This window comes from Mesobacillus jeotgali (assembly GCF_014856545.2).
Taxonomy (GTDB): domain Bacteria; phylum Bacillota; class Bacilli; order Bacillales; family Cytobacillaceae; genus Mesobacillus.
Window position 1 is genome coordinate 3,357,874 of record NZ_CP109811.1, and the last position, 57,671, is coordinate 3,415,544.

56 protein-coding genes, 3 pseudogenes and 1 other annotated feature (1 of these 60 running past the window's edge) are annotated in these 57,671 nt (G+C 43.1%); of the genes and pseudogenes, 8 read left to right on the forward strand and 51 right to left on the reverse strand.

Features of this window, described 5'->3' with window-relative positions; genetic code table 11:
• Positions 1 to 54, forward strand: partial view of a VrrA/YqfQ family protein gene (locus FOF60_RS17290; protein WP_225649955.1) — the 3' end only. It extends 492 nt beyond the left edge of the window; only the last 54 of its 546 coding nucleotides appear in the window; the start codon falls outside the window, past its left edge; it ends in the stop codon at positions 52 to 54.
• Between the two features lie 289 nt (positions 55 to 343).
• Positions 344 to 1,297, forward strand: a complete 954-nt coding sequence (locus FOF60_RS17295) for a 4-hydroxy-3-methylbut-2-enyl diphosphate reductase (RefSeq protein WP_192470859.1) — start codon at positions 344 to 346, stop codon at positions 1,295 to 1,297.
• 75 nt (positions 1,298 to 1,372) lie between these two features.
• Here FOF60_RS17295 and FOF60_RS17300 read toward each other — a convergent pair whose 3' ends face one another.
• The 26 genes and pseudogenes from FOF60_RS17300 to rpsU form a co-directional block, all read right to left on the reverse strand.
• Complete coding sequence (locus tag FOF60_RS17300) at positions 1,373 to 2,488, reverse strand: Nif3-like dinuclear metal center hexameric protein (protein WP_192470858.1); 1,116 nt, start codon at positions 2,486 to 2,488, stop codon at positions 1,373 to 1,375.
• Positions 2,485 to 3,195 carry a tRNA (adenine(22)-N(1))-methyltransferase gene (locus FOF60_RS17305; protein ID WP_192470857.1) on the reverse strand — a complete coding sequence of 237 codons (711 nt, stop codon included), beginning with the start codon at positions 3,193 to 3,195 and terminating at the stop codon, positions 2,485 to 2,487. Before FOF60_RS17305 ends, FOF60_RS17300 begins: the two co-directional genes overlap by 4 nt.
• A gap of 119 nt (positions 3,196 to 3,314) precedes the next feature.
• Positions 3,315 to 3,680 (reverse strand): cytochrome c550, encoded by a 366-nt coding sequence (cccA, locus tag FOF60_RS17310; protein WP_192470923.1) that lies wholly within the window; start codon positions 3,678 to 3,680, stop codon positions 3,315 to 3,317.
• A gap of 185 nt (positions 3,681 to 3,865) precedes the next feature.
• Positions 3,866 to 5,005: an acyl-CoA dehydrogenase family protein gene (locus tag FOF60_RS17315; RefSeq protein ID WP_192470856.1), complete on the reverse strand. Its 1,140-nt coding sequence runs from the start codon at positions 5,003 to 5,005 to the stop codon at positions 3,866 to 3,868.
• Positions 5,006 to 5,103: 98 nt separating this feature from the next.
• On the reverse strand, positions 5,104 to 5,634 hold the full coding sequence (locus FOF60_RS17320; protein ID WP_192470855.1) for a hypothetical protein: 531 nt from the start codon (positions 5,632 to 5,634) through the stop codon (positions 5,104 to 5,106).
• 99 nt (positions 5,635 to 5,733) lie between these two features.
• Positions 5,734 to 6,864, reverse strand: a complete 1,131-nt coding sequence (gene rpoD / locus FOF60_RS17325; RefSeq protein ID WP_192470854.1) for an RNA polymerase sigma factor RpoD — start codon at positions 6,862 to 6,864, stop codon at positions 5,734 to 5,736.
• Positions 6,865 to 6,907: 43 nt separating this feature from the next.
• The gene (gene dnaG, locus FOF60_RS17330) at positions 6,908 to 8,713 is read right to left on the reverse strand and encodes a DNA primase (RefSeq protein WP_192470853.1); all 1,806 of its coding nucleotides are present in this window, start codon (positions 8,711 to 8,713) and stop codon (positions 6,908 to 6,910) included.
• Between the two features lie 15 nt (positions 8,714 to 8,728).
• A complete protein-coding gene (locus tag FOF60_RS17335) occupies positions 8,729 to 9,214 on the reverse strand; it encodes a YaiI/YqxD family protein (RefSeq protein ID WP_413632903.1) in 486 nt (161 codons plus the stop codon).
• Positions 9,215 to 9,477: 263 nt separating this feature from the next.
• Positions 9,478 to 10,292 (reverse strand): annotated as a pseudogene (locus tag FOF60_RS17340) (pyruvate, water dikinase regulatory protein).
• A 28-nt stretch (positions 10,293 to 10,320) separates the two neighbouring features.
• Positions 10,321 to 10,953, reverse strand: coding sequence for a transcriptional regulator CcpN (locus FOF60_RS17345; protein ID WP_319801590.1), 633 nt, complete (start codon positions 10,951 to 10,953; stop codon positions 10,321 to 10,323).
• A 317-nt stretch (positions 10,954 to 11,270) separates the two neighbouring features.
• Positions 11,271 to 13,346, reverse strand: coding sequence for a glycine--tRNA ligase subunit beta (glyS, locus tag FOF60_RS17350; RefSeq protein WP_192470852.1), 2,076 nt, complete (start codon positions 13,344 to 13,346; stop codon positions 11,271 to 11,273).
• Positions 13,339 to 14,229 carry a glycine--tRNA ligase subunit alpha gene (gene glyQ, locus FOF60_RS17355; RefSeq protein WP_192470851.1) on the reverse strand — a complete coding sequence of 297 codons (891 nt, stop codon included), beginning with the start codon at positions 14,227 to 14,229 and terminating at the stop codon, positions 13,339 to 13,341. The genes glyS and glyQ overlap by 8 nt, the downstream gene beginning before the upstream one ends.
• A 348-nt stretch (positions 14,230 to 14,577) precedes the next feature.
• Positions 14,578 to 14,749: a binding site (T-box leader), on the reverse strand.
• A gap of 108 nt (positions 14,750 to 14,857) precedes the next feature.
• Positions 14,858 to 15,610 (reverse strand): DNA repair protein RecO, encoded by a 753-nt coding sequence (gene recO / locus FOF60_RS17360; protein ID WP_192470850.1) that lies wholly within the window; start codon positions 15,608 to 15,610, stop codon positions 14,858 to 14,860.
• A gap of 31 nt (positions 15,611 to 15,641) precedes the next feature.
• Positions 15,642 to 15,785, reverse strand: a complete 144-nt coding sequence (locus FOF60_RS17365) for a YqzL family protein (RefSeq protein WP_084221752.1) — start codon at positions 15,783 to 15,785, stop codon at positions 15,642 to 15,644.
• Positions 15,786 to 15,956: 171 nt separating this feature from the next.
• The gene (era, locus tag FOF60_RS17370) at positions 15,957 to 16,886 is read right to left on the reverse strand and encodes a GTPase Era (protein WP_192470849.1); all 930 of its coding nucleotides are present in this window, start codon (positions 16,884 to 16,886) and stop codon (positions 15,957 to 15,959) included.
• Positions 16,887 to 17,157: 271 nt separating this feature from the next.
• Positions 17,158 to 17,544, reverse strand: a complete 387-nt coding sequence (locus tag FOF60_RS17375) for a diacylglycerol kinase family protein (RefSeq protein WP_225649970.1) — start codon at positions 17,542 to 17,544, stop codon at positions 17,158 to 17,160.
• Complete coding sequence (gene ybeY / locus FOF60_RS17380) at positions 17,528 to 17,998, reverse strand: rRNA maturation RNase YbeY (protein ID WP_192470847.1); 471 nt, start codon at positions 17,996 to 17,998, stop codon at positions 17,528 to 17,530. The genes FOF60_RS17375 and ybeY overlap by 17 nt, the downstream gene beginning before the upstream one ends.
• Positions 17,995 to 20,177 (reverse strand): annotated as a pseudogene (locus tag FOF60_RS17385) (HD family phosphohydrolase). The gene ybeY and the pseudogene FOF60_RS17385 overlap by 4 nt, the downstream one beginning before the upstream one ends.
• Positions 20,178 to 20,449: 272 nt before the next feature.
• Positions 20,450 to 21,409: a PhoH family protein gene (locus FOF60_RS17390; protein WP_192470846.1), complete on the reverse strand. Its 960-nt coding sequence runs from the start codon at positions 21,407 to 21,409 to the stop codon at positions 20,450 to 20,452.
• A complete protein-coding gene (yqfD, locus tag FOF60_RS17395; protein ID WP_192470845.1) occupies positions 21,360 to 22,598 on the reverse strand; it encodes a sporulation protein YqfD in 1,239 nt (412 codons plus the stop codon). Before yqfD ends, FOF60_RS17390 begins: the two co-directional genes overlap by 50 nt.
• Positions 22,599 to 22,613: 15 nt before the next feature.
• A complete protein-coding gene (yqfC, locus tag FOF60_RS17400) occupies positions 22,614 to 22,898 on the reverse strand; it encodes a sporulation protein YqfC (RefSeq protein WP_192470844.1) in 285 nt (94 codons plus the stop codon).
• 118 nt (positions 22,899 to 23,016) lie between these two features.
• Entirely contained in the window at positions 23,017 to 23,571 is a 555-nt protein-coding gene (locus tag FOF60_RS17405; RefSeq protein WP_192470843.1) for a hypothetical protein, read from the reverse strand.
• 34 nt (positions 23,572 to 23,605) lie between these two features.
• On the reverse strand, positions 23,606 to 24,604 hold the full coding sequence (gene floA, locus FOF60_RS17410) for a flotillin-like protein FloA (RefSeq protein WP_192470842.1): 999 nt from the start codon (positions 24,602 to 24,604) through the stop codon (positions 23,606 to 23,608).
• Positions 24,605 to 24,759: 155 nt separating this feature from the next.
• Positions 24,760 to 26,073, reverse strand: coding sequence for an NfeD family protein (locus FOF60_RS17415; RefSeq protein WP_413632904.1), 1,314 nt, complete (start codon positions 26,071 to 26,073; stop codon positions 24,760 to 24,762).
• A 387-nt stretch (positions 26,074 to 26,460) separates the two neighbouring features.
• A complete protein-coding gene (locus FOF60_RS17420) occupies positions 26,461 to 26,907 on the reverse strand; it encodes a GatB/YqeY domain-containing protein (RefSeq protein ID WP_192470840.1) in 447 nt (148 codons plus the stop codon).
• 17 nt (positions 26,908 to 26,924) lie between these two features.
• Positions 26,925 to 27,098 (reverse strand): 30S ribosomal protein S21, encoded by a 174-nt coding sequence (gene rpsU, locus FOF60_RS17425; protein WP_015595024.1) that lies wholly within the window; start codon positions 27,096 to 27,098, stop codon positions 26,925 to 26,927.
• Positions 27,099 to 27,309: 211 nt separating this feature from the next.
• Between rpsU and FOF60_RS17430 the strand changes: the two genes are divergently transcribed.
• Positions 27,310 to 28,242: a Na/Pi symporter gene (locus tag FOF60_RS17430; RefSeq protein WP_192470839.1), complete on the forward strand. Its 933-nt coding sequence runs from the start codon at positions 27,310 to 27,312 to the stop codon at positions 28,240 to 28,242.
• A 173-nt stretch (positions 28,243 to 28,415) separates the two neighbouring features.
• On the opposite strand, the gene mtaB is transcribed toward FOF60_RS17430, so the two are convergent.
• The 9 genes from mtaB to lepA all read right to left on the reverse strand — a co-directional run bounded on the left by mtaB (position 28,416) and on the right by lepA (position 39,883).
• A complete protein-coding gene (gene mtaB / locus FOF60_RS17435; RefSeq protein WP_192470838.1) occupies positions 28,416 to 29,768 on the reverse strand; it encodes a tRNA (N(6)-L-threonylcarbamoyladenosine(37)-C(2))-methylthiotransferase MtaB in 1,353 nt (450 codons plus the stop codon).
• Positions 29,769 to 29,773: 5 nt separating this feature from the next.
• Positions 29,774 to 30,523 carry a 16S rRNA (uracil(1498)-N(3))-methyltransferase gene (locus FOF60_RS17440; protein WP_192470837.1) on the reverse strand — a complete coding sequence of 250 codons (750 nt, stop codon included), beginning with the start codon at positions 30,521 to 30,523 and terminating at the stop codon, positions 29,774 to 29,776.
• A 137-nt stretch (positions 30,524 to 30,660) separates the two neighbouring features.
• Positions 30,661 to 31,599, reverse strand: coding sequence for a 50S ribosomal protein L11 methyltransferase (gene prmA, locus FOF60_RS17445; protein WP_167831610.1), 939 nt, complete (start codon positions 31,597 to 31,599; stop codon positions 30,661 to 30,663).
• Between the two features lie 19 nt (positions 31,600 to 31,618).
• On the reverse strand, positions 31,619 to 32,746 hold the full coding sequence (dnaJ, locus tag FOF60_RS17450) for a molecular chaperone DnaJ (RefSeq protein WP_192470836.1): 1,128 nt from the start codon (positions 32,744 to 32,746) through the stop codon (positions 31,619 to 31,621).
• Positions 32,747 to 32,944: 198 nt separating this feature from the next.
• A complete protein-coding gene (dnaK, locus tag FOF60_RS17455) occupies positions 32,945 to 34,777 on the reverse strand; it encodes a molecular chaperone DnaK (RefSeq protein ID WP_192470835.1) in 1,833 nt (610 codons plus the stop codon).
• Positions 34,778 to 34,927: 150 nt separating this feature from the next.
• On the reverse strand, positions 34,928 to 35,515 hold the full coding sequence (gene grpE / locus FOF60_RS17460) for a nucleotide exchange factor GrpE (RefSeq protein WP_192470834.1): 588 nt from the start codon (positions 35,513 to 35,515) through the stop codon (positions 34,928 to 34,930).
• Between the two features lie 159 nt (positions 35,516 to 35,674).
• The gene (gene hrcA, locus FOF60_RS17465) at positions 35,675 to 36,706 is read right to left on the reverse strand and encodes a heat-inducible transcriptional repressor HrcA (RefSeq protein WP_192470920.1); all 1,032 of its coding nucleotides are present in this window, start codon (positions 36,704 to 36,706) and stop codon (positions 35,675 to 35,677) included.
• Positions 36,707 to 36,782: 76 nt separating this feature from the next.
• Complete coding sequence (gene hemW / locus FOF60_RS17470) at positions 36,783 to 37,916, reverse strand: radical SAM family heme chaperone HemW (RefSeq protein WP_192470833.1); 1,134 nt, start codon at positions 37,914 to 37,916, stop codon at positions 36,783 to 36,785.
• Between the two features lie 131 nt (positions 37,917 to 38,047).
• The gene (lepA, locus tag FOF60_RS17475) at positions 38,048 to 39,883 is read right to left on the reverse strand and encodes a translation elongation factor 4 (protein WP_192470832.1); all 1,836 of its coding nucleotides are present in this window, start codon (positions 39,881 to 39,883) and stop codon (positions 38,048 to 38,050) included.
• A 255-nt stretch (positions 39,884 to 40,138) separates the two neighbouring features.
• Between lepA and FOF60_RS17480 the strand changes: the two genes are divergently transcribed.
• Positions 40,139 to 40,981, forward strand: a complete 843-nt coding sequence (locus FOF60_RS17480; RefSeq protein WP_192470831.1) for a nuclease-related domain-containing protein — start codon at positions 40,139 to 40,141, stop codon at positions 40,979 to 40,981.
• A gap of 328 nt (positions 40,982 to 41,309) precedes the next feature.
• Here the strand turns inward: FOF60_RS17480 and FOF60_RS17485 are convergent, their stop codons facing one another.
• From FOF60_RS17485 to gpr, 3 genes are all read right to left on the reverse strand, one after another.
• Positions 41,310 to 41,696: a YqxA family protein gene (locus FOF60_RS17485; RefSeq protein WP_319801540.1), complete on the reverse strand. Its 387-nt coding sequence runs from the start codon at positions 41,694 to 41,696 to the stop codon at positions 41,310 to 41,312.
• Complete coding sequence (spoIIP, locus tag FOF60_RS17490) at positions 41,662 to 42,867, reverse strand: stage II sporulation protein P (RefSeq protein WP_192470830.1); 1,206 nt, start codon at positions 42,865 to 42,867, stop codon at positions 41,662 to 41,664. The genes FOF60_RS17485 and spoIIP overlap by 35 nt, the downstream gene beginning before the upstream one ends.
• 111 nt (positions 42,868 to 42,978) lie before the next feature.
• Positions 42,979 to 44,103, reverse strand: a complete 1,125-nt coding sequence (gene gpr, locus FOF60_RS17495) for a GPR endopeptidase (protein ID WP_192470829.1) — start codon at positions 44,101 to 44,103, stop codon at positions 42,979 to 42,981.
• A gap of 223 nt (positions 44,104 to 44,326) precedes the next feature.
• On the opposite strand from gpr, the gene rpsT reads away from it, so the two are divergent.
• Positions 44,327 to 44,587, forward strand: a complete 261-nt coding sequence (rpsT, locus tag FOF60_RS17500) for a 30S ribosomal protein S20 (RefSeq protein ID WP_079509814.1) — start codon at positions 44,327 to 44,329, stop codon at positions 44,585 to 44,587.
• Positions 44,588 to 44,658: 71 nt separating this feature from the next.
• Here rpsT and holA read toward each other — a convergent pair whose 3' ends face one another.
• Positions 44,659 to 45,681, reverse strand: coding sequence for a DNA polymerase III subunit delta (gene holA, locus FOF60_RS17505; protein WP_192470828.1), 1,023 nt, complete (start codon positions 45,679 to 45,681; stop codon positions 44,659 to 44,661).
• 352 nt (positions 45,682 to 46,033) lie between these two features.
• Here holA and FOF60_RS17510 point away from each other — a divergent pair, with 352 nt between their 5' ends.
• Entirely contained in the window at positions 46,034 to 46,168 is a 135-nt protein-coding gene (locus FOF60_RS17510) for a YqzM family protein (RefSeq protein WP_023627242.1), read from the forward strand.
• 107 nt (positions 46,169 to 46,275) lie between these two features.
• Here the strand turns inward: FOF60_RS17510 and FOF60_RS17515 are convergent, their stop codons facing one another.
• The 3 genes from FOF60_RS17515 to FOF60_RS17525 form a co-directional block, all read right to left on the reverse strand.
• Positions 46,276 to 48,621: a DNA internalization-related competence protein ComEC/Rec2 gene (locus tag FOF60_RS17515; protein WP_192470827.1), complete on the reverse strand. Its 2,346-nt coding sequence runs from the start codon at positions 48,619 to 48,621 to the stop codon at positions 46,276 to 46,278.
• 21 nt (positions 48,622 to 48,642) lie between these two features.
• Positions 48,643 to 49,056: a deoxycytidylate deaminase gene (locus tag FOF60_RS17520; RefSeq protein ID WP_192470826.1), complete on the reverse strand. Its 414-nt coding sequence runs from the start codon at positions 49,054 to 49,056 to the stop codon at positions 48,643 to 48,645.
• Positions 49,057 to 49,164: 108 nt separating this feature from the next.
• Positions 49,165 to 49,782 (reverse strand): helix-hairpin-helix domain-containing protein, encoded by a 618-nt coding sequence (locus tag FOF60_RS17525; RefSeq protein WP_192470825.1) that lies wholly within the window; start codon positions 49,780 to 49,782, stop codon positions 49,165 to 49,167.
• Positions 49,783 to 49,870: 88 nt separating this feature from the next.
• On the opposite strand from FOF60_RS17525, the pseudogene comER reads away from it, so the two are divergent.
• Positions 49,871 to 50,691, forward strand: a pseudogene (gene comER, locus FOF60_RS17530) (late competence protein ComER).
• A 399-nt stretch (positions 50,692 to 51,090) separates the two neighbouring features.
• Here the strand turns inward: comER and FOF60_RS17535 are convergent.
• The 8 genes from FOF60_RS17535 to FOF60_RS17570 all read right to left on the reverse strand — a co-directional run bounded on the left by FOF60_RS17535 (position 51,091) and on the right by FOF60_RS17570 (position 56,158).
• Positions 51,091 to 51,837 (reverse strand): class I SAM-dependent DNA methyltransferase, encoded by a 747-nt coding sequence (locus tag FOF60_RS17535; RefSeq protein WP_192470823.1) that lies wholly within the window; start codon positions 51,835 to 51,837, stop codon positions 51,091 to 51,093.
• Complete coding sequence (rsfS, locus tag FOF60_RS17540; protein ID WP_192470822.1) at positions 51,837 to 52,190, reverse strand: ribosome silencing factor; 354 nt, start codon at positions 52,188 to 52,190, stop codon at positions 51,837 to 51,839. The genes FOF60_RS17535 and rsfS overlap by 1 nt, the downstream gene beginning before the upstream one ends.
• Positions 52,191 to 52,194: 4 nt before the next feature.
• A complete protein-coding gene (gene yqeK / locus FOF60_RS17545; protein ID WP_192470821.1) occupies positions 52,195 to 52,761 on the reverse strand; it encodes a bis(5'-nucleosyl)-tetraphosphatase (symmetrical) YqeK in 567 nt (188 codons plus the stop codon).
• Positions 52,751 to 53,320: a nicotinate-nucleotide adenylyltransferase gene (locus tag FOF60_RS17550; RefSeq protein WP_192470820.1), complete on the reverse strand. Its 570-nt coding sequence runs from the start codon at positions 53,318 to 53,320 to the stop codon at positions 52,751 to 52,753. Before FOF60_RS17550 ends, yqeK begins: the two co-directional genes overlap by 11 nt.
• Before the next feature lie 18 nt (positions 53,321 to 53,338).
• Positions 53,339 to 53,632: a ribosome assembly RNA-binding protein YhbY gene (yhbY, locus tag FOF60_RS17555; protein ID WP_192470819.1), complete on the reverse strand. Its 294-nt coding sequence runs from the start codon at positions 53,630 to 53,632 to the stop codon at positions 53,339 to 53,341.
• A 3-nt stretch (positions 53,633 to 53,635) separates the two neighbouring features.
• A complete protein-coding gene (aroE, locus tag FOF60_RS17560; protein ID WP_192470818.1) occupies positions 53,636 to 54,466 on the reverse strand; it encodes a shikimate dehydrogenase in 831 nt (276 codons plus the stop codon).
• A 69-nt stretch (positions 54,467 to 54,535) separates the two neighbouring features.
• Positions 54,536 to 55,639, reverse strand: coding sequence for a ribosome biogenesis GTPase YqeH (gene yqeH, locus FOF60_RS17565; protein WP_192470817.1), 1,104 nt, complete (start codon positions 55,637 to 55,639; stop codon positions 54,536 to 54,538).
• Between the two features lie 3 nt (positions 55,640 to 55,642).
• The gene (locus tag FOF60_RS17570) at positions 55,643 to 56,158 is read right to left on the reverse strand and encodes a YqeG family HAD IIIA-type phosphatase (RefSeq protein ID WP_192470816.1); all 516 of its coding nucleotides are present in this window, start codon (positions 56,156 to 56,158) and stop codon (positions 55,643 to 55,645) included.
• 427 nt (positions 56,159 to 56,585) lie between these two features.
• Here FOF60_RS17570 and FOF60_RS17575 point away from each other — a divergent pair, with 427 nt between their 5' ends.
• A complete protein-coding gene (locus FOF60_RS17575) occupies positions 56,586 to 56,726 on the forward strand; it encodes a sporulation histidine kinase inhibitor Sda (RefSeq protein WP_102265137.1) in 141 nt (46 codons plus the stop codon).
• A gap of 100 nt (positions 56,727 to 56,826) precedes the next feature.
• On the opposite strand, the gene FOF60_RS17580 is transcribed toward FOF60_RS17575, so the two are convergent.
• Complete coding sequence (locus tag FOF60_RS17580) at positions 56,827 to 57,615, reverse strand: phosphatidylserine decarboxylase (protein ID WP_192470815.1); 789 nt, start codon at positions 57,613 to 57,615, stop codon at positions 56,827 to 56,829.
• Positions 57,616 to 57,671: the final 56 nt, after the last annotated feature.

The window sequence follows — 57,671 nt, forward strand, 5'->3', positions numbered from 1 at the left end:
CCCGCGCAAAAACAAAGCAATAATGCAGCTTCTACTCCTAAATTATTCATATAAATAGGCTTTTTTCTCATACTTTGTTGCTATTGACTACAAAATAGGATTGAATTACCTAAGTTTCTTGACAAAATTAACGCTTATTATGAGAAAAGTGCTTGCAAATTTAGAACCGACTTACCAAATGGCTTTTTAATCGGCTAAAGGATTTTAACAACAATTTTTCGAAAAAGCCTAATAAATACGACAACAGTTAATTCATTCCTTCTGGAAAGTCGCTTTTGTATTCTTTCTGCAAGTCTTATATAATAAAAGAAAGAATCAGAGGTACTCTTAGGAGGATGGCTCAATGAATGTAATTAAAATATCGCCACGCGGTTATTGCTATGGTGTTGTGGATGCCATGGTCATTGCACGCAATGCTGCTTTGGATAAAAGCCTGCCGCGTCCAATATATATACTCGGGATGATTGTCCATAATAAGCATGTCACTGATGCATTTGAAGAAGAAGGCATCATTACATTGGATGGAAACAACCGAAAGGAAATCCTTGAAAAAGTTGAAGGCGGAACAGTTATTTTCACAGCACACGGCATTTCACCGGAAGTCAGGGAGCTTGCCAAGGAAAAGGGGCTTGTTTCGATTGACGCAACCTGCCCTGACGTGACAAACACCCATAACCTGATCAGGGAAAAAGAAAAAGAAGGTTTTGAGGTTATTTACATCGGCAAAAAAGGGCATCCCGAACCTGAAGGAGCTGTAGGTGTCGCACCAGGGATCGTTCATCTTGTGGAAACGCCAGCGGATGTAGAGGCATTGGATCTGCAGGCTGAAAAATTAATCGTAACCAACCAGACAACGATGAGCCAGTGGGACGTTGCCGACATCATGAAGAACGTAAAGGAAAAGTACCCTCATGCGGAAGTCCATAGAGAAATTTGCATGGCTACGCAAGTCCGCCAGGAGGCTGTCGCCGAGCAGGCTAAAGAGGCAGATGTGCTAATTGTGGTTGGCGACCCTAAAAGCAATAACTCAAATCGTCTCGCACAGGTATCAGAAGAAATAGCCGGAACAAAAGCATATCGAATTGCCGATATCACCGAGCTTGATATCGAATGGATAAAAGAGGCTGATACAGTCGCAGTCACATCTGGAGCATCGACTCCAACTCCTATTACAAAAGAGGTCATTACCTTCCTCGGACAGTTTGACAAAGAAAACAAAGAAACCTGGGTAAAAGAGAAAAAGGTACCTCTTCATAAAATCCTGCCAAAGGTCAAGAAAACCGAGGCCAACGTATAATAGGAAAGCAGCCTGAATTAACTTCAGGCTGCTTTCTTGTTTCCTTCAAAACCTTATACCACACTCGACCTTTTGCTAGATAAAGGTAAACGGATCTGTTCCTATGTCAGATGGAATGAATTTAACATCAAACCCTTTTTCTTTACATAGTCCCTCCATCACCGTGGCGACTCCCTTTTTCATGATTTTTTCGACATTATGTCCCGGATCAATCATATTCAATCCGGCCATCAGGGCATCGTGTGCTGTGTGATAGTAGATATCCCCAGTAATATAAACGTCTGCTCCGCGGAATTTCGCCTGTGAGTAATACTTATTTCCGTCACCGCCTAGGACAGCTACTTTTTTCACCTTCGCGTTCAAGTCCCCGACGACTCGGACTTTATCGACTCCCAAAGCTTCCTTTACTACTTTGGCATATTCAGAAAGGGTCGTCTCTTCGACTTGCCCGATTCTTCCAAGTCCTAGTTGTTCCCCGGTATTATCAAGTCGATAAATATCATAGGCGACCTCCTCATAAGGATGGGCCTTGATCATAGCCTGGATGACTTTCTTTTCAATACTCTGCGGAAAAATCATTTCTACGCGCACTTCATTGACTGCTTCAAGCTTCCCTTGTTCGCCGATATGAGGATCTGTATTTTCCCCCGGCAGGAAACGTCCTTCCCCCGCTCCGGAGAACGAACAATGGCTATAGTTGCCGATTGCTCCGGCTCCTGCATTTCCTAAGGCATCCCGCAATCGCACTGCATCTTCCTCTGGTACGAACACGACTAGCTTTTTCAGTTGATCCTCATAGGTAGGTACAAGCACTTGAGGGTTCTTTAAACCAAGAGCAGCAGCCAGGAGGTCATTTACGCCTCCCTTTGCCACATCCAGGTTTGTGTGTGCCGCATATACTGCGATGTCATGCTTAATCAGCCTGGCAATCATTCGTCCGGCAGGAGTGTCCGTCGCGATTTTTTTCAATGGCCGGAATATCGGCGGATGGTGGGCGATGATTAACTGAGCGTTCCGGGCAATCGCCTCCTCCACCACTTCCTCTGTTACATCAAGAGCCACGAGGACGTTCTCAACCGGTTGATTCAACGCCCCGATTTGCAGGCCGACCTTATCGCCTTCCATTGCAAATGCCCTGGGTGAAAATTGTTCAAAAAGCTGAATTACTTCATGTCCATTCACTTTTTTCACTGTAACGCCTCCTCTGCCATCTTTAGTTTTGTTTTCAGTTCCTGTCTCTTGCTTTCGGTCTCATCATTCTGCACAGCCTCATCCAGCTGCTTTAAGATTCGCTCCCAATTTCTCTTTTCTGCACTCCACTTTTCTTTAAACACTGCAGTCTTTTCCTTTAGTAAAAATGGACCAAACAATATTCCTAGTTCCACATCGAGATCCTGATAAGGCTTCAGCGGTTCACCCTGTTCCGCTACAAGGACCTCATAAATTTTCCGGTCTTCTTCAAGGATTTCTTCTTTAACCAGTTCCCACCCATTGTCAATCAGCCATCTGCGCACTGCAAAGCTGCCAACATTAGGCTGGAGGACAAGCCTGCTGACTCCTTGCAGTTTCAATTTTCCTTTTTCAAGGATCGTTGAAATCAATGTACCGCCCATACCGGCGATCGTTATACAATCTACCTCTCCAGCTTCAATAACTTCAAGGCCGTCCCCTTTTCTGACGAAAATCTTGTCTGTTAGGTTTTCCTCCTGAACTTGTTCAAGGGCAGATTGAAACGGCCCTTCTGCGACCTCACCAGCTATCGCCATCGGGACAGTTCCCTTTATTACAACATGACAAGGAAGATAGGCATGGTCAGAACCGATATCGGCCAGCCTCGCCGCCTTTGGAATATTATTTGCAACGGCTTCAAGCCGGTCTGAGAGTTTTTCAGTATTCATAAACGTCACCCACTAAATCGTATTTTGCTTTTTTAAGTATATGAAACACCATGCCTATTGTCCAATTATCCTAAAAAAAAGCAAAGGCCCTTTGCGGATGCAAAGAGCCTTTACAAAAATTACTTCAATTCATTGACAATCCATTCTGCCATTTCTGCTTCCTTGCCAGCAGCCATTCCTGGTGGCATGTTGCCTTTACCATTAACCAAAATGTCTTGAATTTCTTCTTTGGAATACTTGCTGCCAACACCTTTCAAGGCTGGACCAGATACACCTTCATACTGGTTTCCGTGGCACGCTGCGCAAGATTGCTGGTAGAACTTCTCAGGGTTCACTTCAGCAGTTTCTTCTGTCTTTTCACCGCCGCCTTCTTTTTCCTTAGCAAGGTCCTTGGAATCCCCTACACCCTTGAAAGAAAGCAGGAACATCAAGCCGATCCCCATCACCATGATCAACACGAACGGGATAATTGGATTACGATTCATCATATACCCTCCTTTATGTACAACATCAAATCTTAAATAATGAATTCACACAGATATTATTTTACTTGAAAAACGTTTACAGGGAAAGTAAAAAAGCAAACTTTGTCACACTTGTTCACAATTTAGACAAAAAACTCCATCGTTAGATGAAGTTTTTCTGTACAAAGCATATTTAGGATACCCTTTTAGCAGCCAATTAATCTGGCAATCACCATTCTTTGGACTTCTGAAGTGCCTTCACCAATCTCTAGCAGCTTCGCATCCCTCATGTATCTTTCTACTTCGTACTCTCTCATATAGCCATAGCCGCCATGGATCTGAACAGCCTGGTCAGCCACTTCCATCGCAATCTCTGAAGCATAAAGCTTGCACATCGAAGCTTCCTTGGAGAATGGGCGTCCTTGATCCTTCAGCCAGGCAGCCTTATAAACCATATTGCGGGCTAGTTCAATTTTCATTGCCATATCGGCAAGCTTGAACTGGATAGCCTGGAACTGTGAGATAGGTCTGCCGAACTGCTGTCTTTCCTTAGCGTACTGGAGTGCTTTTTCATAAGCGGCCTGAGCCACTCCAACAGCCATCGCACCTATGCCGATTCTGCCGCCGTCCAAGGTCACAAGGAATTGCTTGAAACCCTCCCCTTTCTTGCCAAGCAGGTTCTCAACGGGAACATGAACATCCTCCATCACCAGCTGAGTGGTATTCGATGCATTCAACCCCATCTTTTCATAATTGTCAATGACAGAAAATCCTGGTGCATCAGTTGGTACGATAATCGCACTGATTTCCTTTTTACCATCCACATTGCCAGTGATCGCCGTCATTGCGAGATGTTTGGCATAACTGGCATTCGTGATAAAGTTCTTGCTGCCATTGATGATGTATTCTCCATCCACTTCTTTGGCTGTTGTCTGTGTTCCTCCTGCATCCGAGCCTGCATTTGGTTCTGTCAGTCCGAAAGCTCCCAGTGACTCGCCTGTACAGATTGGTGCCAGGTATTTTTGTTTCTGCTCCTCTGTACCAAATAGATTGATAGGAGCACCTCCAAGAGATATGTGGGCAGAGTATGTAATCCCAGTTGAGGCGCATGCTTTACTTAATTCCTCGGTCACAATCGCAAAACTGACCGTATCAGCTCCTGCTCCGCCGTATTCCTCCGGGAATGGCAAGCCCAGCATCCCAAGCTCTCCAAGCTTTTTGAAGATGTCTGTCGGGAATTGTTTTGTTTTATCTCTTTCAATCGCTCCAGGAGCAACTTCTTCCTCCGCAAATTCTCTGATTGTCCTTTTAATCATTGCCTGTTCTGATGTTAAATCGAAATTCATTTCCATCCCCCTTAAAACATTGAATGCGTTTACATTCTTCATTATAAAGGTGAATAAACAATTTTCTCAACATTTAAAAACTTTTAAATTGTTAAAAATTATATAAATATAGTAATTAGCAGGACAATTAACCCGATGATTCCTGATAATTTGAAGCTTACCATCTTCCACCTCGTCCCTGCTGTAATCCACAATAAGCAGTTAAGACCAGCTATGATGTAAAGCATGACGGAATGGTCTGGAAATATTATTTCAGCTGCCTGAACAGATGTGATTAATAAAAGAAGTGCAGAAGCGAGTACTGGGATCAAATCAAAAAAAGATTTTTTCACCATGTAAATGGCTGCTGAAAGGGTACTAATACCAAAAAAAATAATGAAGGCAGTTTGCAAAAAGAGCGACAATTCAGTAAAATAAAATAAAAAAACTGAAAGCGATAACAAGCCAGCCAAAATAAAACTAATGAATCCGGGCATGCCTTTCGGTCCTTTTCCCTGAGGCAATTCGACTTCAGTGCCACCTTCTGTATATAAGTTCAAAAGAAAGTCACAATAGTGCTCCGGCAGCATCCTGTTTTGTTTCCAGTACTTAATCTCATTGGTGATGATTTTCCTGCGATGGTCATCCATAGTTGGGCACATCCTGTCTGATTGGTTTCCTTGATAAAAGTTCATAAAAAAAGGAATAATTTACTTTTATTTTAAAAAGTAAATTATTCCTTGGCAATCCTATTCTAAAAAGTCTTTCAAACGTTTGCTGCGGCTTGGGTGCCTTAGCTTGCGAAGTGCTTTAGCTTCGATTTGACGAATACGCTCGCGAGTAACGCCAAATACCTTGCCCACTTCTTCCAGAGTGCGTGTACGTCCATCATCAAGACCGAAACGGAGTCTAAGGACATTCTCTTCACGGTCAGTAAGAGTGTCAAGGACATCCTCCAGCTGTTCCTTCAAAAGCTCATAAGCAGCATGTTCTGAAGGAGATGTAGCATCCTGGTCCTCGATGAAATCCCCAAGGTGGGAATCATCTTCTTCCCCGATTGGTGTTTCGAGGGATACCGGCTCCTGGGCAATCTTCAGGATTTCACGTACTTTTTCAGGGGACAGGTCCATGTCTTCACCGATCTCTTCTGGTGTCGGTTCGCGTCCTAAGTCTTGAAGGAGCTGCCTTTGAACACGAATCAATTTATTGATTGTTTCCACCATATGGACAGGAATCCTGATTGTCCTTGCCTGGTCAGCGATGGCACGAGTGATGGCCTGACGAATCCACCAGGTAGCATAGGTACTGAATTTAAATCCTTTGCGGTAATCGAACTTTTCGACAGCCTTGATCAAGCCCATGTTTCCTTCCTGAATCAGGTCAAGGAATAACATGCCACGGCCAACATAACGTTTCGCGATACTTACTACAAGTCGAAGGTTGGCTTCGGCGAGTCGTCTTTTGGCTTCCTCATCGCCTTGTTCAATTCGTTCTGCCAGATTGATCTCTTCTTCTGCAGAAAGCAGGTCAACTCGGCCAATCTCTTTTAGGTACATCCTTACCGGGTCATTGATCTTTACTCCCGGCGGGACACTTAAGTCATTCAAGTCGAATTCTTCATCGTCTTTGGCAAGCTGTTTGATATCAGGGTCTTCTGCTTCATCACTTTCGCCTACGAGTTCAATCCCTTGTTCACCAAGGAACTCATAGTATTCATCCATCTGATCGGAATCAAGGTCGAAGCTTGATAGCCTTTCTGCGATATCATCATAAGCAAGGACACCTGTTTTCTTGCCAATTGCCGTTAACTGGTCTTTTACTTGTTCAACTGTCACTTCATTTTCGGTGACTTCTTTAGAACGGGCTGACTTTTCAGCCATATGTCCCCCTCCTTCCAAAAATCAAAAACAATCAGCATAAGCTCTATAAGGTCTTGCGCAAGTGGATTATTTCCGTGGCGATTGCCGCAGCGCGCAAGAAATCGTTTTGTCGTTCTGCCTGTTTTTGTTCTGCCATTTTTTCCTTTATTTTTAACATTTTTTGATAATTCAAGACCTGCTTGATATAATCAGATAATTCCTGGTCACTGATTTCCTCGTTAAGAGGCATTATTTCTATATCAGCAACGACCCTTTTAAGCTTATTATCCTGGAGATAATTTAAGAACGCTCCCGGGTCAGGATCATGTCCTTTTTCATAGTATGCAAATAAATAAGTAATAATAGCCTGGTGTTCGTCAATGTTTAATGTACTTCCTGCAAGCATTTCCTGTACCTTATAGGCGATATCGGCATCTCTCATCATATGATAGATCATTCGCCTTTCGGCCGTATGGTAGGCAGGCTTTAAGTCTGACTTCCTTGTATAGCTCACAGGCCTTGATTCTGGCCGCTGTTGATTTTGCCTTTTTGGCGCGGATGCTTGAACCAGTTGATTGAGCTGTTGGACCAGTGCATCAAGCGAAAGCGAAAACTCATTCGCAAGCTGTCTCAAGTACAGATCCTTTTCTACTGCTTTATCGAGAGTGCTGATTTCTTTAAGTACTTCTTCGATATATTGCAGGCGATCTCCTTCATTCTGGAGGTTTTTCCCACGGCGATAATATATTAATTTAAATGCCATCAAAGTGGCACTGGAACCAATTATATCGTTCCGGAATTTTTCCTCGCCATGTATCTTTATGAAATCGTCTGGATCCATTCCATCAGGCATCGTTGCAACCCTGACATTCACCCCTGCTTTGGAAAGCATGCTTGATGCCCTAAAGGCTGCTTCAATGCCGGCTTTATCCGAGTCGTAACAAACCGTTACAGCTTGAACATTTCTTTTCAGCAAGGAGATATGTTCCTCTGTCAAGGATGTTCCCATCGTGGCGACACCATTTTCAACGCCTGCACGATTAGCGGAAATAACATCCGCAAAGCCTTCAAAAAGTACAGCCTGCTGCTGTTTCCGAATCGATCCGCGGGCGAGATGAAAATTATATAAAGTTTTACTTTTATTGAAGATTTGCGTTTCGGGACTGTTCAGATATTTGGGCTCTTCGTCCCCCATTGCTCTCCCTGAAAACGCAATCGTATTACCCTGATGATCCAGGATCGGAAACATGATCCTGTTCCGGAACCTGTCAAAGTAGGTACCATCGTTTTCCCGCTGAATGACCAATCCTGCTTTCACAATCAGTTCCAGCGAAAATCCCCGTTTTTCGAGCAGCTTAACCGCAAAATCCCATGAAGGCAGTGCATAGCCGATTTGGAAGCGGTCAATTGACTCCTGGGTGAACCCCCTGTTAAGAAGGTATTCCAGGGCATCCTGACCCTCTTTTGTGTTTACAAGCAAATGATGGTAGAATTTACGCAATAGTTCATGCGCTTCAATCATTTGCTTCGATCCTTCAGGTAGCTGTGGATTTCTGCCTGCAGCCTGCCCTTCAAGCTTCAGTTCAATGTTAGCCCGATCAGCTAGCTTCACTGCAGCTTCTTGAAACGACAGTCCGTCAATATCCATCAGGAATGAAAATACATTCCCGCCGGCTCCACAACCAAAGCAGTGATAAATCTGCTTATCAGGTGAAACGGAAAATGACGGAGAGTTTTCCCCATGAAATGGACAAAGCCCAAAGTAGTTCCGGCCTTGTTTTTTCAATTGGACATAATCACCAATGACATCGACTATTTCAACCGCTTGCCGGATTTCATTTACTTTTTCCTCGGCAATCCTCTCTGCCATAAGCATGACCTCTAACTAGTTGTGATTCGTTGAACATACCTTACAATTCAATAAAAGCATATTCAATCCCTTTATAAACTTTTCCCTGTCTTTTTCAGTAAAGGGTTTTGGCCCTTTTCCGTAGGATCCCTGCCTTCTTGCCTTGGCAGAAAGATATCTTAAGTCAAGAGCAGTCTGAATGTCCTTTTCTTCAAATAAATTTCCCCTTGGAGAGATGGCATAAACCCCTTTCGCAATAAGGGTAGAGGCAAGACCAATGTCCTGCGTCACCGCAAAATCACCTTTTTTTACGTGATTCATTAAATAAAGGTCTACAGCCTCCTTATGAGAATCGACAAAAACCCAGTTCTGCCCTTGAAGATCATTCTTCATATGGGCATATGAAGCCACAAAAACAGCTTCGATGGAAAACTTCGAAGCGATTTCGACAATTTCCTTAATGACCGGGCAAGAGTCTGCATCAACAAAAAGGGTCTGACTGTTGATTTTACTAGTATTAATTCTACATCACTCCGCATATTCCTTCTAAAGGAATGGATTTTTTTAAGGGAATTTTGTCGAATTTTTTCGCGGTCAACATCTTGACAACTGATAGTAAATAGTTTATTCGTAATCTGTCCAGTCTAAACCTAAACAGATACATTTTTATCACAATTTTTTATTATAGTATAAGAAAGGCTATTTTTCCATTATTTTTTCTTGGTTAATGCATTAATCCGGTAAAGAGAACTGTCAAAAAGAAAAGCACATAAAAATATGTGCTACTAGTCCATCTTCTTGTTACGGACCATATTCAGGATGACATTAGCCGTTTCTTCAACCGCTTTGTTTGTTACATCAATGACTGGACACCCTATCTTTTCGACAATCCCATCGAAATATTCGATCTCTTCCTTGATTCTTTCGATATTGGCATAAATCGCCTGATCGTTCAATCCGAGTGAAATTAATCTCTCACGGCGGATTTGGTTCAATTTATCCGGGGTGATCCTAAGGCCGAAACATTTTTCCTTTGGTACAAGAAACAATTCTTCAGGCGGGTCGACTTCCGGGACCAGCGGTACATTCGCGACTTTGTAGCGCTTATGGGCCAGGTATTGAGATAGTGGGGTTTGGATGTTCTCGAGACTCCCACGAGAACAATATCCGCTTTCAGTATTCCTCTTGGGTCGCGGCCATCATCGTATTTTACTGCAAATTCTATTGCTTCAACTTTTTTGAAATAATCTTCGTCAAGTTTCCGGACAAGTCCAGGTTCGTATAACGGGGTCTCACCGCTAAGGGTTTGAATTTGCTTCATGAGCGGGCCGATGATGTCACAAGCATATATTCCCTCTCTAGCAGCAGACTCCTGAAGATAATCACTGATATCAGGCTTAACCAGTGTATAAGCGATCATCCCTCCATCATGCTTAGCCATCGAAATAACTTCATCAATATGTACTTTATCCTCAACGTAAGGGAACCTTTTAAGTGAAACATCCAAGTGTTCGAATTGGCTGATGGCAGCCTTCGTAACGAGCTCTGCTGTTTCTCCGACTGAATCAGAAACCACATAAATAATAGGTGTTTTACTCATCTTTGATCAACCCCTTCTATTTGCTTCATTATTCCTCAGCCAAGGCCACAAAAGCCTTTGTAATGTTTGTCTTGGTCAGCCTTCCTACCAGCTCGTACCCATCATCTGTATCTTTGATGATTGGAAGGGCATCTATCTGCTTTTCAATTAATTCCTTGGCAGCATCAATAAGCAGGTCATCACGGCGGCAAACAGTTATATTTGGCATTCTTGTCATGATGATATTGACTGGCAAAGTCGTCAGCTCCTGCTTCCCAATGCTTGCTCTTAATAAATCTTTGCGAGAAAGGACACCTACCAGCTTTGAAACTTTATCGACAACAAATAAAGTGCCTACATCTTCAAGGAACATCGTTACGATTGCATCGTATACAGATACATTTTCAGGAACAACAACAGGGATGGACTGATAATCCCTGACGAGAATTTTTTTCAGGTTCTCTGAAAGCAGCTGATTTCCAGATTTGCCTGTGTAAAAATAACCGACACGTGGTCTGGCATCCAAATATCCCGACATCGTCAGGATGGCAAGGTCTGGCCTGAGGGTAGCCCTTGTCAGATTTAATTTTTCAGCTATATGCTCTCCGGTGATTGGTCCGTTATCCTTTACGATTTGCAGAATCTGTTCCTGGCGTTTATTCAGTTCGATTGTCCTCACCACCCATCGGGAGATTTTAATAAATGCTGTTTCCTTATCGTTATTAAGCACCAAGCTATATATCTGTTTTTTACTGGATTAATGTATTTAGCAAGGTTGTATTGGTCCATGGACTCAGCAGTAGACAGACGATACAGAGCCTCAGTGCTAAAAAGCCTGATAAAATCATTATATACTACACTAGGTAATAAACAGGAATAATTATACTGAACTAATTAACATTTCATGACGATTTTTTCTTCCCCTAGCACAATGTACTTGTTAAAGTGCCTTCCTGTGCAGGAAGGCACCTAATAAAATCAGTTTATTTTTGCAATGTTTTACTTTACGACAATATCATTTACTTTCGCGAGCTTCATGATCAGCACTGCCAATGCAGCCATTTGATTCAAACGGTTATCGCGGACATCCTGGTTATCAGACATGACCATTGTATGCTCAAAATAGTCACTGATTTCAGGTTTAATGTTAACCAAATGCTGATAATAGGAAGCGGCATCCATTCCATCCTCGGCCTTCTTTCCTAGCTCCAGATACTTTTCATACAGCCGCTGTTCATACTCATTTTCAAAACGATCCGGATCGATATCACCAAGTACCTCTTTCTTGCTTGCGATGTTAAGAACCCGGCTCAATGCTTCCATGCTTTCTTTAAAGCCCTCACTGCTGCTTGCAGCCTGCAGTGCTTCTGCCTTTTCGATCAGTCCGGATACAATACCGATCTCTCCTCCAAGTACGGCATCAATTAAATCGTAGCGGATTGCACGCTCCTGTAACAAATGCTTGACTCGTAATTTAAAGAATTGGATAAGGTCATGGTAAACTTCTTCGTCAGTGCGCTTTGTAATTCCTGCTTGCGAAACGAGATTCAGAGAAAGGCCGACAAGATTTTCAAGTGAAATGTTCCACTTCTTCTCAATCAGGGTCTGCACGATTCCCGTCGCCTGTCTTCTCAATGCATAAGGATCCTGAGATCCACTAGGAATGATGCCAAGCGAGAAGAACGCAACGATTGTATCGAGTTTATCCGCTATGGCCACCAATGCCCCCGCTGGAGATGCAGGAACTGAATCATCAGCATTGCGAGGCATATAATGCTCATTGATTGCTGCTGCCACTTCTGGGCTTTCGCCTTTTTGCAAGGCGTACTTTTCACCCATTATTCCTTGCAGCTCAGGGAACTCATAGACCATTTGTGAAACCAGATCGAATTTGCTGATTTTGGCAGCTCGGTCCGCAAACCTTGTGACATCCGGCGAAAACTCCAGTCTATCAGCAATCAAGCCAACAAGCTTGCGCACTCGTTCTGACTTTTCAGCAATTGTTCCGATTTCTTCATGGTACACAACATTTTTTAACTTTTCCAATGCGGCATCAATCTGCATTCTTTGATCTTCTTTATAGAAAAATGCAGCATCCGCCAATCGTGCTCTTAGAACTTTTTCGTTTCCGCGGGCAACCTTTTCAATATGAAGGTGGTCACCGTTCCTGACTGTGATGAAATGAGGCAGCAAGTCTCCGCTCTTGGATTTCACAGGAAAATACCTTTGGTGCTCTTTCATCGAAGTAATCAGGACTTCGCCTGGGATTTCGAGGAACTCCTCCTCGAATCGTCCATATAACGCAGTTGGATATTCGACCAGGTTATTGACTTCCTCCAGCAGGCCTTCATCAACAGGAACGACCCAGCCGTTCTCTTCCTCTATTTTTTCAAGCTGGGAAGTTATAGCATCCTTCCGCTTTTGTGCATCAGCAACAACGTACTGCCCCAACAATGCTTCTTCATATTCCTGGGGATCGGATAATTGAATCACACCTTCACCAAGGAATCGATGGCCTCTTGTTACGTTGCCAGTTTGGACACCAGCGATATCAAATGGAATGATTTCATTTCCGAACATCGCAACAAGCCATTTGATCGGCCGGACGTAACGAAGCTCAAGGTCTGCCCAACGCATGTTTTTCGGGAAAGTCAATCCGGCAATGATTGCTTTCATTTCAACGAGCAAGTCAGAGGTTTCCTGCCCTTTAATGAATTTTTTCACATGAGCATATTCAACACCGTTGATTTCTTTAAAATATATATCCTCTACCGTTAACCCCTGGCCGCGTGTGAAGCCAATCGCTGCTTTGGACCACTCACCCTCCTCATTAAGGGCAATTTTTTTAGCAGGCCCCTTCGCTTCTTCCTCGCTGTCTTCCTGACGCTCATCAACATTCAGGACAAGTAACGCTAGCCTGCGCGGTGTGGAATAAAGCTTGATTGCATCAAAACCAATATTGTTCGTGTTCAGCCAATTCTCTACCTTAGAAGCCAGCTGGTTAATGGAGTCGGTAATAAATCTTGCAGGCATTTCTTCCAAACCGATTTCAAGCAATAAATTCCGTTTAGTCATTTTCCACCTGCTCCTTCCGTTTAATGATTGGGAAGCCCAACTTTTCTCTTTCTTCATAGAACGTTTTCGCTACTTTCTTAGCGAGGTTTCGAATCCGGGCAATATAGCCGGTCCTTTCAGTCACAGAAATCGCTCCGCGTGCATCAAGGATATTAAAAGTATGGGAACACTTGAGGACATAGTCATATGCGGGATGGACAAGGCCTTCATCCATCTGGCGATTTGCTTCTTTTTCATAAATATTGAAAAGGTTAAATAGCATGTCTTTGTCAGATGTCTCAAATGTATACTTAGAATGCTCGTATTCCGGCTGTCCAAATATATCCCTTACTGTAAAACCGTTTGTCCACTCAAGATCAAAGACATTTTCTTTATCCTGGATATAGGACGCCAGTCGTTCGATTCCGTATGTAATTTCCACGGAAACTGGTTTGCAGTCTAGTCCGCCTACTTGCTGGAAATAAGTGAATTGCGTGATTTCCATGCCATCAAGCCATACTTCCCAACCCAGGCCTGCACAGCCCAGGGATGGATTTTCCCAGTTGTCTTCCACAAAACGGATATCATGTTCAAGAGGATCAATACCCAATGCTTTTAGCGAATCAAGGTAAATTTCCTGAATATTGTCTGGTGAAGGCTTCATGATTACCTGGAATTGATGATGCTGATAAAGCCTGTTTGGATTTTCTCCGTAGCGGCCATCAGCCGGACGTCGGGATGGCTCAACGTAGGCGACATTCCATGGTTCAGGGCCAATTGCCCTTAAAAACGTGTAAGGACTCATCGTACCTGCACCCTTTTCGGTGTCATATGCCTGCATAAGGACGCATCCTTGTTCAGACCAGTGTTTTTGCAATGTTAAAATCATATTCTGGATATTCATCTTTACACCTCCGAAAATTTTAGATCGATTTTTACTTGGATTTCTCTGTTAAATCAGGCTGTTGATTTTCGTTCCAGGCGCTTCGCTTTCCGCGGGGAAGAATTATGAAAAAGCCCAACTGCCGGCTTTTTCAAAGATCAAATTCTTCCTTGCAGTCGGGGAGCCTCCTCGGCGCTTTATGCGCCTGCGGGGTCTCCCCATGACTTTCGCATCCCGCTGGAGTCTTCGCGCCTTCCACTACAATCAACAGGAGTTAGAAATCAATATTTGGTTTTGACCGAGCTTTCAAATTTCAAAAATGGTCTGTATTAAATAAAAAAACTCTCGCCCCCTATGCATCCATTCATGCATAGGGACGAGAGTTTACCCGCGGTTCCACCCTATTTGCTGCAAAAAGCAGCCTCTTTAAAAGTGATGTCGCTCCGGAACGCCTTCCTTAATTTCTGTAATCCGGCTCACACCATACCCGGACTCGCTAATACAGAGGGATTTAAGTACTCTTTTCCTTCACTGCAACATATGTAATTATCATGAGATCTTCTCCTTGATGATGAATTACTCTTACCATCATAAATCAGGAAAAGCTTTTGATTTGAATAATAGCGAAATCAAGAAACAATGTCAATAGTTATAGCTGGTCTCTGAATGAATCCATTTGGTCGAGGAATTTCCTTGTTTTCAAATAAAGTCCTGAATATTCATCATAATAAGCGGAAATGACTTTTTTCAGCTCGGCTTTTGTCTCCGGCTTAACTGAAATATTGCCAAGACGGCTTAGATCTAACAAGTAGAATAAGCGAAGCAGCCTCACAGTACCTGGCAAGGTTCTGATCCTGTATGGATCGATTTCAAAACAGCGATGGCAAAGCAGACCGCCTTCCCTGATTGAAAAATTGAAATCACCCTCTGTATTGCCGCAGTTTGCACACCTGTCCAATATCGGATATAGCCCCTGGACATTCAGCATTTTCATTTCATATATGAAAGTCAGAATCTCCATATCGTAGCCTTCATTCATATAGTTGAGCGACTGAAGAAGCAATTCAAACAAAAAAGGATTGGATTTCTTTTCCTCTGTCACTTTATCAGTCAAATCAACAATATAGCTGGCATGCGCAGTAAGGAAAATATCCTCCCGGATTGACCGCATTGAAGAAATCATTTCCCCCTGCTGCAGACTGCCCAGCCCTGAACTGGCCTGAAAAAGAAACTGTCCGTAAGTAAAGAGCTGGGTGACAGCAGCAAGCCTGCTATTAGGCTTTTTAGCACCTCTTGCCATCACACCAACTTTACCAAATTCCCTTGTATATAGGGTAACTATTTTATTGTTCTCGCCATAATTTGTCGTTCTAATGACAATGCCTTCACATTTCTGCAGCATTTGTTGTCACCATCCATTACTACAGACAAACCTATGAGATTGGAAAATCAATTTCTGCTAGTTCATCCTCCTGATAACCGGGTATTTCTTGATTGTCTTTCTCTAATTCCTTAAAGAGAAGATATGTGTCAATGTTACCTGTCTGAGAAAACACCTTCCAGGTAAAATCCAACATCGAAAACCCCACCTTTCGTTTTTTCACTAGCAACTTTATCTATCCCAAATCCTTATGAATATCATAGCCTGTCAATCAGATTTTCATGTCACGTAAAAATTGTAAATCCTATTTATGAATAATATTTGCTTCCCGTTAATATGTTAATGAGGGAGCATTTGCCAAACAGGCTTAATACTCATCTTCCCTGAATCCAAAATCACGAAGCTGCGTGGCTTTGTTTCTCCAATCCTTCTGTACCTTTACCCACAATTCCAGAAACACTTTAGTACCGAGCAGATTCTCGATATCAAGACGTGCCCTTTTGCCGATTTCCTTCAGCATACCGCCCTGCTTGCCGATGATGATGCCCTTCTGGGAGTCCCTTTCCACTATGATTGTAGCCATGACATGCACCATTTCCTTTTCAGGCTGGCGTTCCATTTTTTCAATTACGACAGCAAGTGAATGAGGAATTTCTTCCCTTGTCAAATGCAGCGCTTTTTCCCTGATCAATTCGGAAACAATAAAACGTTCGGGATGGTCCGTGACCTGGTCAGCAGGATAAAACTGTGGCCCTTCCGGCATTTTCTCCTTGATTTGCTCGAGGAGCTTTTCGACATTGTTGCCTTCTAATGCAGATATCGGGACAATTTCAGCGAAATTGAACTTTTCATTGTAGGACTCGATTAGTTTGAACAACTCATCCGGATGGATTAGGTCGATTTTATTGATGACTAGAAAAACTGGTGTTTTTACATTCTGAAGTTTCTCAATGATAAATTCCTCGCCGCGGCCATATCCTTCCTGGGCATTGACCATAAACAATACCAGATCGACTTCTTTTAGAGTATTCTGTGCTACCTTCATCATGAAATCGCCCAGACGATGTTTCGGTTTGTGGATTCCTGGTGTGTCTATGAATATCAGCTGTGAATCTTCAAGTGTAAGGACACCCTGCACCTTATTCCGGGTCGTTTGCGGTTTATCGCTCATGATCGCAATCTTTTGCCCGATCACCCTGTTAAGAAAGGTCGACTTGCCTACATTTGGCCTTCCAATGATGGAAATGAAGCCGGATTTGTGAGATTTGCTGTTACTGCCTTGATTATTAAAGTTCATACTGTATTTCCCTTCTCCACTTTATTTTAACTTATTTTCAGTGTGATTTCATCGTTTGTAGCAAAAATGAAATATAAAATTTTAAATTTTCTAAAAACATACAAGCACTGTTTTTACACTGTGATGATATTTTACTTAAGTTTTTCCCTGTTTTCAAATTGGTTCAAACATATTGGTCTGACCTGCAAGATTTTTTTAGAGCTGATACGCGCGCTAAAGCTGTTTTTCATGGAAGAATCATGCCAAAAAAAAAGTTGTCCTGAACGGACAACTAACTAAACCATGTTAATAATCTTGGCAGAAAAATAATTAATCCGATCATCACACTGGCAATCGCAAAAACCAGGACAGCACCGGCGGCGATATCTTTTGCCTGTTTGGCAAGCGGGTGGTATTCTTTCGTATACAAATCAACTGTTCTTTCAATTGCCGTATTCATCAGTTCCATCGAAATCATCCCGCCTATGGATAAAATGATGGCGATCCATTCGTACTTGCTTATCGAAAAAATAAACCCAGCTAAAATTACAAAAATGGAAATCCCTATATGGATTTGGACATTTCGCTCTTTTGCTGCCGCTGCTGCGATTCCCTCGAAACCAAATTTGAAGGAGGAAGCAAGTGGATGCTTCCTCTGTTTATCAGCGTCCAAGCCCATACCCATCAAGGATTTCTTTTTGTCTGTCAAACATCTGTTTTTCATCCTGCTCATTCATATGGTCATAACCTAATAAATGCAGGAGGCCATGGACCGCAAGGAAACCAAGTTCCCGCATGAATGAATGGTTATATTCTTCTGCCTGTTCCCTTGCTTTCGGAATGGAAATGATGATGTCACCAAGGATCCTTGGAATATCTTCCCCAACAATCTCCAGTTCGCCTTCCCCCATTTCCTCCAGGGCAAAAGAAATGACATCTGTCGGGCGATCCTTGTCACGATATTCTCGATTTATTTCCTGGATTCTTTCATTCGACACGAATGTAACGGAAAGTTCACTGCCTTCCTCGACATTCTCCTTCTCGGCCGTATAGTTCAGCAATTTTTCAATTTCATTTATTTCATGCTCTGACAATTCATTTGTTTCATCCAAAAAATCAATTTCTAAACTCATGCCTGCTTCACCTTCTGCTTATTCATTTCTGGATATTCAATTCTCGAGTGGAATATTCCCTTTAGCGTTTCACAAAGTGTATCAGCGACGGTATCCAGCTCCTTCAACGTGATATCACACTCACCCAGCTGGCCATCCTGCAGCCGGTCTCCAATAATATTGTGTACCAGATTTTCAATTTGTTCATGTGTAGGGTGCGCCATCGATCTCACAGCGGCTTCCACACTATCCGCGATGCCAATGACAGCAGACTCTTTTGTCTGCGGCTTAGGGCCAGGATAACGGAAATCCTCTTCTTTAACCTCATGCCCGCTTTGCATCGCCTTATGATAAAAGAATTTCAATAATGTTGTACCATGGTGCTGTTCTGCGATATCAATGATCTCTTTTGGCATCCTGTGCTTACGGAGCATCTCTGCTCCATCGGTAGCATGGGCGATGATAATGTTCTTACTGGTCAACGCCGGCAATTTATCGTGTGGATTATCCATATTAATCTGATTTTCAATAAAGAATTGCGGCCGTTTCGTCTTCCCGATGTCATGATAATAACAGCCGACCCTGGCCAAAAGTCCGTTAGCTCCAATCGCTTCACATGACGCTTCTGATAAATTGGCCACCATGACACTGTGATGGTAAGTGCCAGGAGCTTCTGTGAGAATTTTTCTTAAAAGCGGGTGGTTTGGATTGGAAAGCTCGATAAGCCTTAATGTTGACAGGATGCCAAACCCCGCTTCAAAAAATGGCAATAATCCGATCGTCAATACAGCTGAAACGATACCGGAAACAAATGCAGCAATAAAATAAAAACCGTATTCCAGACCAGAATACTGGCTGTTCCTTAAGAACAAAATCGAAAGGATCACAACCAGGTTAACCACCGATACAAACATCCCCGCCTGGAGGATTTTTGAACGTCGATTCTGTTTTTGCAGGAATAAAATGGCTGCCAGACCGCTGATTAAAATATAGATCCCGATTGTCACATTTAGTGTTCCAGTAATGCCTTCATTAAAGATGATGGAACCTGTAACAGCCAGGATAGCCATTTGAAACAGTGCCAGTCTTTCATTAATCAGCATCTTGATTAGCATTGCTCCCATTGCCGCCGGGAAAAGATAACCAATTTCCGAGTATTCAAATTCATCAAACAGACTGACCAGCTTCATCAACAAAATCGAGGTAATAAATATGATGCTGAAAATCAACAGATTTTTCTGCTTTTTATCAGCATTTTCCATTTCGTTGAAAATGACATACAAGGAAAAAAGTATTAATGCTACAAGCATAGCCAGCCCGATAAAAGGTTTATAGGAGTTTTCACTTTCTAACAGACCTACAAGCTGGAGCTTTTTATACACATCCCTGCTGATGAGCTGACCTTCATCCACGAGGATCTGCCCCTCGAGGATCCTTACAGGTTCAACACTGTCCATAGCCTGCTGGCGCTGACCTCAGTTGCTTCAGGATCGTAGAATTCATTCTGGACGACTGCATAGCGACCAAGTTCGATAACAGCTTTCTTTAAACTGCTGCTCAAACTTGTATACTTCAATTCTTCCTCAACATTTAATTTTGCATTCTCGACTTCATCTGCGGGAACACTGTGCTTCATCGTATTATTTATAGCCGTAACCGTTAGGTCCTTGGCAACCAGCAGCTCTTCCTTCGGTGCTTGGAGCAGAGCTATGAATACTTCATCAGATAGGCTTTTTGTTTCACTCTCGGTCAACTTCGTTTTTAACATGGCCAGTTTTTCTTCCTTCGAAGGACCTTCAGGAACAGGCTGATCTTCCACATCTGCCTCTTCAGCTGCTTTTTTCTTCTGGTCGATTTCTGCCTGAACTTCCTCATTAACTTCTGAAACCGAACCGAAAATGGAAGTGACTAAATCAACCCTGTTCTGTGCATATTCACTCTTGACCCTGTATACATCATTGACTTGTTCAACCGCTTCTCTGCGGTTCGCTTCCGTACTCTCTTTATCCTCAATTGTAATAGGCGACCGGATGGTTTTCTCCGACACAGAGAATAACTCCAAATTAAGCTTTTCTGGTTTTACATTGCTATACATCGCTGAATACATTACAACGCCTATCAGCAAAAATAATAAAACCCGGAAAATCTTTATATTCAACAAGTTCAATATGGCAGTTAATTGGACCTGCAGCTTATCCATATACAGCCCTCCTACTCGAAAAGCATAAGCGCCTTGACCAGACACTTTCCAAACGAAATATAAACTTTCTATAGATAGAAAATTTTAAAAAACAAAAAGAACAAGTTTGAGAATAACTGGGAAATATACTAACTTTATGTACCATCATATCAGTTTTCCCCGCAATTTTCACCTCTATTTGAAATTACAGCTGTCAATATCAGTTCTGGAGGAGTTTCATCCTCAGTAAAGGCAAAAGTCCGCCCTCGTTTTACCAAGAGCGGACTGAGATGTTATTCGATTTTACCATAGGCCTCGATGATCCGGCCGACAAGTGGATGTCGCACTACATCAGCCTGTTCAAGGTGTACAAACGATAGTCCGGAGACACCCTTCAGGACTTTTTCTGCTTCAACCAACCCTGACTTAGCACCTTTTGGCAAATCAATCTGTGAAGTGTCCCCCGTTATGATCATTTTAGATCCAAATCCCAGTCGAGTCAGGAACATCTTCATCTGGGCTTGAGTCGTATTCTGTGCCTCATCCAGGATCACAAATGCATCATCTAGAGTTCTACCTCTCATATAGGCAAGAGGCGCGATTTCAATCGTACCTCTTTCAATCAGACGTGAAGTATGTTCCGTGCCAAGGATATCGTGAAGGGCATCATATAATGGGCGAAGATAAGGATCCACCTTCTCCTTCAAGTCTCCCGGAAGGAAGCCAAGACTTTCTCCGGCCTCTACAGCCGGTCTTGTAAGGATGATTTTTGACACAGTACCATTTTTAAGTGCCGTGACTGCCATTACAACCGCAAGATATGTCTTACCAGTACCAGCTGGTCCAATACCGAAAACCAGGTCGCGGCTTTTGATGGCATTAACATAGTGTCTTTGGCCAAGAGTCTTGACTCTGATTGATTTACCCTTAACATTTTTGCTGATTTCTTCATCATATAGATCTTTGAAGTATTCCAAGGTACCTTTTTGAGCCATTTGTATAGCGTAAACAGCTTCTCTCTGGCTAATGCTGATTCCTTTGCGGATCACGGCCAGAAGATTTACCAAAACAGCCTGGGCCAGCTCCACCTTGTCTTCAGGTCCGGAGATTCCTACTGACTCTCCTCTGGTCACAATCGAGACACCCAGCTCCTGTTCAATCAGCTTTAGGTTCATATCTGCATTGCCGAATAATGAAATTGCTTCAGTTGGGTTCGCTAGTTGTATTTCCATCGTTTTTAAGTCTTCTGTCATTCTCAGTCTCCTTGATAATTGGTTGTCCTACTGCTATATCTTCAATGATCGTAAAATGTGTGGTTAGCTTTACTTTATCATTCTCGATTGACTGATGTAAAATTTTTTCCCCTTTAATGATAGCATTTTCAGGAAGGTAGTTTTTTATATCCTTTCTCGCCAAATCTTTTGCACTTTCTATCGCTTCCTGCCTCGAATAAATACGTGTTACCTGTTCCCGCTCCCGAATGGTCTTTTTTTCGACCTTTAAAGGGAGTTCCCACTTGAAGAATCTCACCGGCTGTTCAGTCACTTCGGTTTCGTATTCACTGAAATCAGGTTTTCCGAATCCCCATACAGGCAAACTCCTTCCGGCGACTACTAGTGAATATTTCTTTTTTTCATTCCCGTTATAAACCTGAAATGTACTCTTCAACGGCAATTCCACCTTCGTTGAATACCAAGTCTCACCGAGAATTTCCCCTGTGGCTGCTACAACTTTCATATCATCTTCTTTCCCATAAAGACCGGAAACAAGAAGCTGGCCGGGCATAACATAGTCATTCACTTCAACCACTGGTTCACCTTTTTCCACAAATATTTTTACAATGGCAGCCTTTCTTTTGGCTACCAGATGCCTCGGCCCTATTACTTCTGCCTTTTCCGGCTCACTCTTTTCTACAGCCTGGAAATGATAGGTCGTCCCTTTTAGCTCCACACCAATCCAGGTCAGAGCCCCAACTTTATCCGTCAGTTCCTTTTGGATACTTTCCACACTATCTATAGATAACTGCAATTTGCCGATTCCTATCCCCATTCTGTCCAATTCCTTGCGAATCTGGTGTTCAGTTGCCGGGCTCGCCCCTTTAATCTCTATACCCCAAACCATGTTCGAAAGAAGCATCATCAAACCTAGGAATAGGATTGCTCCTGCCAAAAACCCACTGTTTGTCCATAATTTATTTAAAAAGAAAGGGCCCCCTGCCCTCTCTAAAAACCTGATTTTACAGTTGCTGTCCCTTGCTGGAACCCTTAGTTTTTTTACATCCTGAAGATCGACATAAAAGGTGACGGCCTCTGATCCATGTTTTTTGACGTTCCATATCGAAACACCATTACGTGTCAGCTGATTTAAAAATCTTTCTATTCCCTTTCCAGTCAACTTTACTTTTACTGTACCAGAAAAGGTGTGTATCCATTGGTTTTTCATTGTGCTCCCCCTCAATCAATCATTTATATAAATAACCTGATCTATTTTTCCTTCGAGCAAGATTTCCTCAGGTAATATTGTCTTAATCACAATCGCTTTACCCTTGACGAGAAGCTGGCCCCCTTTAATCATCAGGCGCACTTCGCCATCAGAAAATGCCAGCAAACCCCGGTGATTCTCTATATAAATATGGACATGCCCAATCATCGTGATTCTAGGGAGATCCATCATGACATCTTGAGGAAGATCCATTTTTTGTGTCATCCATTTGCGTACATACTGGCCCCATTTTTTTGCCATAAAAAAAAAGAACCCCCTTTCATCTCATATGTATGAGAAAAAAGGAGGTTCTAGCACCATTTTTAACTTTATGGATGTGCATTCTTTCAAAACCAGTGCACGAAAGCATATTCTTTATCTAATTTCTCCTGACAGGGTTGTATTGCCTTTTAGCCCTTGGTTTGCCAAGAACCTCAGCCCATATTATTCCCTCTACAAGAGTGTCCCTGTCTGGCTGGAAGGCAACTTCAGGCTCTTGTTGCTCTCTCCGTTGCTTCAAACGGCCTGATGATTCACCAGCGGACATCCTGCCTTTACTTGATCTCTCTTTGTTCATCTGCTCCTCAGACTGAAGCTTTCTTTCAAGATAAACCTTCTGGAGATCATTAATGATTTCAACACCAGTTTCACCAGAGACCTGCTTTTCTGAATCCCGGCTTCTGGTTGATTCTCTGCGATTATCCTTTTCAATTTCAGATTGGGACTCAACCCTGGCCTCTGCCGGCTGTCTCCTGGCAGGGGCAGGACGAGGCTGCCTTGCTGGTCCAGGCTGTTGCATTGGACCGGGCGGCCTGACCGGACGGCGCTGCGGCGGCTGGCCATCCTGTGTCTTTTTGTTGAAAAGACTGGAGATGACCCCGATCAGAATAAACAGGGCTATTGGATTACTGAACAATTCAAATAAAATTTCCATGAGGAGCCCCCCTTTCTTTTAACGGGTTCTCGCATCAATTATTATTTTTGTCATCTTTTTTATTATTGTTTGAAAGCTTGCCAATGGACCCTCTCATATCTGTGTCTGCCTCGATATTCTGGATATTCATATAATCCATCACGCCAATGTTGCCTTCACGCAGCGCTTCTGCCATTGCCAATGGTACAGTTGCTTCCGCCTCGACAACTTTCGCCCTCATTTCCTCGACGCGAGCCTTCATTTCCTGCTCTTGTGCTACGGCCATAGCGCGGCGCTCTTCCGCTTTCGCCTGGGCAATCTTCTTATCTGCTTCCGCCTGCTCTGTCTGGAGCTCGGCACCGATGTTTTTGCCGATATCAACGTCCGCGATATCAATCGATAAGATCTCGAACGCTGTACCTGCATCCAGACCTTTTGAAAGGACTGTTTGCGAAATCATATCCGGATTTTCCAACACTTTTTTATGGTTATCAGAAGAACCGATTGTCGATACAATCCCCTCACCTACACGGGCAACGATTGTCTCTTCACCAGCACCCCCGACAAGTCGGTCGATGTTCGCTCTTACGGTAATTCTGGCTTTAGCTTTTACTTCAATACCATCCATAGCCACACCAGCGATGAATGGAGTTTCAATTACTTTCGGATTAACACTCATTTGTACCGCTTCCAGTACATCACGGCCTGCAAGGTCAATTGCTGCCGCTCTTTCGAATGAAAGCTCAATATTCGCGCGGTGCGCAGCAATCAGGGCGTTTACTACCCTGTCAACATTACCGCCGGCAAGATAGTGGCTTTCAAGCTGGTTCGTTGTAACATTCAGGCCTGCTTTGTGCGCCTTGATCATCGGATTGATGACCCTGCTTGGGATAACCCTTCTTAATCTCATACCAATCAGCGTGAAAATGCTGACCCTGACACCTGCTGCTAATGCTGAAATCCAGAGCATTACCGGTACGAATGTCAGCAAAACACCAAGGAAAATGATCCCAAGTGCAATTGCAACTAAAACAAATGCTGTACCTGCTTCCATATGAACTGCCTCCTAAAAAATATTATTCCATGGTCTTTGAATCTTCATCATTTTACAAATTAAATTCAAAGACCATTGGTATTTATCTCTACTTGTTGCTTCACCGATTCGTCGTGGCAAGAATACCTCAATGAACAATCCAATGAAAGAACAAATTAGATATCTCTAATCTCTCTGACCACAATTCTTGAACCTTCCGTTTTTACAATCCTAACTCTCATATCCTTTGCAATAAACCCACCCTCACTGACTGCATCAATACGCTCATCTTCAACAATGATCGTTCCAGAAGGTCTGAGGGGAGTGAGCGTAATTCCTTCTACCCCAATAAGTTCCAGGCGGTTTTTATTGGATACATAACCCTTTTCAGTGCTTGTTGAATCTGTGAGTATGATTCTTCTGAAAAATTTCATCTTTTTTCCAAACACCCTTATCATTAAAATAGATAAAACGATGGACGCAGTCAAGGCAATCAATAACGATATTCCCATATGGACCACATTATCCGATGCCATAAAAAAGCTTGCAATAATTGCTAATAACCCAATTGTTCCGGCTATTCCTCCTGGGATGAATACCTCTAGCAATATTAGCCCAACACCAAGCGCGAACAGAATCAATGTCTCGAAACCTGCCAGGCCGGCAACCATATGCCCATAGAAGAATAGAAGCAAAGCAGACAAGCCGGCAATTCCCGGCAGACCAAATCCTGGCGAATAGAGCTCAAGAACCAGCCCTAAACTGCCGATTGTCATCAAAATCGGGACAACGACTGGATGTGTTATGAATCTCGCAAGTTTTTCAGCGAAAGTCTCGTTCACATTCCGGATTTCGGCATCCTCATAGCCTAGTTTTTGCAATAACTCATCTAGATTTTTAACAGTGCCCTCGGAATACCCAACCTCGAGTGCCTGCTCCGCCGTCAGGGTAAGAAGCTCTCCCTTGCCTGCACCAAGCTCCGGAAGGTCGATGCTTTCATCTGCCATCGCCTGGGCATATATCGGATCCCGTCCGCTTTCAACCGCTGCTGCTTTCATGGCAGCAAACCAATAGGACTCCGCTTTTTTTCCAGCGGTATTGCCCTGCTGGTCGATGATCGCAGCCGATCCCATTGTAGATCCGGGAACCATATAAATTTCATCAGTATTCAGGGAAATATATGCACCTGCAGATAATGCCTGCTTATTGACGAAGGCCACAGTTTTCAAGTCAGTGCCTGTCAGCAGCTTTCCAATACCGCCAGCAGCGTCAACCGCTCCTCCAGGTGTATTCACATCAAAAATGATTGCTTCCGCACCAGCCTCTTCTGCCTCCTCAACTGCTCTCTCCAGGAAGGCAAGCAGGCCCTTCTCAACTGTTTCTTCAATCGGCACTACATAGACCACTTTTTGATCAGCATCTGCAGTGAACGGATAGATCCAGCTGGCCAGTGACAAGAGGATGATGATGCTCGCAATCACTGATTTTATTTTCAAATTGGCACCTCCATTCATAAATATAAGGCCATAGTGGTAATACGCAATTGAACCCCAAAAAGTTTCATTGATTTCCTACAGATTTTCAAATTATTTAGCCCAGACTGAAAGGTTCCATTTATTGTTAAAGATGGCCTTTCATGCATCCACATCCTGGTTATTGAATGTGCATTTACGGCTAGGCATCTTGTTTGGATTTATAGAATATTTTTTATGTGAACTTCATGGACCAAGGCCTCTTTCTGGCTTATAGAAGGAGGGTAAACCGACTGGGTTATCACCAATATGTATATTAATCAACATAACACAAAGCATCATCCCAGGACACTTTTTAGTATGCGCTAAAAAGGCCGCAAGAATATCCTGCGGCCTTCGAGCTTTTTATGAAAGGTGTTGTTGTACAAGTTTATTAACGAGAGATCCGTCTGCTTTACCTTTTACTTTAGGCATAAGGACAGCCATTACTCTACCCATATCGGCTTTAGATGCCGCACCGGTCTCTGCGATAGCTTCTTTGACGATTGCCATCACTTCTTCTTCGCTAAGCTGCTGTGGCATGTAAATTTCGACATGCTTTAATTCTGTTTGTATCTTTTCAACGAGGTCTTGACGACCAGCTTTTTCAAATTCCTGGAGGGAATCTTTGCGTTGTTTCACTTCACGAGAAAGTACAGTTAACTCTTCTTCTTCGGATAATTCCTGCTTGCCGAACTTGATTGCTTCGTTTTGCAGGGATGCTTTGACCATCCGAATTGTCGTGAGTCTGTCCTTTTCTTTGTTCTTCATCGCTTGTTTCATATCATTATTTAAACGCTCGAGCAGGCTCAAGTTGATTCCACCCTCTCTTAGAACTTGCGTTTTCTAGCAGCTTCAGACTTTTTCTTACGCTTTACACTAGGTTTTTCGTAGAATTCGCGCTTTCTAGCTTCTTGGATAGTACCTGATTTAGATACAGTACGTTTGAAGCGTCGAAGAGCATCTTCAAGCGATTCGTTTTTACGAACGACAGTTTTAGACATTCTCTTTCCCTCCCTCCGAGCACAACACACTAACACCAAAACACATGGGAAACCATGTACCTTGCAATTATAATATATCACTGGCAGGAGGTCAACTGTAATTAGCCCTTGTTTTTACATTATGTACTTTTGCAGGATATCATTCAGACTGAAAAATTTATTAGCATGTCCTGCACTCCTTTTCATACATTTAAATGGGAGGGGGAGTCCTATGGTCTATCTATTATTTTTCCTATTGTTTCTCGCTGTTTTCATCGGCGGAATGACATTGCTTCGGAAAGGCTTGTTCGAACTTTCCGCAAGCAGAATGAAGAACTGGCTGACCATCATGACTGATACACCACTTAAAGGGTTGTTAGCCGGTACCATAGTTACGGCCCTTTTGCATAGCAGTTCAGCTGTCATGGTGATTACGATTGGATTGATTTCTGCCGGCCTGCTGAAATTCTCACAATCAATCGGGATTATCCTTGGATCAAATATAGGAACAACCTTCACCCTTGAAATCATAACTTTCAACATCGATGCATTTATCGTGCCATTCGCTGTTATTGGTGCGATTTTAATGGTAGCACGTAATAAAACATGGCAAAACATTGGTGCCATTTCTTTTGGGATTGCTGCTGTTTTCGCTGCAATGCGCGGTTTCACTTTCCTTGCTGACCCTGTGACCAGCTTGCCGATTGTTGAAGCTGCGCTCGCAAATCTGAACAACAGCCATCTGATCAGTATCCTAACAGGCACGATTGTAACTGCCATGATCCAATCAAGCACAGCGATGACAGGGATCATCATGGGATTTTTGTCTGAGGGCACATTAAGCATGAATTCAGCAATTGCAGCGATGCTCGGTGCGAATATAGGCACTTGCATTACCGCCATGCTGGCGTCGATTGGTGCCGGCAAAGAGGCCAGACTTACAGCGTTTGCGCACGTATGGCTGAATATTGCTGGAGCAGCAGTCTTCTATCCCTTCATCGACCAAGTTGCTGCACTTGCTCCAATGACAGCCGCCAGACCCGAAGTACAGCTGGCACATGTCAGTGTCGTTTACAACATAATCGCTTCATTGCTTGTTCTTCCTGTTGCCGAGAAATTCGGCAGGATGATTGAATTCATTCATGGGAAAGAAGAACGTAGTTAGTGGTTGAAAAACTTCATTTGAACGAAAAAAAACTGAACGGCGATATATTTTTACGCTGATATATTCTTAAATATGGTCAATATACACTAAAAACTTGGCCGATAACTAACTTAATCGGTCTTAGAATCAAATCAAAAAAAGAGCTGGCATTTCGCCAGCTCTTTCACATTCCACTATATAACAGCTTGTTCAGCTACAATTTCATCTTCAAGTACTCGGACAAATTGCCCTTCATTGTAAGGATAGCCTGCTTTCGCAATCTTGACCTTCACAATTTTACCGATCATCTCTTCAGTAGCAGGGAAAACAACTTTCAAATAGTTGTCTGTATAACCTACATAAAGTCCGCTGTCTGGCTCTTCCTTATAGATTTCTTCAGGAATCACTTCAAGCACTTCATTTTCAAATTGTGAGGCATATTCCTTAGCAAGCTGATTGGAAAGCTCAATCAATCTGTGAACGCGTTTGTTTTTCACGTCTTCATCCACCTGGTCTTCCATTCTCGCAGCAGGAGTGCCTGTCCGTTTTGAATAAGGGAAAACATGCAGCTCTGAGAATTGATGCTTTTTAATGAAATTATAGGTTTCCATGAACTCTTCTTCTGTTTCACCCGGGAAACCGACAATGATATCAGAGGTAACTGCAAGACCTGGCAATACTTCCTTAAGCCGGTCTAGACGCTCTCCGAAAAATTCCATTGTGTATTTACGGCGCATACGCTTCAATACTGTGTCTGATCCTGATTGGAGCGGGATGTGCAAGTGACGGACGATAATATTCGATTGATCGATTACCTCGATCACTTCGTCTGTGATCTGACTCGCTTCAATAGAAGAAATACGAAGGCGCTTAATGCCTTTAACTTGTGCCTCAAGGTCTCTAAGCAGTGCAGCAAGGTTGTAGTCCTTTATGTCTTCACCGTAGCCGCCTGTATGGATACCAGTAAGGACGATTTCCTTGTATCCAGCATCAACAAGCTGCTGAGCCTGGCGGATGACCTCCTGTGGATCACGGGATCTCATCAAACCGCGTGCCCATGGAATGATACAGAAGGTGCAGAAGTTATTGCATCCTTCCTGGATTTTCAATGAGGCTCTTGTGCGGTCAGTAAATGCCGGCACATCAAGTTCCTCATAAACTCGATTCTTCATGATATTGCCAACAGCATTAATTGGCTGGCGCTCTTGCTTGTATTGTTCAATATACTCTAGCATTTTTACGCGGTCTTGTGTTCCGACAACGATATCCACTCCAGGAATCGCCATGATTTCTGCCGGCGAAGTTTGCGCGTAGCAGCCGGTAACACAAATAACTGCATCCGGATTCTTTCGCACAGCCCGGCGGATGACCTGACGGCTTTTCTTGTCCCCTGTATTCGTTACCGTACAGGTGTTGATGACATAAACATCTGAAGTAGACTCAAATTCTACTCGATCGTATCCTTGTTCCTTAAATAACTGCCAAATGGCTTCTGTTTCGTAATGGTTAACCTTACAACCTAATGTATGAAAAGCAACTGTAGGCATTATCTTCACCCCAATAATTCAAAATGATAAGAAACAGCAGACAAGGCATATAGCGGCGCTGTTTCTGTACGCAAGATGCGCGGCCCGAGACCACAAGCTAAAAATCCATTCTTATTTAAAAGGTCAACTTCAGCAGAGGTAAGTCCTCCCTCTGGCCCAAATACAATCAGGAGGCTGTCGCCTTCCCCCAATTTCGCGAGAGTAGAAGAAAGGACCGAAGCTTCACCTTCCCTCGCTTCTTCCTCATAAGCAACTAGCTTATAAGTATACTCGCCGCTTGCTTTGATCAGTTCTTTAAGACTGACCGGTTCTTTCACTTCTGGAACATAGCTGCGGTGCGACTGCTCAGCAGCTTCCTTGGCAATCTTCTGCCAGCGCTCAACCTTTTTGGCAGCCTTCTTGCCGTCCCATTTAACGATTGAGCGGGATGCGGTAAAAGGGACAAATTCATAGGCACCGAGTTCAGTACCCTTCTGAATAATTAATTCGAGCTTATCCCCTTTGGGCAGACCGCTCGCAATCACGACATGGACCGGGAGCTCAGTAGTCCCATCCTCCCATTTTACAACGTTTGCCACAACGATTTCATCGGTAATTTCTGCAATCTGGCAGACCGCGCTTTTTCCCGCGGGCGTGACACAGATGATTTCGTCCCCAGCCTTCATCCTCATAACACGTACAATGTGATGATAATCATCGCCGCCAATATGGAACTGTTCCATATTACCTTGTTCATCAATAAAATATCGTTGCATCACAACACCTGCTTTCTGAAAAGCGCAAGCGCCTGGATCAGCCTCGACAAGCTTACGGGGAACTAGGCGCTGGAGCTAAACATTTCTCAGAGTAAAATAGACAGAAAAAAGGGGATACACTTTCCCCCTTTTCCACATTATTTCTTTTTGCTGATGATCGCAACCCAGTCTTCCATGGAAATAATTTCTTCTATTTCAAACCCTGCGTTGATCATTGCATCCTTGACGACTTCTTTCTTCTGTTGGATGATCCCAGAAGTAATGAAATATCCGCCATTTTTTACGACCTTGCCTGCATCATCAGCAAAGCGCAGAATGACTTCTGCGAGGATATTGGCTACTACAATATCCGCTCCTTCTTCAACACCATCAAGAAGGTTGTTTTGTGAAATGGTTGCGACATCGTGGACTTTGTTGAGCTTTAGATTGAGCTTTGCAACCTGAACGGCTACATCGTCAAGGTCCATCGCTTCCACTTTTCCTGCACCGAGTTTAGCCGCTGCAATACTAAGAACACCTGAACCTGTTCCAACATCCACGACTCGGTCGCCAGGCTGGACCGTTCTTTCCAGCGCCTGGATACACATGACCGTTGTCGGATGTGTTCCAGTGCCGAATGCCATGCCTGGATCAAGCTCAATGATCAATTCGTCCGTGTTGACGGGAGTGTAATCCTCCCAGGTCGGTACGATTGTGAATTTCTCGGAAATTTTAACAGGATTGTAGTATTTCTTCCAGGCAGTTGCCCACTCTTCCTCATTCACTTCACTGATGGATACTTTATTCATACCGATATCAATATTGTAGATTATCAGGTTATTGATCGCTTCTTTTATCTCATCAACCGTTTCTCCAAGGAAACTGTTTACCGGCAGATAAGCTTTTACAATGACGCCTTCTTCCGGATAATCGTCTGGATTAAGCTGGTATATTTCTCCGAACTGGTCCTCTCTCTCCTTCTCAAGCTCCAGCGGATCTTCGATAACCACTCCGCTCGCGCCTGCTTCGTGCAGGATATTGGAAATCGGCTCAACCGCTTCATTTGTAGTTAAAATGCTGATTTCAGACCATTTCATTTATACCAACTCCATTCGATTAATCACCTTTAAAGGCACGTTTTACTTTTGAAAAAAAGCTTTCCTCCTGCTCCCCAAGTGGAGACTGTCCGCTTACTTCGGCAAACTCACGGAGAAGCTGCTTTTGCTTTTCAGACAGTTTTGTCGGAGTCACGATTCGAACCAGGACATGCTGGTCTCCCGTACCATATCCGCGGACATTTGGGACACCTTTGCCCTTCAAGCGGAACTTTGTGCCCGTCTGTGTTCCAGCAGGAACTTTCAATTTAACTTTGCCATGCAATGTTGGGACTTCGACTTCATCACCCAGCGCTGCCTGGACAAATGTGATTGGCATTTCACAATAAATATCATCGCCGTCACGCTCAAAGAATTCATGCGACCTGATGTGGAAGACGATGTAAAGATCGCCAGGAGGTCCGCCATTGATGCCGGCTTCTCCTTTTCCTGCCACTCTCAGCTGCTGGCCATCATCGACACCGGCTGGGATTTTAACATGAATCTTGTTCCTTCTGGTAACCTTCCCGGTGCCAGAGCAAGTTGAACATTTTTCTTTGATCTCCTTACCTGTTCCATTACAGTAATGACACACTCGGCGGTTAACGATACGTCCAAATGGCGTGTTTTGTTCCACACTGATTTGTCCGCTGCCATGACAGTGTTTACATGTATCGACTTTAGTACCAGGTTTTGCACCAGTTCCGTCACAAGTATCACATTCTTCTTCACGAGGGATCTCGATATCTGTTTCTTTGCCAAATACAGCTTCCTCGAACTTCAAGGTCATTGTGTACTGAAGGTCAGCACCCTGTCTTGGCGCATTCGGATCACGGCGTCTGCCGCCTCCGCCGCCGAAGAAGGAATTGAAAATATCTTCGAAACCGCCAAAACCGCCGCCGAAATCGCCGCCGCCACCAAATCCCTGGTTAGGGTCAACATGGCCGAACTGGTCATAATGAGCTCGCTTTTGATCGTCGCTCAATACTTCATATGCTTCTTTTACTTCTTTGAACTTTTCATCTGCTCCCGGCTCTTTGTTGATGTCCGGATGGAATTTTTTAGAAAGCTTGCGGTAGGCCTTCTTTATTTCATCCTTCGAAGCCGAATTACTGACTCCGAGGACTTCATAGTAATCCCGTTTACTCATGATTACCACTCCCGAATCTTTTCACATAAAGATAATTCTAACATTCCCGTATATTCATACGCAATATTTAAAATATCTGGATATGCGGTATTTTGTGTCTCTTTTTTATTCATTGGCTGATTAATTAGCCAGCTGGCATTAAAAAAGCCAAAGCCAAGTATGACCTGACTTTGACTTTTTCGTTGCTATGACAGTCTATTATTTATCGTCATTTACTTCTTCGAATTCTGCGTCTACGACATTGTCGTCTTTCTTTGTTCCTTCTTGACCTTCTGCGCCTTGTTGTGCCTGCTGTTGCTTGGCAGCTTCTTCGTAAAGCTTGACGCTTAGGTTTGTAACGATTTCCTGAAGAGCATCCTTCTTAGTGCGGATTTCTTCGATTTCGCCTTTTTCGATTGCAGCCTTCAGCTCATCTTTAGCTTCGTTTGCCTTCTTGACTTCTTCTTCATCTACCTTGCCTTCAAGGTCTTTCAAAGTCTTTTCAGCAGTGAATACTAACTGATCAGCTTCGTTGCGAAGTTCTACTTCTTCTTTAAGCTTCTTGTCAGCTTCAGCGTTTTCTTCCGCTTCTCTTACCATGCGGTCGATTTCTTCATCAGATAATCCTGTAGAAGACTTGATTGTAATCTGCTGTTCTTTGTTTGTACCAAGATCCTTCGCACGTACGTTTACGATACCGTTCTTGTCGATATCGAATGTTACTTCGATTTGAGGTACTCCGCGTGGTGCTGGCGGGATATCAGCCAACTGGAAACGGCCAAGTGTCTTGTTGGCAGAAGCCATTGAACGCTCACCTTGAAGCACGTGGATATCAACTGCAGTCTGGTTGTCAGCAGCTGTTGAGAATACCTGAGATTTTGAAGTAGGGATTGTTGTGTTGCGGTCGATCAGCTTTGTGAATACGCCGCCCATTGTTTCGATACCAAGTGAAAGCGGAGTAACGTCAAGAAGAACGACATCCTTTACATCACCAGAGATAACGCCGCCCTGGATCGCAGCACCCATCGCTACAACTTCATCAGGGTTTACGCCCCTGTGAGGGTCTTTTCCAGTTTCTTTTTTGATTGCTTCTTGTACAGCCGGGATACGTGTAGATCCGCCGACAAGGATAACTTTATCCAATTCAGATGGACTTAGCCCCGCATCTTTAAGAGCCTGGCGAGTTGGTCCCATTGTACGCTCTACCAAATCTGCAGAAAGCTCTTCAAACTTAGCTCGAGTCAGGTTCACTTCAAGGTGAAGCGGTCCAGCTTCCCCAGCCGTGATGAACGGAAGTGAAATCTGTGTAGAAGTTACCCCAGAAAGGTCCTTCTTTGCTTTTTCTGCAGCATCCTTCAAGCGCTGAAGTGCCATTTTATCTTTTGAAAGGTCAATACCATTTTCTTTCTTGAATTGTTCTACCAAATAGTCAATGATAACCTGGTCAAAGTCGTCACCGCCTAGACGGTTGTCACCTGCAGTAGATTTTACTTCGAATACGCCATCACCAAGTTCGAGGATGGAAACGTCGAATGTACCGCCGCCAAGGTCATAAACAAGGATTGTCTGGTCTTCATCCATTTTATCAAGACCGTAAGCAAGTGCAGCAGCCGTTGGCTCGTTGATGATACGCTCAACTTCAAGGCCTGCGATTCTTCCTGCATCCTTAGTTGCCTGACGTTCTGCGTCATTGAAGTAAGCTGGTACTGTGATGACAGCCTTCGTTACAGGCTCACCAAGATAGTCTTCAGCATAAGACTTCAAGTATTGAAGAATGACAGCTGATAGTTCCTGTGGTGAGTATTCTTTGCCTTCAACTTCCTCTTTATGGTCTGTTCCCATGTGACGCTTGATTGAAATAATTGTATTAGGGTTAGTGATTGCCTGGCGTTTTGCCACTTCACCAACCTGGCGCTCGCCATTTTTGAACGCGATGACAGAAGGAGTTGTTCTGTTGCCTTCTGGATTTGGGATTACCTTTGGTTCGCCGCCTTCTAGTACGGCAACACAAGAGTTAGTTGTTCCTAAGTCAATACCAATGATTTTACTCATTATCAAATACCTCCTGGTTCTTTTATGTAGGCTCTTTTCGTAAACTTTGTTGCTTTCTAAAGCAAAAGTAAAAACCGGCACATGGTTTTTTACGAGTATGAATTCAATCTTTATTCAGAAGTCTCTTCGAAAAGAGCCCTGATACCACTGTTATTGGTTCACTTTTACCATCGCTGGACGAATGATGCGGTCCTTGAGCAAATAGCCTTTTTGGAACTCTTCAACAACAATGTTAGGACCGAAATTTTCATCTTCAGCCTGCATAACAGCCTGGTGAAGATGCGGATCAAATTCCTTGCCAACAGCTTCAATTACCTCAACGCCTTCATTTTTAAGCGCATCAAGCAAGCTGCGGTACACCATTTCCACTCCCTGCTTAAGGGATTTCGCCTGTTCATTATCCACATCCATCTTCAAAGCACGCTCGAAATTGTCGATAGCGGGCAGAAGATCCGTAATAATGCTTTGGGCTCTATATTTAGCGCTCGCTTCAAGTTCAATCCTTGAACGGCGGCGGAAGTTGTCAAAATCAGCCTGAAGGCGCAAGTAACGGTTATCGGCTTCATCAAGCTTCCCTTGCAGTTCAGCCAATTTCTTCTCCATTGGATCTTGTTCTTCCTCTTGAGCTGGCATCTCTTCAGTTTTTTCAGAAGCTTCATTTTCAGCAAAAACTTCCTCAACCGTTTCTTCCTCCGTCTGGCTGTTCAATTCTTGCTCAGTATTTCTCTCTTCTGTCACGTTAACTCACCTCCCTCAAAGTATCGCGGACGTTTAGTGCCACTGTTCCAGATGGTCTGGATTGGTTTATATTTCAACGAAGCAAACATGCTTCAGTAGAAAACACATGACGATTCAGGATGGAACAGGCTGCTCCACCCTTAATCAATATTTCCATGCTTATTTATTTTGATACAGCTGTGTCAGCACCTTGGACAAGTCGGTACTGATCAATTGGAGCAAGCTGATGACTCTCGAATACTCCATTCGTGTCGGTCCGAGAACCGCGATGGATCCTAACTTTTCTTCACCCATGGAATAAGTCGCAGTAATCAGGCTGCAATTTTCCATTGCAGAGTTATCATTTTCCGTACCAATCTTGACATTGATTCCGGCTGGGTTTTGCCTGATCAGATGATATAAACCATCTTCTTGTTCGATCATATTCATCAGGTTACGGATTTTATCGACATCGTTGAACTCTGGCTGGCTGAGAATGTTCGTCTTCCCGCCAAAGAACACCTTTTCACTGGCTGGCATATTCAAAGTATCCATGATTGAATTCAGGAATGTGTCATAACTGCTGATATGCTGGCGCAGCAGCATGGCGATCTCTTTGTAGATCTTGGAATTCAGATTGGTAAGCGGAACGCCTGCCAATCGTTCATTCAGGATATTGACCATTTTTTCAACATCTGATGGATCAACACTGGTTGGAAAATGGAACATCCTGTTTTCCACATGCCCAGTATCAGTTACGATGATGGCGATAGCCGTATCCTTATTCAAGGGAACGATCTGCAGCTTTTTCAGCCTGTTGTCCTTTACAGCCGGTCCTAAAACAATCGACGTGTAATTCGTCATTTCAGATAAAATTCTCGCTGATTTCTGGACGATTTTTTCCAATTCGTATATCCGTTCAGCAAAAATTGATTTTATAGCCGCCATATCTGAATGATTCACTTTTTGAGGCAGCAGAAGGTTATCTACATAAAATCGATACCCCTTCTCGGATGGAATCCTTCCAGAGGATGTATGGGTTTTTTCAATGAATCCCATATCTTCCAAATCCGCCATTTCATTCCGGATTGTCGCCGAACTGAAATTAATTTCTTCCTTTTTCGACAAGCTCCTTGAACCTATCGGTTGAGCTGAACGAATAAAGTCATCAACAATCACCTGCAAAATTAGCACCTGACGATCTGTTAACAACATCATCACCTCTGTTAGCACTCTATAAGAACGAGTGCTAATTCTAAAAATAATTTATCAATAAACGCTGTGGATGTCAATGATTTGATACCCCGATAAAGGATTGAAAAACTTCATTGCCGAGAAGGCGCCCCTGTCTCGTGAGGAAGACTTTTTCTCCATCCGTCTTGAGGAGACCTTTCTCAGACCAATCCTTGATTTGATCTGAAAATAAATGCAAAGGATTCCGGCCGAATTTTTCTTCGAAGTGTCGAATGGAGACACCTTCCGTTTTCCTTAGTCCAAGGAACATTTCTTCTTCCATTTTTTCCTCGACGGTAACCTTGTGGGCATCCATAATCGGAAGTTCCCCTTTGGATAATGGCTCCATATATTTTTTCAACGGCCCATAATTTGACTGCCTGATTCCATTGACATAACCATGGGCTCCGGCACCAAATCCAAAATACTCCTCGTTGTCCCAATAGGTAAGATTGTGTCTGCTTTCATACCCAGGGACAGCAAAATTGCTGATTTCATATTGCCTTAGGCCGCCGCTTTCCATTTGCTCCATGAGAGTTTCGTACATTTCCGCTTCCGCATCCTCGCCCGGAAGCGGCAGCTTTCCTTTTTGCATTAAATTATAGAATACCGTTTTGGGTTCAATGATCAATGAATAGCCTGAATAATGGACTAGTCCCAATCCAAGGGCTGTCTGGATTGATTGCACGAAATCCTGCTTTGACTGACCGGGAAGGCTGTATATCAAGTCGATGCTTATGTTATCGAAGCCTGCTGTTTTCGCATTTTCAATCGATTCAAACACATCCTTCGCCCGATGGCTCCGGCCAATTTTTTTCAAAAGATCATCATTAAAAGTCTGCACCCCAAAACTAAGACGGTTGACACCAGCATCTTTCAGGATGGCGAGTTTCTCTCTTGACAGATCGCCTGGATTTGCTTCAAAGGTATATTCCGTTTTACCGTCTATATGAAGCTGCCTGTTTATACCTGAAACAAGTCTCTCCAGTTGTTTTTCATTTAAGGCAGTAGGTGTGCCGCCCCCGACAAACACCGTTTCCATTGCTTGTTTGTTTGCTGACAGGCTCATTTCCTTCTCCAGGGACTCCAAGTAATCATCAACCGGCTGCCCCTTCATGAATACCTTGTTAAAATCACAGTAATGGCAAATATGGTGGCAGAAAGGGATATGGATGTATGCTGCTTTCATTATTCGTTCACTTCCCAGGTGGCTAAAAGCCAGATTTACTTTTTATGAGAATTGTTATAAACAGTGAATCTATTGAAAAAAGAGGCCAGAATCGCTTGCTTTAACAAGCACATCCAGCCTCCCCCGCTATTTTACTTCTTTGTATTGCTGTCGTCCATTTTCAGGACTGCCATGAAGGCTTCCTGCGGAACTTCTACAGAACCGACTTGCTTCATGCGTTTTTTACCTTCTTTTTGCTTCTCAAGGAGCTTACGCTTACGCGAGATATCCCCGCCGTAACATTTTGCCAATACGTTTTTACGCATCGCCTTTATGGTAGAACGGGCAACAATTTTCTGGCCAATCGCCGCCTGGATAGGCACCTCAAATTGCTGACGTGGAATCAGGTCTCTCAGCTTATCTACGATTACCTTTCCGCGTTCATATGCAAAGTCCCTGTGAACGATGAAGCTTAGTGCGTCAACTTTTTCAGCGTTAAGCAGGATATCCATCTTCACAAGCTTTGAAGTCTTGTACCCGATCAGTTCATAATCGAAAGAAGCATAGCCTTTCGTGCTTGATTTTAGCTGATCGAAGAAATCATAAACGATTTCAGACAGCGGGATTTCATACACGATGCTTACACGCGTTTCATCCATATATTGCATATCGATAAAGATACCGCGCTTTTCCTGGCAAAGCTCCATGATCGCACCAACATAATCATTCGGTGCCATCATTGTTGCTTTTACATAAGGCTCTTCAACACGGTCAATCTTCTGTGGGTCAGGCATATTAGACGGGTTGTCTACCTTCAGTTCAGTACCATCAGTCATAATGACATCATAGATAACACTTGGCGCAGTCGTGATCAAATCAATCTTGAATTCACGTTCGATACGCTCCTGGATGATTTCCATATGAAGAAGTCCGAGGAATCCGCAACGGAAACCGAATCCTAACGCCTGTGAAGTTTCCGGTTCGAACTGAAGCGCTGAATCGTTAAGCTCCAGCTTTTCAAGTGCTTCCCTTAGATCATTGAATTTCGCTGAGTCAATTGGATACAGACCGCAATATACCATTGGGTTCAAGCGGCGGTAACCTGGAAGCGGTTCAGACGCACCGTTTTTCGCATTCGTGATTGTATCACCGACACGCGTGTCGCCAACGTTTTTGATTGCAGCAGTCAAGAAACCAACATCTCCGACAGTCAGTTCTTCTGAAGGAGTGGCTTTCGGAGTAAACACCCCAACCTCTGTTACTTCAAATTCTTTGCCTGTCGCCATCATTTTGATTTTGTCGCCAACTTTTACCGTTCCATCGACGACTCGGATATAAGCAACTACGCCGCGGTATGCGTCGTATAATGAGTCAAAAATCAAAGCTTTCAAAGGTGCGTCCGGATTCCCTTGTGGTGCCGGAACCTTTTCAACGATTTGCTCAAGGATTTCCTCAATTCCGATTCCTGCTTTTGCAGACGCAAGAACAGCTTCAGAAGCATCCAGACCAATCACTTCTTCAATTTCATTTCTTACACGCTCAGGATCGGCACTCGGCAAATCAATTTTATTGATGACCGGTACGATTTCAAGATCATTGTCAATTGCAAGGTAAACGTTCGCCAATGTCTGTGCCTCGATTCCCTGGGCAGCATCAACAACAAGAACGGCACCCTCACATGCTGCAAGGCTTCGGGAAACTTCATACGTGAAGTCTACGTGACCAGGAGTATCAATTAAATGGAAAGTATAAATCTCGCCATCCTTTGCCTGATACTTCAATTGTACTGAATTCAGCTTTATCGTGATTCCACGCTCACGCTCGAGATCCATGGAGTCCAAAAGCTGGTCCTTCATTTCACGGGCAGTCAATGCATTCGTCTTTTCAAGGATACGGTCAGCCAGCGTTGACTTACCATGGTCAATATGGGCGATAATCGAAAAATTTCGTATTTTGCTTTGTCTATTAAGTCTATCTTCTCTGTTCATTGCGTTCACTCCTACTTTACTCGCGCATGTACACTATTGTTGATTATATCAGCAGGAATATCAAGATTCAATAAATAATAGAGGAAGTCTCGCGGACAGCAGCCTGAACTGAGCTGGCCTTGGAGTCCACAGAACGTTCACAGAATATTGGGAACTTATTAGGTAAAATAAACTGTAGAAAGGATGTGCACTATGTTTATAAAGAATCGCTCTGAATCGGAAGAGTTGAGAGTGCTGAAGGCCCTGAATCCGAGAATGGATTTAGCAGAGAAGGAGAAACAATATTATTTAAACCTAAAAAAAGGATTTGAAGGAGAGGTTATGTTTGATGGGTATCTGAAACGTATCGTCATCCAATCATTTATTCTTAATGATTTGCTGTTTGAACAAAATCATTCACATTTCCAAATTGACTCACTGATGATTTCACAGAGTCTCACTTACTTATTTGAAGTGAAAAATTTTGAAGGTGAGTATTATTTTGACGGTGATACATTTAGGAAAATTAATGGGACCGAAGTTAAGAATCCACTGCTTCAACTCGAAAGGAACGTATCTCTGTTAAGACAATTTTTCAATAGTATCGGATTTAAAATCCCCATTGAACCCTATCTCGTTTTTGTAAATCCCGATTTCACTTTGTACCAGGCTCCCCTCAACAGGCGTATCATCCTCCCGACCAACCTTAACCGGTTTATCCACCATATCAATAACCAAAAGTCTAATTTGAATTATCAACATTCCAGATTGTCCGACACATTATTATCATCTCATTTGACGAAATCTCCATTTTCTAAAATACCACCATATGAATATGCACAGCTGCGTAAAGGAGTGTTTTGCCATTCTTGCGGGGCTGTTATGGAGGAGTATAGTGGCCGGGAACTTATATGCAAATCCTGTTCAGTGAAAGAGAATACGAAAAGCGCATTATTAAGAAGTGCTAAGGAATTTAACATTTTAAATCCTAAAGATAAGCTATCTACTAATATTATCTATGAATGGTGTGGCGGCGTGTTTCCGAAGAAGACGATCAGGCAGGTAATGAAGGAAAATTATACTATTTCCGGTTATGGGCAATGGTCCTATTTTGAATGAAGATGTTGGTCACCAATGTGTTTATTGGTGACCTCTTTTTCGTGAATCCTGATTTTTGGTCACCAATGAAGGCTATTGGTGACCTCTTTTTCGCGAATCTTGATTTTTGGTCACCAATAAGGGCTATTGGTGACCTCTTTTTCTCAAATCCAGATTTTAGGGCACCAATAAGGGCTATTGGTGACCTCTTTTTCTCAAATCCGGATTTTTAGGGCACCAATGACAATCTTTTTTAAAACCCTGAATTTCGTCACCAAACATATCTTCATAATCCCCCTACCCAGATCCCCAACACAAAAAACAGCGGGCCAAAGCCCGCTGTTGCAACTCACTTTCCTGCAATCAATTCAACTGTTTTCTCGACGATGGTGGATACTCCATCAGCGAGTTGTTTTCCTAGTGATGAAAAGAGGTTGAATGCTTTCATTTCTTCTAGTTTTTTCCGTTTTTGTTCGAGGTCATGGCTGGAAATGTCATTTCCTAGAATGGCGGTTTCAAAGCTTCCGTTTTCACTTTCGTTAATGCTGAATGCACTTTTGAATTCAGGGTCTTCGTAACCTTTCATTTTATGGATGCCTTCATTTGCCTGCTGCATGCCAAACAGTACGGATATGAACATTAAAGAAGCAAGCATGAAGCTTTTAAGCATGAACATTTTCATCTCAATCACCTTACCGATTTTATTGTTTGTCAGAAGCTTCCTGCGGTGGCGCATCTACTTTTTCCGCCTGCCAGTAGAATTCGCTGAAAACATCCGCAAGTGCGTCGGCGGACCGGTTCAGCTCTTCGAAGGTGTTATCAACTCCGCCAAACTCTATTAGTAATGCATTCCCGGACAAGTCCTGATTGAACTTCCCATTCGTCGAGGCACCTTTTTTCTCGATGATACCCCTGCTTAAGCCCTTGCCGTATTTTTTATCAAGGAGACTATGCAGTTCCCTTGCGAGAGCAAGGTTTTTTTCATAATTGGCATTTTCTCCGCCGATAACAAATGCCAGTTTTGCGTATGGCTTTCCGTTGATATCAATTGTCGTTTTGTCTTTGCGGTAACCGTCACGATGGATATCAATAAAGTACTGCAGGTTCCGATCACCAGCCATCGCGGCTTGCACAACCGGCCGTGATTCCTGATAGGCTTTTCCAAACCCAAGCCCCTTTTGGCTGAGATTAGCCATTACATCGGTTTTATCTACCGTTGTTCCGATTCCGCGCTGCTCCAGGCTTGACTTCAGCTGGTCGCCGATCTTCGTGACATTCACCTTTGAGTGGTACGCCTTATTTGGATCGGTCACTCCCTTTAAATATGGAAGGTACGATTCTCTAGTATGTGTGAAGTAAATGTAGACTGCTTGGCGGTCTCCAGTAGAAAGCGGGGGTGCCGCCGTATTTTCCGGGGACCCTGATGTAAGGTCTTCGGTATTTTGCAAAGCTGCTTCCTGCTCTGCCATCAATACATCTACTGGAGGAGCCGATTCCATTGGCATATTGGTATAATTCGTTCCTTCACCGGCTACTAGAATCTTTCCGTCAAAAAGCGAAAAACCGGGAAGCTCCCTGCCGAGCAGGCTCCGTGGATCATCCAAATTAATATTGGTAGAAAGCTTAAACATGACGTTCGACAGCTTCGGTGTCTCATAGTCCTCTGGCAGCGCCTGAAGGAATTGATGGTTTTCCCAGCCCATCAGACTGAATAGCAGCTGGCCATTCAGATTGGTTGCGGCCTGATTAACAGAATCTGAGGTGATTCGATATTCAGGCCGCAGTGAAGTCATCGCTCCGCTTATTGAAAAAATCCCAATGAGAAAAAACACAAATGCTAAAGCCGCTTTTACAACTTGAGTCCCTTGGACAGCTACAATTATTCCGGATCGTTTACTAAGTCTCATTGTTCCACCTCTCTAGTGCAAGTCTAGTAAATGTTATGACTTTGCTAGAGAAGATAGAACACCGAATCCATCCGTAATATATTTGAAACAAACCTATCAAATGGAATCGCCCTAGTGTGTGTACATCCCCGTATTATCCTGGTCAATATTCGAATGAAGCGCAGAATTGAGCCCGCTGGCAATCAAATTGGCCATGTCATCTATGAACACATCCACTTCTTTAGGAGTCACCATCAAGTTGTGGCCCAATGGAGACAGAACCTCATAAATCAGCTTCCGCTTTTCTTCATCTTCCAGTGTTCCTATCATTCCGAGGAAGGTTTGACGGTGTTCTGCTTCCGGCAGATCTTCTTCTGTCAGTTTCTTTCTTTTGCCAAAACTCATTCCGGCCGGCACAAGGGACCTCGAAGGTTTGTCACCTTCTCTCATTTCTTTTCCAAAATGTTTCAAAATGAAATCAATCGTATCACTTGTAATTGAAACAGCATCTACTACTGTCGGAACTCCAATAGCAATTACTGGAATACCCAGCGACTCTTTGCTTATTTCCTTCCTTTTATTACCTACGCCAGACCCAGGGTGGATACCAGTATCTGAAATCTGGATGGTCGAGTTGACTCTTTCGATTGAACGAGAAGCGAGCGCATCGATTGCAATGACAAAGTCAGGCTTCGTTTTCTCGACGACCCCAAAAATTATGTCAGAGGTTTCAATACCCGTTAAACCCATTACACCTGGAGATAGAGCACTGACAGAGCGATAGCCTTCTTCTACGCTTTCAGGCTGAAGATCGAACAGGTGCTTAGTCACCAATAAATTTTCACACACAAGTGGCCCTAAAGCATCTGGAGTAACATTCCAGTTCCCCAAACCGACAACAAGACAGGATGCATCTTCCTTAATCCCGGATTGTTTGATAAAATGAGCAAACTCGTTTGCGAATACTTTTTCTACTTTTCCTTGCAGCTCGGTGTCCTGCTGGCGGATGCCAACTACTTCGATTGTCAAATATTGCCCCTGCTTTTTGCCAAGGCTCTTTTCTCCTTCAGCGGTCACCTCAACCAGGGAAATCTTTATATCATTTTCTTCTTTTTCCTTTATGATGACACCTTCAATATGGGAGAGATTTTCCTGGGTATGGACAGATGCCGCCTGGTCTGCCAGCACCATCTCCCTCGCTTCCACAGCCAGGTCAGTCCTGATTGAATACATGCTCAAGTCTACCGGTTCCTTCATTGTCGCATTCCTCCCAACACAGTTTGGCTGCTAAACAGCATACTATTGCCTATCTTTTCCTTTTACATAAAAAAACATTCACGATACACTAGAGTTAAATTAACGCAGAGTATTGCATTATTAACCCCTGTTTGATAAAATATCATTTGTTCTTAATAAATAAGAAATGTACTGGAAATGTCGAGTTCCATAAAATCTCGATGCTTTTTAGGAGGTGAACGGAATGCCAAACATTAAATCTGCAATCAAACGTGTGAAAACTAGTGAAGCGAGCAAAGCTCACAACATTACTGTAAAATCTTCTATGCGTACAGCAGTTAAAAAAGCTGAATCAGCAATCGTAAACAACGATACTGAAGCAAAGGCTTCATACGCTCAAGCAGCAAGCAAGCTTGATAAAGCAGCAGCTAAAGGTCTTATCCACAAAAACGCAGCTGCCCGCAAAAAAGCCCGTTTAATGAAAAAATTGAACGCTAATGGCTAATTTTTTTCATACTGCTAATAAAAAAACGACCTTTACGGGTCGTTTTTTTATTTTCTTCCTATGTAAAATGATCATTTCCTGCCATTGATCTGGAACAAAATCATTTCAATCAGCATTTCTTTTTTCATGCCGCCGGTTTTCATCTGGTAATCAGCGTCCGCAAGAAGCTTCATAATCCTGGTCAATTCCTCATCAGAAAATGCCCCTGCCTGTCCAGCTGCCAGTTTTACCCTGAACGGATGGATTTTCAAAGTCCCTGCAATCTGCTGCTGCCCATAACCCTTTCGAGCAAGCTCCTTCACCTGATAAATCAGCCTGAATTGACCCGTGATCACGGCCAGAATCTTAATCGGTTCCTCGTTTTGTTTTAACAAATCATAATAGATCCTCAAGGCAGACTCAACATTACGGTGGACAACCTTGTCGACGAGTGAGAAAATATTTTGTTCCAATGATCTTGCAGTCAGGCGGTCGACAATCTCTCTGCTGATTGGCTGGTTTTCTCCAGCATAAAGTGCCAATTTATCAATTTCAGAAGTCAGCATGAACAAATTCGTCCCTGCAAGCGTCAATAGAAGCTCGATTGCATCGCTATTGATTACAGCTCCATTTGCCTCAGCGCGTTCTTTTACCCAGGCTTTTGTTTCTTGTTCACTCAGCTTTTTCGCTTCAATAACCGTCGCTTTCCGCTTTAACTCCTTCGTTACCTTCTTTCGTTCATCCAGTTTTTCGTATGGAGCAGAGAAAACAACGATTGAATAGGGCGCCGGCTGTGAAAGATATTCCTCCAGCTTCGCTAAGTTATGTTCGACCTTACTTTTCGACTTTTCCGACGTCAAAAACACTGGATTTTGCAGGATGACCAATCGTTTTTCTCCCATGAACGGGAATGTTTCAGCATCTTCCAGCGCTGCCTCGATTGGCGTTTCTTCTAAGTCGTAAACCGAGAAATTAAAATCCTTTTCTTCTTCATTCAATACATGGTCCACAAGCATCTGCTTTGTTTCATTTATCAGGAAGCTTTCTGTTCCAAACATTAAGTAAACAGGATCAACCTGTTTTTTGCTGATTTTTTTCCAAATGTCCAATACCACTTTTTTCGCTCCGTTCAATCCAGTTTTGCCATATATCTATCGTAAAGAAGCTTGGACATTTTGACAAGCATTCTAAGGGAATTGACCCTCGGTTCGGGCCAATTCCCCTATTTATATTGAACGCTGAGATATAAGGCCTAGGATACTTAAATCTCAGCGGTGCATCGAAGTTAAGATTATTTTAGCCGCAGACGGGAAAAGTATTTGTGACAACTCTTGGTACATGGCACAAAATAGAGGAAAGCCTGCAGAATTGTTCTGATCACTTCAATTCGAATGCTGAGCAGACAAACACTGGATTTTTTAATTTGAATCGCTTATACTATTATAGAATTAATAGGGGGGATTGACTGTGAATCAATTCGAAGAAAATGTCCAAAGCAATCGTAATGACGCTGTTGACTCAGGTGTTGGATTCATCGTTTCTTTTGGATTCTTTGCAACAATGTTCATTATTGCGACAGTCGTGCAGTTAATCGGGAGTTAATCACGGCTACATAGGATAAACTTTTGGAGACTGCATTTACTTAAATGCAGTCTCTTTTCATGTGTTGTGATTATCAGGGGGAGAAAATTTTTTGTTCTTGCAATATACTATGGAATTTGAGTCGAAAACGTTCCTGAATTGCCTGTGAACTTATAAATGATTGCGCCATCTTTATCGGTCCTGAAAATCTGGATGCCGCGCAATTCTAACCTTTTGATGACTTCCTCACCAGGATGCCCATACCTATTTTTCTCTCCAACAGATATGACTGCAATGTCCGGGTTTATCCTTTCCAGGAAAAGATCCGAACTGGAATATTTGCTGCCATGATGCCCAACCTTCAAAACATCGATGTCAAAGTCAGTGATATTTCGGGCCATTGTCTTTTCTCCTTCAATGCCCAGATCGCCTGTAAAGAGCCATTTCTTTCCTCCAATAACTGCTTGAAGAACAATTGACTGTTCGTTTCGATCTCCCATGCTAACACTTGGGTTAAGAATCAAGAAATCTCCTTGGGCAGTTTTCCAACCAGTACCCATCCCCGCTAAATAAACATCTGTATCTTTTTCCCTGGCAAGATTAATGATACTTTGCTCTAAATCAGATTGATCCGATATACGCGGTATGATCAGCTGCTTTACCCCTATTTCCTTCAATACAGCATTGGCTCCCCCTATATGGTCCGCATCTCCGTGGGTTAAAATCATTTTGTCCAAAGTCCTGATCCCTTCACTTTTTAAAAATGGAACGACAATTTTTTCACCAGGGTCAAAAGAACTGCCCCTCTCCTGCCAGTTTTCCTTCTCAAAAGGCATGACACCGCCTGTATCGATAAGATAATTTCCCTGATTATACGGCATCTTAATGAAGATGCTGTCACCCTGACCGACATCCAGGAATACAATCTGCCCAAAAGGGTTCAAATAAGGCAAGACGACTTGGATTATAAGCGGTATTACCGGAATAGCAAAAATCCAGAGAGGCGGCTTTGATTTTTTCATCATAAATCCTTCCCAGATGAAAAAAAAGAATGGAATCAGAATGATTAGCAAAATGAGCAAAATTGGTTCCAGCTTACCGATTATGATTGTCGACACCGGAAGCTCTGATAGTTGAATGGCCACAAAATTCACCAGGTGGATAAGATTCTCCAGAAGATTTAAAAAGAATGCAGGCAACCCTCCCAGAATTGACAAAATAATATAGGATATCAACAAAATTGGCAGCAGAACGAATGAGAATAGCGGCACAAAAAGGAGATTAGCGAAAATCGAAATCGCAGAAACTTCGTAAAACGCGGCAAGGATGACTGGAAGACTTGAGAGCTGGGCTATAAAAGAAGCCCCGGCTGTTTGTTTCAGAAATGAAGGTAAAGATTTGAGTATAACTGGTGCTGAAATGATAAGAGAGAAGCTGACAGCGAAAGAGAGCTGAAATCCGGTATCGAACACGATGAGGGGCTGGAAAAGCGCCATGATCATGAAGGCTGCCGATACTGCGTCGAGCGGGGTCATTCGCATCGCTAAACGCCTTGAGCCGATCAGCATCATCAGCATGGCGGCCGCCCTGACAACAGGCGGAGCAAGACCAGTCATAATAGCATAAATGGGCAGGAAGATCATGAGCAGTATTTCTGTTTTCTCCTTCGTCACTCCTATCCTGATTAAAATGAAAAAGAACATTCCAGTTAGCAATCCGACATGAAGGCCGGAAATCGCCAGTAAATGCACGATTCCGATTTTTTGGTATGAACGTTCCGTTTCGGGATCGAAGAGATTCCTTTCACCAAAAATCAACGCTGCTGCAAGAGCAGAGGTCTCCTCAGGCATGGAATGTTTTATCCTGGCAATTTCTCTGTGCCTGAAAGCTTTTAGTGCTGTGATAGTACCTTCTTGTTGAGAGCAAGTCTCCAGTGAAAGTTTATCGACATCTAAAATCCAGGAAATCTTATTTCGTTGAAGATACTGCTTGTAATCAAACGCATTAGGATTTCGCGCAGATGATGGACGATTGAGGGTCCCTGAAGCTTGACAGTACATCCCAGGGATGAGGAGTTCTTGAATTGATTGTTGTTCCGTTAATGACTTGATTTTGTATCTTACAGAGAGCCTTTCATTGGAGGGCATTGCTAGAGCGTAAGCAAAAAGGAGGTCGCCATCCACGTGGATTTCATCATCAAAAAAAATGAGGAAGCTTTTTTCCCTGCCGGTAAATTGTGTTTCAAATTGAACGGAATCAAAATATCCTGATGCTATAAATAAGAAATAGCAGCCGGTCATCAGCATCAGATGGGCAGCAGGAAGTTTTTTCAGCTTTTTTAACAGGATCATGCCAAACAGAAACAATGCCACGTATGCCGGCTGTTTTTCAATGATTGTCAGCAGACCCAATAAGGAGACAGCCGCCAGGAAAAACAGCTGTCCTTTCATTGGCCCAAATCGAATTGGCTTCATATTTTTTATTCCTTAATCTCATTATTTAGATAAGTGGACAACCTCTACATCCCTTAAAAACAGTTCATTATACTTGTTAGGGTAGGCGCTGCGGTACACGATCCTTGAAACACCTGATTGCGCAAGTGTCTTGGAGCACTTTTCGCAAGGCTCATGAGTCACAAAGGCTGTTGCACCCTTTAGCAGACCTCTGTCTGCATGGATGACTGCGTTCTCTTCTGCATGCAAGGTCCTGATGCATCTTCCTTGCTCGTTGATCAGGCAGCCGGCGTCCTCACAATGGTCATGCCCATGTATAGAACCGTTGTAACCAGTTGACACAATATGCTTGTCCTTTACAATGACACATCCAACATGCAGCCTCGGACAGGTAGAGCGCGTGCCTACTTCTTCTGCGATATCCAAAAAGTATTGATCCCAACTCTTTCGTTCCATGTTGTTTTCCCCCTTTTATGACTCAAAATATGCAACGGCATTATTAATAAATCCCTTTCCCTGTCTCTAATTTTAATACTTATCACCAAAGAGTCAATTTCGATGCAGCTAGTTAACAGAAATCAGGTCCTTCAGTTTTTCGAATGTTTTATCCCCTATCCCGCTGATTTCCTTTAAATCTTCGATTGATTTGAACGGACCATTTGTTTCCCGATGCTTAATAATGGCGTCTGCTTTTGCAGGCCCTATCCCCGGCAATGTCTGCAGCTCGCTGGATTCAGCAGAATTAAGGTTCACTGTCCCTTTCCCTGCACTCTCCCCCAACTCGGCTGGCAAAGCTGCCTTAACCTCCTCTCCTATCCTCGGTACGTATATCGCCATTTCATCATGGACATACAGCGCAAAATTGATGGCAGCCGTATCAGCATCCTGTTGAAGGCCTCCAGCCAATTCGATCAGGTCAATCACTCTTCCCCCTTCATTGATCTCATAAACGCCCGGATTAACGACAGCTCCTTTGATATCAGCCATCATCTTTATTGCTTCTTCATCTACTTTGGTTTTGTTGTTTTCATCTGTCTCAGTTTCTTGATTGGAAGCAACAGCAAAAGCTTCTTCACTCATTTCCGTCATCTCTGCTTCTTGATCGAAGGAGGAATAGATAAAAAATAATAAAGCGCTCATTCCTGCTATAATATAGATTTTGTTTTCCTTGATCCAGTCCATAAAATATCAACACCTTTCTATATGTCATAAACTGAAATTTGAAATCATATGGATATAGGAGAATAAATGTATGAAGGAGGGAAGGGTTATGAAAATAGGGATTATAGGCACAGGGAATATGGGGAGAATTCTCGCCGAAGCTCTCATTGATGGGAATGCCGTTTCCCCTTCTTCAATGATGATTACAAACAGAACCTTATTAAAAGCGATAGAGATTCAAAAAATATATCCAGGTGTATCAGTTGGAAAGAATGCGGCAGAAGTTGCTGAATACGCTGACGCCATTTTCGTCTGCGTTAAGCCTCATCATGTTTTGGGGGTCCTCGATACCATTAATCCTGTGATTACAAGGGATAAATGCCTGATCTCCATAACAAGCCCAATCAGTGTGGAACAAATTGAAAGCATTGTGGATTGTTCTGTCATGAGAATAATACCAAGCATCACGAACAGGGCGCTGGCCGGTGTTTCACTCTTCTCATTTGGAACCCGATGCAAGACAGAATGGAGGGAAGCACTGTTTACCCTTTTAAAAAGGTTTCTGTTCCTCTGGAGATCGAGGAGAATATTACAAGAGTGGCGTCCGATATTGTCAGCTGCGGTCCGGCTTTCTTCAGTCATCTTGTGCAGAGTTTTATTAATGCAGCTGTCAAGGAAACGGAAATTGACCAGGAAACTGCCACCAAGCTTTCAAGTAAGATGCTAATCGGTTTAGGAGAACTTCTGAGCCAAAATCATTATACTTTACAAACGTTACAGGAAAAAGTTTGCGTTAAAGGCGGCATAACAGGAGAAGGAATCAAGGTATTGGAAAGTGAAACGGGAGATATGTTTGAACAATTGTTTCAAGCCACGCATAAAAAATTCGCAAAAGAACTGGAGAAAACGAAGGAACAATTCGGTCCCTAAAAGATTTCTCTATAAGTCTTTATAATCCTCCTATATAAATGTGACAAATTTAGTACAAGAAAAAGGGTGTCCCAAAGTAAAAACTTTTGGGCACCCTCTTTTTTTAGTATGGCTTGTAAAAATAGTCCGTTGATTTCCGTTCCAGGCCCTTCGCTTTCCGCGGGGCTGGCGGTGAGCCTCCTCACCGCCGTTGGCGTCTGCGGGGTCTCACCTGTCCAGCTGATCCCGCAGGACATTGATTGAGCTTCCTCGAACCTGCCCACGCACGATGGAAATGCGTTAGCATTTTCGGAGGAGTCTGCGTACCTTCCACTCCAATCAACTCAGAGTTTTAAATTAATGCATACTTCTGTTGTTTCACTGAATTCAATCGAACTTTTGAGTGTGCCTTTTTCCTATTCACAGCTTTTTCATAGCAAAAAACAATCGCTCAGCTGTTGGCTCGGGGGCTTTCATAGAGTAATCCCCGGTGACTTCAATATTCGCAAAGCCTGCCTGCTCTAGCCATTTCACATAAGAATCCTCTGGATATGTACGCTGGTAATGCGATTCATCGACTCGGTCGTATTTACCTGATGATTCATCACGGACGAAGAAAGTGAGCTCATGTTCAACACTGTGCTCGCCTTCTCCTTTGAAGCTATTCCAAATATAAGTGATTTCTTCATCATCCCAGGTAAATGTCGCATCGGCAAAAATATGTTCCATTTTATAGACAGAATGGACATCAAACAGAAATAAGCCCCCTTTTTTCAAGAGGCGGTGCACCCCTTCAAGGGTCTGCCGGACTGCCTGTTCATCCTCCAAATAATTCAGGGAATCACAAAAGATGCCAATGATATCAAATTCCCCTAATTCATCAAGCTCCGTCATGTCCTGCTGGAAAAATTGAATTGGCAATGACATCTCCTGAGCTTTTGCCTGGGCTACCGAGAGCATATCACTTGATAAATCCGCACCGGTGACATCAAAGCCTTTTTGCGCAAATCTTACAGATAGCTCCCCGGTGCCGCATGCGAGGTCGAGGAGCTTCATTCCGTTCACTTGAAATTTCTCTTTGTATGCCTCTACTATCGAAACCCATTCATCGTAGGGTACGTCCTGCATAAGCTCATCATACAAATAAGCGAAACGTTCGTAAGACATTAATTTAACTCACTCTGTACGTTTTCGATCGGAGCATCTCCCCATAGGCGCTCGAGATTATAGTAGCTTCGCTCTTCTCTGTGGAATACATGGACAACCACATCACCGATATCGATCAGCACCCATCTTGCTTCATCAAAACCTTCCATCCTCTTCAGGCTATGTCCCTGTTCTTCAGCTTTCTCCCTGATTTCTCGGGCAATCGCCTGTACCTGCTTATCTGAATTCCCGTGGCAAATGATGAAATAATCGGCAATCAATGAGATGCCTTTCATGTTCAGTACCATAATATCTTCTGCTCTTTTATCATCCGCTGCTTTTACCGCTGTCATTAATAATTCGCGATCACTCATTAAATCAACCTCCTGAATTTTGTACGATGCTGTTGTATGCATTGAATGTATCCGGAAAGACCGGCTGGTTTTTCTTCATTAAAAATTGAATGGTATTTTTCATCGATTGGACCAATGCAATGTCCAAATCATCTTCTGCCATCTTCCTGACTTCGTCCACTCCAGGAAAATGGCGACCTGGTTCAATATAATCAGCCAGATAGATGACCTTATCAAGAAGCGTCATACCAATCCTTCCTGATGTATGATACCGGATTGCATCAAGGATTTCCTTGTCATTGATGCCCGCTTCCTTTTCTGCAAGATACGCTCCTACTGGCGCATGCCAGAGTTCACTGTTAAACTCGAGCAGGATTGCCGGCATTTTTTGTTCCTCGATGATCTGCCTCATTTCATCCTTTGGGCGAAATTTAGCGTAATCATGAAAAATAGCAGCCAGTTCCGCTTTCTTTGTATCTGCTCCATATTTCCCGGCAAGCTTGATGGCTGTCTCCATCACGCCAAGAGTATGCTGGTAACGGTGTTCAGTTAGTTGCGGCTTCACAATCTGAAGTGCTTGTTCACGTTCCATATAGGCCATGCTCCTCTATATAAACCCTTACAGAATCGGGCAGCAGATAGCGAATGCTCTTTCCACCCTTTACTCTTTCTCTAATCATACTTGATGAAATGTCCATTTGCGGTGTTTCTGCATAAAGAATATCATAAGAGGTTTCTGTACTGTAAGAAGGTCTGCTGACACCGACAAACTTGACCATTTTCACTAATTCATCAATTTTATGCCATTTTGGCAGATATTCAACCATGTCTCCGCCAATGATAAAATAAAAATCAATTTCTTTATACATATCTTTTAATATTTTCATCGTTTCATACGTGTAAGATGGACCACTTCTGTCGAGCTCTGCTTTTTCAACCTTGAATTGCTGGTTACCAGCTACCGCAAGCTCGAGCATAGCCAGCCTGTCTGATTGGCTGATAGGCTCATCAACTGTTTTATGAGGCGGCAACTGATTCGGCATGAACCAAACCTCATCAAGCCCATAGGCATGCAGCACCTCATTTGCAATCACTAAATGTCCGGTATGCGGCGGGTTGAAGGTTCCGCCTAAAATGCCAACCTTTTTCAAACAGGCACCTCCCAGTAATTATCTTGGAAGAACGATTTGCTTATTTTCTCGGGACTCTTTATATAAAACAATTGTATTACCGATTACCTGGACAAGCTCTGCTTTGGCACCGCGGGAAAGCTGTTCAGCCACAGTGTCCCTGTCCTCGTCACAGTTCTGCAGGATGCTAACCTTGATCAATTCTCTCGCTTCAAGCACATCTGCGATTTGCTTGACCATATTTTCATTTACCCCACCTTTTCCAACTTGAAAAATCGGAGTGAGATGATGGGCTTTCGATCTTAAAAAACGTTTTTGCTTACCTGTTAACATATGTTAACCTCCTAAATTTCTTAAAACATTCATTTCCATTCTATCAACGTCAGGAAAAATCCCTGTCCATTTTTCAAAAGCAAGCGCTCCCTGGAAAACAAACATTCCTACACCATTCTGTATTTCAGCTCCCCTTTTGGAAGCTTCTTTTAAAAACTCTGTTTGCAATGGATTATAAATTATATCACTAACTATCGTATTTTGGGCTATGTTTTCAGGAGACAGCGGCAAACTTTTTGTATCTGGCACCATACCAATAGAAGTCGTCTGTATGACCAGCTGATATTCAGCCAGTGATTTTTCAGCTTCTTCGCGGCCAAGAACGTTTGTATCCACCTTGAAAGGGCAAGATGCTGCAAGTTCCTCAGCTTTTTCAGGAGTGCGATTATAAAGATCAATTCGCTCAACCCCTGCCTGGGCCATTGAAAAGTAAATCGCCCTCGAAGCTCCTCCTGCACCAATAATCAAAGCTGATCTTGAACCAAGATCAGCAGCCATATATTCAAGCCCTTTAACAAAGCCAGGACCATCCGTATTATAGCCTACCAGAAGGCCATTTTCGTTTTTGACAGTGTTGACCGCCCCTATTGCTTTTGCCAGTGGATCAACTTTATCAAGGTGTGCCATGATCTCTGTTTTATGCGGAATGGTTACATTAAACCCGCTCACACCCAGGGCTTTCAACCCTTTCACAGCATCCGCAAGATTCCCTTTGCTTACATGGAAAGGCAGATATACAGCATCGATTCCATACAGCCCGAATAAATCATTGTGCATGGCAGGAGACATTGAATGCGCAATAGGATCGCCGATGACACCGAACAATTTTTTCAATTCCTCTCCCGCCCTTCTATTTAAGTTGGATCGCGTAACATCTTATTATAGAATACCCCTTACACGGCTCTAAATAAGTGACCTTCTCAGCATAACATGAACGCCTTTAGGGACATGCGCGGCAATTTTTGCGCCAGCGTCATTGACCGTTACCCAGCCAAGCCCTGAAAAAACAACATCAGTTTTCGGTTCCTTGATGGTGAACTCATGACGAACAAGTTCAGGGAATTCATCCATCTGCTCACGGCGCGGCGGAGTGAGCAGCTCACCAGCATGATTCTTATACAGCTCATCCGCCTTTTCAAGCTTAGTCCGGTGTATGCTGATTTCATTCGGCACATAACAGGAGAAAGATCTCCTGCCCCCGGATATATAATCAAAACGGGCCAGACCGCCGAAAAACAGTGTTTGCTGTTCGTTTAACTGATATACTTTCGGCTTGATTTCTTTTTTAGGTGTGATGAACTTTAAATCACGCTTATCCACGTAGTGCGCCATCTGATGATGGTTGATGATACCTGGTGTATCAACAATCGCTTTTCCATCCTCAAGCGGAATTTCTATCATATCAAGAGTAGTTCCCGGAAAGTGAGAAGTCGTGATGACATCTCCTTCCCCTGTCACTTCCTTGATAATCCTGTTAATAAACGTAGATTTCCCTACATTTGTACAGCCTACAATATAAACATCCTTGCCATTGCGATATTCATCTATTGCCGCAGCAGCTTCTCTGATATTATATCCTTTTGCAGCACTGACGAGGGATACATCAATAGGATTGAGCCCCAGTTCCCTGGATTCCTTCTTCATCCAGTCAATCAATTTCCGCTGCTTGACCGATTTAGGAACCAGATCGGCCTTATTGCCAATCAGTAATACTGGGTTTTTTCCGGCAAAACGCTGGATTCCTGGCAGCCAGCTCCCATTGAAGTCGAAAATATCAACAATCTTGACAATCAAAGCATCCTTGCTGCCAAGTTCGTTCAATATTTTTAGGAAGTCGTCATCCGTCAGGCTAACATCCTGGATTTCGTTATAATTTTTCAAGCGGAAGCATCTCTGGCAGACGACAACCTCTTTTTCCAATGAAGATGCCGGAGCATATCCCAATTCCTCTGGCTTCTCCGTCTGGATTTTCACACCACAACCTGTACAGTTAAATTGCTCACTCAAATTTTAGTCCTCCCAATTAAGCTTTCCTTGTTTCCTGAACCAATTTAAAATTCTTCTTTCTACTTTCCTGTTGAACCTGGTCACAAATCCGTCCGTCTGTGCAACTGGAACAACGAGAATCGTATGGAAGCCGCTTCTGTTTCCGCCAAGTACATCGGTTAAAAGCTGGTCACCAATCACGACAGTTTCTTCTTTGCTTAACCCCATTTGTTTTAATGCTTTATTGAATGCACGGGTCATTGGCTTTCTAGCCTGAAAGATAAACGGTATTTGCAAGGGATCCGAAAATGCCCTGACTCTTTTTTCATTATTGTTCGAGACAATCGTTACGAGTATTTCATGTCTCCTCATATTATCAAACCACTCGATAAGCTTTGGGGTCGCATTCGGTCGGTCCCATTCAACGAGTGTATTGTCGAGATCTGTTATGATGCCCTTTACGCCTTTTTCCTTTAAGCTCTCAGGCTGAATTTCAAATATACTTTTCACATGCTGGTCCGGCAAAAAATGCTTTAGCAATTTCATTACACCTCATTAAATAAATTCCTATCATACCGTTAACATCATACCCAATTTTATCCTCGTATTCAAAACAAACATATAAATAGATAAGAAATAAAGAATTTATTCCCGCTAAAGATTGACAAAAATTCTATTTATTCGCCTGTATTCAAAATTTTATAAAAAAATCTCAAAAAACTTTTCGACAAAATCCAGCCTTTTCCAGCCCTGTGGATAACCTTATACACAAAATACACATTGATTCTATTAATAATTTCCCATTTATAAACAAATTAATCACAGGTTATCCACCGCTGTTTGTGGATAATTAGAACAGTTGTTCTCTAAGTTTCATTCTGATAGAGTAAGGGTAGAACAAAACAACTTACAATTATATGCAATTAGCATCTGTTTTAGAAGATCCTTTTGGGGGTGAATGACTGGAATGCGTAAACTGTCGGACGAGCTGTTGATCGAGTCATATTTTAAAGCAAGAGAGTTGAATTTAAGCTACGAGTTTATTCGTTTGATTGAAACCGAAATACACCGGCGTTCATTATCTAACCGAATTAAAGCCTCATCCTGACAGCCCCTAAAAGGGCTTTTTTTTTGCCCTTTTAGTAGTCATATTCATGAATAACCTAAGAATGGCTAAAGGCACAGATTCATTCTGTGCCCCTCACCTTTTAGACTTGTCCATTTAATGTGCCGATTTTCTCTCCATACTTAATATGATAGGGAGGAGTGATTTCCGGCAGCAGGTCAATAGAATCCTTCTCAAACAATAAGACTACTGTTGAGCCAAAGGTGAAGTATGCCATTTGCTCACCTTTCTCCAGCTTCTCGCCACAGTGGGTTGTTTCAATCGAATTGACGAACATGGCGCCTACTTTGATTACCGCTGTCATACCCGCTGCATGTTTGATTTCAGTAATCTTCCGATAGTTTTTAGACAACGGATAGTTTCCATATTTCAATCCTATTTTATTAACAGGGTGCGACTTCTTTCCCAAAGTCCACTGATTAACGACCTCACCAGCCACTGGGCTATGAATTTGATGGTAATGGCTTGGGCTCAGGTAAAAAATCATATAAGTCCCCTGCTCATACCTGGCCATCGCTTCGTCATTACCAAGCATTTCGGATATAGAATAGACCTTCCCTTTTACCGTGATCGTGCGATCAGCCTCAATTTGGCCCACTTCTTCGATTACCGAATCTACAGGACTAACGACTGACAGAGGATCTTGATCTATCTTCCTAGAGCCCTCTTTCAGGTTCCGGATGAAAAATTGATGGAGACTTTCATACTCCCCAATCGGCTTTTCCATTTCCTCCTGGTTGATATTATACGTTTTAGCAAAGGAAGGAATAATCCTTTTGCTGCTTTTGGATTTTGCGAATTTATGCAGAATGGCTGAAGTCCACTTCCCATTTGTCAATTCGATAAGCAGACGATATATAGATTGTAACAATGCTATTACCTCCGATAATGATCTATGCGCTTGCACCGAATAGATTGTTTGTTTTG

Coding starts and splice junctions, on each gene's coding strand:
- FOF60_RS17295 (WP_192470859.1), top strand. CDS start 344: ATGAATGTAATTAAAATATCGCCACGCGGTTATTGCTATGGTGTTGTG.
- FOF60_RS17305 (WP_192470857.1), bottom strand. CDS start 3,195: ATGAATACTGAAAAACTCTCAGACCGGCTTGAAGCCGTTGCAAATAAT.
- cccA (WP_192470923.1), bottom strand. CDS start 3,680: ATGAATCGTAATCCAATTATCCCGTTCGTGTTGATCATGGTGATGGGG.
- FOF60_RS17315 (WP_192470856.1), bottom strand. CDS start 5,005: ATGAATTTCGATTTAACATCAGAACAGGCAATGATTAAAAGGACAATC.
- FOF60_RS17320 (WP_192470855.1), bottom strand. CDS start 5,634: ATGGATGACCATCGCAGGAAAATCATCACCAATGAGATTAAGTACTGG.
- rpoD (WP_192470854.1), bottom strand. CDS start 6,864: ATGGCTGAAAAGTCAGCCCGTTCTAAAGAAGTCACCGAAAATGAAGTG.
- dnaG (WP_192470853.1), bottom strand. CDS start 8,713: ATGGCAGAGAGGATTGCCGAGGAAAAAGTAAATGAAATCCGGCAAGCG.
- glyS (WP_192470852.1), bottom strand. CDS start 13,346: ATGACTAAACGGAATTTATTGCTTGAAATCGGTTTGGAAGAAATGCCT.
- glyQ (WP_192470851.1), bottom strand. CDS start 14,229: ATGAATATCCAGAATATGATTTTAACATTGCAAAAACACTGGTCTGAA.
- recO (WP_192470850.1), bottom strand. CDS start 15,610: ATGCTGCAGAAATGTGAAGGCATTGTCATTAGAACGACAAATTATGGC.
- FOF60_RS17365 (WP_084221752.1), bottom strand. CDS start 15,785: ATGTTGGATTTTACCTGGAAGGTGTTTTCTCAGACAGGTAACATTGAC.
- era (WP_192470849.1), bottom strand. CDS start 16,886: ATGAACTTTAATAATCAAGGCAGTAACAGCAAATCTCACAAATCCGGC.
- FOF60_RS17375 (WP_225649970.1), bottom strand. CDS start 17,544: ATGGGCTTGGACGCTGATAAACAGAGGAAGCATCCACTTGCTTCCTCC.
- ybeY (WP_192470847.1), bottom strand. CDS start 17,998: ATGAGTTTAGAAATTGATTTTTTGGATGAAACAAATGAATTGTCAGAG.
- FOF60_RS17390 (WP_192470846.1), bottom strand. CDS start 21,409: ATGACAGAAGACTTAAAAACGATGGAAATACAACTAGCGAACCCAACT.
- yqfD (WP_192470845.1), bottom strand. CDS start 22,598: ATGAAAAACCAATGGATACACACCTTTTCTGGTACAGTAAAAGTAAAG.
- yqfC (WP_192470844.1), bottom strand. CDS start 22,898: ATGGCAAAAAAATGGGGCCAGTATGTACGCAAATGGATGACACAAAAA.
- FOF60_RS17405 (WP_192470843.1), bottom strand. CDS start 23,571: ATGGAAATTTTATTTGAATTGTTCAGTAATCCAATAGCCCTGTTTATT.
- floA (WP_192470842.1), bottom strand. CDS start 24,604: ATGGAAGCAGGTACAGCATTTGTTTTAGTTGCAATTGCACTTGGGATC.
- rpsU (WP_015595024.1), bottom strand. CDS start 27,098: ATGTCTAAAACTGTCGTTCGTAAAAACGAATCGCTTGAAGATGCTCTT.
- FOF60_RS17430 (WP_192470839.1), top strand. CDS start 27,310: ATGGTCTATCTATTATTTTTCCTATTGTTTCTCGCTGTTTTCATCGGC.
- mtaB (WP_192470838.1), bottom strand. CDS start 29,768: ATGCCTACAGTTGCTTTTCATACATTAGGTTGTAAGGTTAACCATTAC.
- FOF60_RS17440 (WP_192470837.1), bottom strand. CDS start 30,523: ATGCAACGATATTTTATTGATGAACAAGGTAATATGGAACAGTTCCAT.
- prmA (WP_167831610.1), bottom strand. CDS start 31,599: ATGAAATGGTCTGAAATCAGCATTTTAACTACAAATGAAGCGGTTGAG.
- dnaJ (WP_192470836.1), bottom strand. CDS start 32,746: ATGAGTAAACGGGATTACTATGAAGTCCTCGGAGTCAGTAATTCGGCT.
- dnaK (WP_192470835.1), bottom strand. CDS start 34,777: ATGAGTAAAATCATTGGTATTGACTTAGGAACAACTAACTCTTGTGTT.
- hemW (WP_192470833.1), bottom strand. CDS start 37,916: ATGAAAGCAGCATACATCCATATCCCTTTCTGCCACCATATTTGCCAT.
- lepA (WP_192470832.1), bottom strand. CDS start 39,883: ATGAACAGAGAAGATAGACTTAATAGACAAAGCAAAATACGAAATTTT.
- FOF60_RS17480 (WP_192470831.1), top strand. CDS start 40,139: ATGGATTTAGCAGAGAAGGAGAAACAATATTATTTAAACCTAAAAAAA.
- FOF60_RS17485 (WP_319801540.1), bottom strand. CDS start 41,696: ATGCGCCACCGCAGGAAGCTTCTGACAAACAATAAAATCGGTAAGGTG.
- spoIIP (WP_192470830.1), bottom strand. CDS start 42,867: ATGAGACTTAGTAAACGATCCGGAATAATTGTAGCTGTCCAAGGGACT.
- gpr (WP_192470829.1), bottom strand. CDS start 44,103: ATGAAGGAACCGGTAGACTTGAGCATGTATTCAATCAGGACTGACCTG.
- rpsT (WP_079509814.1), top strand. CDS start 44,327: ATGCCAAACATTAAATCTGCAATCAAACGTGTGAAAACTAGTGAAGCG.
- FOF60_RS17515 (WP_192470827.1), bottom strand. CDS start 48,621: ATGAAGCCAATTCGATTTGGGCCAATGAAAGGACAGCTGTTTTTCCTG.
- FOF60_RS17520 (WP_192470826.1), bottom strand. CDS start 49,056: ATGGAACGAAAGAGTTGGGATCAATACTTTTTGGATATCGCAGAAGAA.
- FOF60_RS17525 (WP_192470825.1), bottom strand. CDS start 49,782: ATGGACTGGATCAAGGAAAACAAAATCTATATTATAGCAGGAATGAGC.
- FOF60_RS17535 (WP_192470823.1), bottom strand. CDS start 51,837: ATGTCTTACGAACGTTTCGCTTATTTGTATGATGAGCTTATGCAGGAC.
- rsfS (WP_192470822.1), bottom strand. CDS start 52,190: ATGAGTGATCGCGAATTATTAATGACAGCGGTAAAAGCAGCGGATGAT.
- yqeK (WP_192470821.1), bottom strand. CDS start 52,761: ATGGAACGTGAACAAGCACTTCAGATTGTGAAGCCGCAACTAACTGAA.
- yhbY (WP_192470819.1), bottom strand. CDS start 53,632: ATGTTAACAGGTAAGCAAAAACGTTTTTTAAGATCGAAAGCCCATCAT.
- FOF60_RS17575 (WP_102265137.1), top strand. CDS start 56,586: ATGCGTAAACTGTCGGACGAGCTGTTGATCGAGTCATATTTTAAAGCA.